The sequence below is a fragment of the Pseudomonas sp. PH1b genome, assembly GCF_000633395.1.
Lineage (GTDB): Bacteria > Pseudomonadota > Gammaproteobacteria > Pseudomonadales > Pseudomonadaceae > Aquipseudomonas.
Window position 1 is genome coordinate 1 of sequence record NZ_AYMU01000026.1, and the last position, 45937, is coordinate 45937.

Below are 45937 nucleotides of genomic sequence, written 5' to 3' on the forward strand. Positions count from 1 at the left end.
CTTCTCGTAGTTGCCACCCTCGGCCTTGGTGATGGTGGTGCTCAAGGAGCTGCCGCCAGCCAGGGCATCGTTCGGCGCGGTGAAGTTCACGGTCCCGGAGGACTCGCCCACTGGGATGGTGATGGTCTGGCCGTTGGACAGGGTCACTACGACAGGGGAGCCGGTAACAGGGGCTGTGACCGAAGCGGTGTACACCACAGTGCCGCCTTCAGCAACGCTCGGCGTGGCAGTCAGGCTGACAGTCGAAGTGTCGATGGTATCGGTAACGTCAGTTACTGCTGGAGCAGGGTTGGTTGCCAGATCTTCAAAGTTGCCACCGTCAGCCTTGCTGATGGTGACTTCGACCTTACCGGCGTCCTTGTAGACGTCGTCCGCCGGGGCCGGAACGGTCACGGTTCCAGAGGTAGCGCCGGCGGCGATAGTGATTACAGCGCCGTTGCTCAAGGTCACGGTAACTGGGGTGCCCGCGGCGTTGGTCAGGGTCGCGGTGTAAACGATCGAGCCACCCTCGGCGACCGTATCGGTTGCACTAAGACTCAGCGTTGTGGTGTCGACAGTGTCAGTAACGGTGGTCTCAGCCGGTTTGTCGCTGGTCTCAAGCTTCTCGTAGTTACCACCCTCAGCCTTGGTGATGGTGGTGCTCAGGGAGCTGCCGCCAGCCAGAGCGTCGTTCGGCGCGGTGAAGTTCACGGTCCCGGAGGACTCGCCCACTGGGATGGTGATGGTCTGGCCGTTGGACAGGGTCACTACGACAGGGGAGCCGGTAACAGGGGCTGTGACCGAAGCGGTGTACACCACAGTGCCGCCTTCAGCGACGCTAGGCGTGGCGGTCAGGGAAACGGTGCTGGTGTCGATGGTGTCGGTAACGTCAGTTACTGCTGGAGCAGGGTTGGTTGCCAGATCTTCAAAATTGCCACCGTCAGCCTTGCTGATGGTGACTTCGACTTTGCCGGCGTCCTTGTAAACGTCATCGGCTGGTGCAGGAACAGTCACCGTCCCGGACGTGGCGCCGGCGGCGATGGTGATCACCGCGCCATTGCTTAGAGTCACGGTCACCGGCGTACCGGCCGCATTGGTCAAGGTAGCGGTGTAAACGATCGAACCGCCCTCTGCCACGGTGTCGGTGGCGCTGAGGCTCAGTGTTGTGGTGTCGACGGTATCGGTCACCGTGGTTTCAGCTGGCTTGTCGCTAGTTTCCAGCTTCTCGTAGTTACCACCTTCAGCTTTGGTGATGGTGGTGCTCAGAGAGCTGCCGCCAGCCAGGGCATCGTTCGGCGCGGTGAAATTCACGCTGCCGGAGGACTCGCCCACTGGGATGGTAATGGTCTGGCCATTGGACAGGGTCACTACGACAGGGGAGCCTGTGACAGGAGCGGTAACCGAAGCGGTGTACACCACGATCCCGCCTTCAGCGACGCTTGGTGTAGCAGTGAGGCTGACGGTCGACGTATCGATAGTATCGGTGACGTCGGTAACGGCAGGCGCTGGATTAGTGACCAGGTCTTCGAAGTTGCCGCCATCAGTTTTAGTGACGGTGACTTCGACCTTACCGGCGTCCTTGTAGACGTCGTCCGCCGGGGCCGGAACGGTCACGGTGCCCGATGTCGCGCCGGCGGCGATAGTGATTACAGCGCCGTTGCTCAGGGTCACGGTGACTGGGGTGCCCGCGGCGTTGGTCAGGGTCGCGGTGTAAACGATCGAACCGCCCTCGGCCACGGTGTCGGTAGCACTGAGGCTCAGTGTTGTGGTGTCGACGGTATCGGTCACCGTGGTTTCAGCTGGCTTGTCGCTGGTCTCCAGCTTCTCGTAGTTGCCACCTTCAGCTTTGGTGATGGTGGTGCTCAGGGAGCTGCCGCCAGCCAGGGCATCGTTCGGCGCGGTGAAGTTCACGCTACCGGAAGACTCACCGACAGGAATGGTGATGGTCTGGCCATTGGACAGGGTCACTACCACTGGCGAGCCGGTCACCGGAGCAGTAACCGAAGCGGTGTACACCACAATGCCACCTTCAGCGACGCTCGGTGTAGCAGTCAGGCTGACGGTCGACGTATCGATGGTGTCGGTGACATCGGTGACGGCGGGTGCTGGATTAGTGACCAGGTCTTCGAAGTTGCCGCCATCAGTTTTAGTGACGGTGACTTCGACTTTACCGGCGTCCTTGTAAACGTCATCGGCCGGGGCTGGAACGGTTACGGTGCCCGAGGTAGCGCCGGCAGCGATGGTAATGACTGCGCCGTTGGACAGAGTGACGGTCACCGGCGTGCCAGCGGCGTTAGTCAGAGTTGCGGTGTAAACAATCGAACCGCCTTCAGCCACGGTGTCGGTTGCCGACAGCGTCAGGGTCGTGGTGTCGACAGTGTCAGTAACGGTGGTCTCAGCCGGCTTGTCGCTGGTCTCCAGCTTCTCGTAGTTGCCACCCTCGGCCTTGGTGATGGTGGTGCTCAAGGAGCTGCCGCCAGCCAGGGCATCGTTCGGCGCGGTGAAGTTCACGGTCCCGGAGGACTCACCTACCGGGATGGTGATGGTCTGGCCGTTGGACAGGGTCACTACGACAGGGGAGCCGGTAACAGGGGCTGTGACCGAAGCGGTGTACACCACAGTGCCGCCTTCAGCGACGCTAGGCGTGGCGGTCAGCGAAACGGTGCTGGTGTCGATGGTGTCGGTAACGTCGGTCACGGCAGGCGCTGGATTGGTGACCAGGTCTTCGAAGTTGCCGCCATCAGTTTTAGTGACGGTGACTTCAACCTTGCCGGCATCTTTATAAACATCATCAGCGGGAGCAGGAACGGTCACGGTGCCCGAGGTAGCGCCGGCGGCGATGGTGATCACCGCGCCATTGCTTAGAGTGACGGTCACCGGCGTACCGGCCGCATTGGTCAAAGTAGCGGTGTAAACGATCGAGCCACCCTCGGCGACCGTATCGGTTGCCGACAGAGTCAGGGTTGTGGTGTCGACAGTATCGGTCACCGTGGTTTCAGCCGGCTTGTCGCTGGTTTCCAGCTTCTCGTAGTTGCCACCCTCAGCCTTGGTGATGGTGGTGCTCAAGGAGCTGCCGCCAGCCAGGGCATCGTTCGGCGCGGTGAAGTTCACGGTCCCGGAAGACTCACCTACCGGAATGGTGATGGTCTGCCCGTTGGACAGAGTTACTACGACAGGGGAGCCGGTAACAGGGGCTGTGACCGAAGCGGTGTACACCACAATGCCACCTTCAGCGACGCTCGGTGTAGCAGTCAGGCTGACGGTCGACGTATCGATGGTGTCGGTGACATCGGTGACGGCGGGTGCTGGATTAGTGACCAGGTCTTCGAAGTTTCCGCCGTCGGTTTTGGTAACAGTGACTTCAACCTTGCCGGCATCTTTATAAACATCATCAGCCGGAGCAGGAACAGTGACAGTGCCCGAAGTCGCGCCGGCAGCGATGGTGATCACTGCGCCGTTGGACAGAGTGACGGTCACAGGCGTGCCTGCGGCGTTAGTCAGGGTTGCGGTGTAAACAATCGAACCGCCTTCAGCCACGGTGTCGGTTGCCGACAGCGTCAGGGTCGTGGTGTCGACAGTGTCGGTAACGGTAGTTTCAGCCGGCTTGTCGCTGGCCTCCAGCTTCTCGTAATTGCCACCCTCAGCCTTGGTGATGGTGGTGCTCAGGGAGCTACCGCCAGCCAGGGCATCGTTCGGCGCGGTGAAGTTCACGGTCCCGGAGGACTCGCCCACTGGGATGGTGATGGTCTGGCCATTAGACAGAGTCACTACGACTGGCGAACCGGTGACAGGAGCGGTAACCGAAGCGGTGTACACCACGGTGCCGCCCTCCGCCACGCTCGGTGTGGCGGTCAGGCTGACGGTCGAAGTATCGATGGTGTCAGTAACATCGGTCACTGCCGGGGCCGGATCGGTGACCAGGTTTTCGAAGTTGCCGCCTTCTGTCTTGCTGACGGTGACTTCGACCTTGCCAGCGTCCTTGTAGACGTCGTCGGCCGGTGCAGGAACGCTGATGCTGCCGCTGCTGGCACCGGCGGCGATGCTGATCACCGCGCCGTTGGACAGGGTCACGGTGAGCGCGGTGCCCGCCGGGTTGGTCAGGGTGGCGGTGTAGACAATGGTGCCGCCCTCGGCCACTTCAGCGGTGGCCGTGAGGCTCAGGCCGGTGTCGTCGATCGAGTCGGTGATGGTGGTCACCGCCTTGTCGGTGCTGGGCTCCAGATTCTCGAAGTTGCCGCCTTCGGCCTTGGTGATGCCGACTTCAACCGTGCCGCCGTTCTTGTAGACGTCGTTGGGCGGGGTCGCCACGCTGATCGAGCCCGTGGACTTGCCGGCTTCGATGGTGATCACCGAGCCGTTGGACAAGGTGATGCTCACCGGGGTCTGCGCCGGGTTGGTCAAGGTGGCGGTGTAGGTGATCTGCCCACCTTCGGTGACGCTGCTGTCGGCTGTCAGGGTCACGGTGGTGGTGTCGATGGTATCGGTGACCTGGGTGACCGCTGGGCTCGGGTCGACGGTGACCACCAGGCCGGCGCCGCCCGTGGTGCCGGTCACGTTCACGCTGATCTGGCTCGGATCGATGTAGACGCTGTCCTGGGGGGCCAGCGGGACTTGCACGCTACCGGTGGTTTGCCCGGCGGTGATCACGATCACGGCGCCATTGGACAGGGTGATCGTCAGGTCGCTCAGCGGCGCCTGGGTGAGGGTCGCGGTGTACACCAGGGTGCCACCGGCCTCGGTGATGGTCGGGGTGGCGCCCAGGGTCAGGGTCGCGGGACGCAGGGTATCGCTGCCGCTGCCATTGCCACCGGCCAAGCCGTTATTGGTGTTCAGGCCGCCGACGGTGTTGTCCTGGGCCGACGTCGCCAGGCCCAGTCCGGCCGTGGGGAAGCCAATGGTCGGATCGACCCGGCCGGCGGTTTCCTGCAATTGCACAAAACTGTGCCCGCCGCCCGCGGCGCCCCCGGTTCCGGCGGCGGTCGGGCCGGCGGCAGTGGCTTCCAGGTCGGTGGTCGGGTCGGCACCGGCGGCAATGGCTTGCTGCAGTTCAGCCACCGAAGGAGCCGCCTGGGCGCTGGCCTGGGCGCTGGCCTGGGCCAAGTCGGTGCTGGAGTCCGGTGCGGCGCTGCTCCATTGAGTGTCACGGCCAAGGTCGAGGGTGCGCCCGTCGGTCAGTTCCAGGCTGACGGCTCCGGCCGGACCGGTGTCGACCTGGTCCCCCACGAACAGACGATCACCTTCGATAAGGACACGCCGGATTCCTTCCGGAGATACCACAAAAACTTGACCGACAATGCTTTTGACGATGGCAACAACACTGCTCATTGGGGACTCTCCGGTGTACCGCTCAGTCGACTTCCATGTACCGGCTTGGGCGCTGGCCGCAACTCCGTCTGGACGTACATTGCTGTGTAATTAGGAACGGGTATTTGACAGATTGGCTGTCAATAAATTGGCTATAATTTTTCAGTATTAACTTTGTGCCAAACTATTGACCTTATGGGTGCCATCCTAAACAATCGCCTGATTAATGTCACATTGATATTTATGCCGTAGCCTGACTTGAAGTATGTGAACCAGTTCTTAGTTTGAACTTTCCGACGGACGGTGGTTACAAGTGTAATTTTTCAGTGTGGTGCCACGTTCTGACGTGATTGTGGACATGCTGTCCGAGGGAAATTCCTACCATGCGTTTTCATCTGTTCAAGGCCTTGCCGTTTGCCTTAGCCGCCAGCTTCGTGCAGGCACAGACCCTTCCTGAAGCCATGCAGAAAGCACTGGATGTGCACCCGGAGATTCAAGCTGGGGTGAACAGCCGTCTGGCCGCCGACTACCAACTTAAAGCGGCGCGAGGTGGCTATTTGCCGCGAGTCGATATGCTGGCCGGCTATGGTCGCGAGGGCACCGACAACCCTACTACCCGTGCGGGTACAGGGAGCAATCACTGGGAAACCTTGAACCGCGGTGAGTCAAGTTTGCGTCTCCAGCAAATGGTGTTTGACGGCTTTGCCACCTCCAGTGAAGTAGGGCGTCAACAAGCCACCGTCAATTCTCGGGCTTATTCCTTGCTGGGCACCTCCGAGCGCACGGCTCTGACCGTGGCCCAGGTGTACCTGGACGTGCTGACCCGTCGCCAGTTCGTCCAACTGGCGGAAGACAACCTGCGCAATCACGAACGCATCTACGACCAGATCAGGCTGCGCACCCAGCGTGGCGTGGGCAGCGGCGCGGACCTGGACCAGGCCGAAGCGCGGATGGCCCAGGCCCGCAACAACCTGATCACCGAACAGACCAACCTGGCTGATGCCCAGACCAACTTCCTGAGCGCGGTCGGGCAAGTGCCCGATCAACTGGAGCGTCCGGCCAGTTTTATGGCGTTGCTGCCGGCCACCCTCGATGAGGCCCAGCGCCAGATGCTGGAGAACAGTCCGATCCTGCGCTCCGCCGAGTCCGATATTGTTGCTGCCGAGAAGCAGTACGACGCCGCCAAGTCGGCCTTCTATCCACGCTTCGACGCTGAGCTGGGCCGTACCGCAGATAACGACCTGGACGGTCAGAACGGCCACAACAACGAATGGCAGGCCATGCTGCGCATGCGCTTCAACCTGTTTGCCGGTGGCAGCAACAAGGCGGACCTGGAGTCCAAGGCGTACCAGTCGAACCAGGCCCTGGACATTCGCAACAACGCCCTGCGGGTGTTGAACGAGGAGCTGGGCCTGGCCTGGAACGCCTTGAACAACGCCAACGCCCAGGTGCCGATCGCCCAGCAATATGTCGATCACAGCACCAGTGTGCGCACCGCCTACCAGAAGCAGTTCAGCCTGGGCGAGCGTACGCTGCTGGACTTGCTCGACAGTGAAAACGAGTTGTTCACCGCTTCCCGGCGTTTGGCCGAGATCCAGAACATTCAGTTATTTACTCAGTATCGAATCAAGGCGACCATGGGCGAGTTGCTCAAGAGCCAAGGAGTGGTCGCACCTATGGCTGCCGTCGTGCAAAACGACGTGAAGCCCAAGGTCCAACTGCCTGGGATGAATTGAGCTAACGTTCATCCAACAGCCAGTCAAGAGTGTCGAGTGTGGAATCAGAAGTCAGTCGAGTACAACTCAGTCATGATCCGCGCGGCATGCATGACGATCCCTTGCTGGATGGATTGCTGACCCTCTGCTTCCTGCACCAGAAGCCTGCCAGCGCGGCAATGCTGACCACCGGTCTGCCCTTGCCGTCGCAGCGCCTGAGCCCTGAACTGCTGCCCCGTGCAGCTGCCCGGGCCGGCTTGCAGGGCCGCGTGCTGCGGCGCAAGCTCGAGCAGATCCCGATCATCGCCATGCCCGCCCTGCTGTTGCTCAAGGACGGTCGCAGTGCCGTGCTGCTGGGGTGGCAGGGTGAGGATCAGGCGCGCCTGTTGCTCAGCGAGAGCGACGGCGGTGAAGTCTGCGTCAACCGTCAGTTGCTGGCCGACGACTACAGTGGGCAGGTGTTCTTCGCCCAGCCCCAGCACAAGTTCGACGTCAATCACGGCTCGCTGATTCCCCGCGCCCGCTCCTGGTTCCGCGACACCCTCAAGCGTTCGCGCTGGCTATATGCCGATGCCATCGCCGCAAGCCTGTTGATCAACATCATCGCCATGGCTGCGCCGCTGTTCGTGATGAACGTCTACGACCGTGTCGTGCCCAACCAGGCGACCTCGACCCTGTGGGTGCTGTCCATCGGCATCATGGGCGCCTATGTCTTCGACCTGATCCTCAAGGGCCTGCGCAGCCTGTGCCTGGACCTGGCCGGGAAAAAGACCGACCTGATCATTTCCGCCACGCTGTTCGAACGCATCGTCGGCATGGCCATGAAGTACCGCCCGGCCCGGGTCGGCAGCTTTGCCCAGAACATCCATGAGTTCCAGAGTCTGCGGGACTTCCTCGCCTCCCTGACCCTGACCAGCCTGATCGACCTGCCGTTCACCCTGCTGATCTTCCTGGTGATCGCCATCCTCGGCGGCCACCTGGTGTGGATTCCGGTGCTGGCCTTTCCGATTGCCCTGGGCATCGGCTATGCCCTGCAGAAACCGCTGATCGCCACCATGGAAAAAACCATGGCCCTGGGGGCCGAGCGCCAGTCGAGCCTGATCGAAACCCTGGCCGGGCTGGATGCGGTCAAGGTCAACAACGCCGAAAGCGAACGCCAGTACCAGTGGGAGCAGACCATCGGCACCCTCAGCCGCCTTGAACTGCGGGTGAAGATGCTGTCCAGCCTGGCGATGAACATCACCTTGCTGATCCAGCAACTGGCCGGGGTGATCATGATCATCTTCGGCGTGTACCAGATCATCGACGGCAACCTCAGCATGGGCGGGCTGATCGCCTGCTACATGCTCAGCGGTCGGGCGCTGAGCCCGCTGGCGTCGCTGTCCGGATTGCTGACCCGCTACCAGCAGGCCCGCGTCACCATGACCTCGGTGGATCAGATGATGGAGCTGCCCCAGGAGCGCAATTTCGACGAGCGCCCCCTGAGCCGCAGCGTGCTGCAGGGCGCCATCGAGTGCCGGCAACTGAGCTTCACCTATCCGGGCCAGCAGAACCCGGCGCTGAAAAACATCAACCTGGTGATCAAGCCGGGGGAGAAGGTCGGCATCATCGGTCGCAGCGGTTCAGGCAAGAGCTCCCTGGCCAAGTTGCTGGTGGGCCTCTACCAGCCGGACTCCGGGGCCTTGCTGGTGGACGGCGTGGATATTCGCCAGATCGACGTCAGCGAGCTGCGCCACAACATCGGTTATGTGCCCCAGGACATCCAGCTGCTGGCCGGCACCCTGCGGGACAACCTGACCTCCGGTGCCCGTTACGTCGAAGACGAACTGGTGCTGCAAGCCGCCGAATTGGCGGGGGTTCACGAATTCGCCCGGCTGCACCCGCAAGGCTATGAACTGCAAGTGGGCGAGCGCGGGCAGAACCTGTCCGGCGGCCAGCGGCAGAACGTGGCCCTGGCTCGCGCATTGCTGCTCAACCCACCGATCCTGTTGCTCGACGAGCCCACCAGTGCCATGGACAACACCGGTGAAGAGCGCCTGAAGCAACGGCTGGAGGCCGTGGTGCAGAGCAAGACCGTGGTGCTGGTGACTCACCGGGCCTCGTTGTTGTCCCTGGTGGACCGGTTGCTGGTGGTGGATCGAGGGCAGATCCTGGCCGATGGCCCGAAAGCCGTGGTGATGGAAGCGTTGAAGAAGGGGCAGATCAGTGTTGCTTAAGTCGTTCAAGGACTCGATCCGCCGCTATTTCAAAGGCACCGACTCGCTCCAGGGGCAGCCATTGCCCGAGGTCAACAAGGCCCTGATCGAAGATGCACCGCGGGTCATTCGCCTGACCATCTGGGGCATCATCGGGTTCTTCCTGTTCCTTTTGCTGTGGGCCAACTTCGCGGTGATCGACGAAGTGACCAAGGGCGAGGGCAAGGCGATTCCTTCCTCCAAGGTGCAGAAGATCCAGAACCTGGAAGGCGGTATCGTCTCCGAGCTGTACGTCAAGGAGGGCCAGGTGGTGGAGGCCGGTGCGCCGCTGATCCGCCTGGACGACACGCGCTTCCAGTCCAACGTCGGCGAAACCGAAACCGTGCGCCTGTCCATGCTGCTGCGGGTCGAGCGCCTGAGCGCCGAAGTCGATGATCGCGCGCTGGCCTTCCCCGAGGACGCGCTCAAGGATGCGCCAGGCCAGGCGGCCAGCGAAAAATCCTTGTACGAGAGCCGTCGCCAGCAATTGCACGACGAGATCGGCGGGCTGCAGGAGCAACTGATCCAGAAACAACAGGAACTGCGCGAGTTCACCTCCAAGCAGGCCCAGTACCGCCAGCAACTGGGCTTGCAGCGCCAGGAAATCAACATGTCCGAGCCCCTGGTGGCCCAGGGCGCGGTGTCGCCGGTGGAAGTGCTGCGGCTCAAGCGTGCCGAGGTGGAAACCCGCGGCCAGCTGGATGCCACCACCCTGGCGATTCCCCGTGCCGAATCGGCGATCAAGGAAGTACAGCGCAAGATCGACGAAACTCGCGGCAAGTTCCGCAGTGAGGCCCTGACCCAGCTCAACGAGGCCCGCACCGAACTGAACAAGGCCAGCGCCACCGGCAAGGCCCTGGAAGACCGGGTCAGCCGGACCCTGGTGACCTCGCCGGTGCGCGGCATCGTCAAGCAGCTGATGGTCAACACCATCGGCGGGGTGATCCAGCCCGGCAGCGACATGGTGGAAATCGTGCCTCTGGACGACACCCTGCTGGTGGAGGCCAAGATCCGGCCCCAGGACATTGCCTTCCTGCACCCCGGGCAGGAAGCGATCGTCAAGTTCAGTGCCTACGACTACACCATCTATGGCGGACTCAAGGCCCGCCTGGAGCAGATCGGCGCCGACACCATCACCGACGAAGACAAGAAGACCACCTACTACATGATCAAGCTGCGCACCGACCGCAGCCACCTGGGCACTGATGACAAGCCGCTGCTGATCATCCCCGGGATGGTCGCCTCGGTGGACATCATCACCGGCAAGAAGAGCATCCTCAGCTACCTGCTCAAGCCGATCATCCGCGCCCGCGCCGAAGCCCTGCACGAACGCTGATCCGTGTAAAAAACCACCGTGCCAGCCCCGTAGGAGCTGGCTTGCCAGCGAAGGGGCCCCTGAGAGCGCCTTCACCGGCAAGCCGGCTCCTCCAGGCCGCGCCACATTGCGCCGCCTGCAAAGGCCATGGAATCCATCGGTGGCGTACCGTGCATGACCAGCGCATCGCCTGAATCAACATATCGTTATTCTCTAACGGTATTTAAATTCGCTTTCTTATATCTATAAAGTCAACTCCCTGCGTACCTGCCGACCAATCGGCGCGCCGCACGAAATGAACCCACACGGGATCTCCGTGAGTTTCTGATCGACGCGCGCGCCCTGGGCGCGCCTGCGCGGGAGTTTCAGTCATGTCTGCATCAGCCAGTGCCGCCTCCATTGCCGCACAAGCTTTCGAAATCCGCCCCTTGAATGGGGCTGTAGGTGCCGAGATCGTCGGCCTCGACCTGTCCCGGCCAGTCAACGACCAGGACTTCGCCCGCATCCACCGCGCCCACCTGGATCATCACGTAGTGGTGTTCCGCGACCAGCGCATCAGCCCCGAACAGCAGATTGCCTTCAGCCGTCGCTTCGGTGTGTTGCAGATTCATGTGCTCAAGCAGTTCCTGCTGGCCGGGCACCCGGAAATCCTCATCGTTTCCAACATCATCGAGAACGACCAGTCCATCGGCCTGGGGGACGCCGGCAAGTTCTGGCACTCGGACCTCTCCTACAAGGAGCTGCCGAGCCTGGGCTCGATGCTGCACGCCCAGGAACTGCCAGCCGAAGGGGGCGACACCCTGTTCGCCAACATGCACCAGGCCTGGGACAACTTGCCCGAGGCGCTGCGCAAGGCGGTCGAGGGGCGCAGCGCCGCCCACTCCTACACCGCGCGCTACAGCGAGACCAAGTTCGAAGGCAACTGGCGCCCGACCCTGACCCCGGAGCAACTGGCCCAGGTTGCCGAGGTGGTGCACCCGGTGGTGCGCACTCACCCGGAAAACGGCCGCAAGGCGTTGTTCGTCAGCGAAGGCTTCACCACCCGCATCGTTGGCCTGCTGGAAGACGAAAGCGCCCAGTTGCTGGCCGAGCTGTATGCCCACAGCGTGCTGCCGGACAACATCTACCGCCATCAATGGCAGCCCCACGACCTGGTGTTCTGGGACAACCGCTCGCTGATCCACCTGGCCGCCGGTTGCCCGAGCCATCTGCGCCGCAAGCTGTATCGCACCACCATCCAGGGCGACGCCCCTTACTGATCAGCCAGGCACGGCAGGAGAGTCACCATGTCCTTATCCATTCCCTTCATTCCCCGCCTCGGCAAACTGGCCACGGCCATCGGCCTGGGTTTCAGCCTGCTGGCCGGCAGCCTGGTCGCGCCTGCGCCAGCCCAGGCCGAAGGCGAGATCCGCATCGCTGAACAGTTCGGTATCGTCTACCTGCTGCTCAATGTGGTGCGCGACCAGAACCTGATCGAAAAGCACGGCAAGGAGCAGGGCATCGACATCAAGGTCGACTGGACCCAGCTGTCCGGCGGCGCAGCGGTCAACGACGCCTTGCTGTCGGGCTCGATCGACATTGCCGGGGCCGGCGTCGGGCCGCTGCTGACCATCTGGGATCGCACCCACGGCCGACAGAACGTCAAGGCCGTAGCCTCTCTCGGTAACTTTCCCTACTACCTGGTGAGCAACAATCCCAAGGTCAAGACCATCGCCGACTTCACCGACAAGGACCGCATTGCGGTACCGGCGGTGGGGGTTTCGGTGCAGTCGCGCTTTCTTCAATACGCCGCCGCCAAGCAATGGGGCGACAAGGAATTCAATCGCCTGGACAAGTACACCATCGCCGTTCCCCACCCGGATGCCACCGCCGCGCTGATTGCCGGCGGCACCGAGCTGACCGGGCACTTCTCCAACCCGCCATTCCAGGACCAGGCCCTGGAGAACCCCAATGTGCACGTGGTGCTCAATACCTACGACCTGCTGGGGCCCAACTCGCCGACGGTGCTGTTCGCCACCGAGAAATTCCGCAACGACAACCCCAAGACCTACAAGGCCTTCGTCGAAGCCCTGGCTGAAGCGGCTGAGTTCGCCCAGCACGACAAGGGCGCAGCCGCCGATACCTACATCCGCGTGACCAAGGCCAAGATCGACCGCAGCGCCTTGCTGAAGATCATCGACAACCCGCAGTTCGAGTTCAGCGTGACACCGAAAAACACCTACCCGCTGGCGGAATTCCTCTACCGGGTCGGTGCGATCAAGAACAAGCCCGAGTCGTGGAAGGACTACTTCTTCCAGGACGCCAAACCGTTGCAGGGGAGCTGATTGCCATGAACGCCGCCTTGCCAGGCCACACGGCCAGCAACTCCACGGCCATCGCCCAAGCACTGTTGGCGGTGGAACACGTCAGCCTGGAATACCGCACCCCGCAGCGGGTGGTGCGGGCCACCCACCAGGTGAGTTTCGAGGTGGATCCGGCCGACCGCTTTGTCCTGCTGGGGCCTTCAGGCTGCGGCAAGTCGACCCTGCTCAAGGCCGTGGCCGGGTTCATCCAGCCCTGCGAGGGCGAGATTCGCCTGCAAGGCCAGCGCGTCAGCCAGCCCGGGCCGGATCGTATCGTGGTGTTCCAGGAGTTCGACCAGTTGCCCCCCTGGAAAACCGTGAAACAGAACGTGATGTTTCCCCTGCTGGCGTCGAAGACCCTCGGCCGCCGCGCGGCCGAAGAGCGTGCCCTGGAATACCTGGAAAAAGTCGGCCTGGCGGCTTTCGCCGATGCCTATCCGCATACCCTGTCCGGTGGCATGAAAGCCCGGGTGGCGATCGCTCGCGCCCTGGCCATGCAGCCGAAGATCCTGCTGATGGACGAGCCTTTCGCCGCCCTCGACGCCTTGACCCGACGCAAGATGCAGGAGGAGTTGCTGCGGCTCTGGGAGGAGGTGCGCTTCACCTTGCTGTTCGTCACTCACTCCATCGAGGAAGCGCTGGTGGTGGGCAATCGCATCCTCCTGCTGTCGCCTCATCCGGGGCGCGTGCGGGCGGAAGTCCACAGCCATCAGTACGACCTGCAGAGCCTCGGTGGCGTGGCCTTTCAGCAGACCGCGCGGCGTATCCACCGCTTGCTGTTCGATGAAGGCCAATCGCCGGAAACTGAAACCGAGCTGGATTTCGCCGATATCCGTATCGCTTATTGAGCCGTCAGGCCACCGTTGAACGAGGAATGCCCGATGAGCCACTCATCCCCTGCGCGCGAGGAATACGAAGTTGTCCTGCAGCCCTTGCTGCAAGTGCCCCTGGAGCGCGAGCTGCCCCTGGGTCAGCGCCTCTGGCAACAAGGCTGGTTGCGCAAGAGCCTGATCCTGGTCCTGCTGGCGCTGCTCTGGGAAGCCGTGGCCCGTTACCAGAACAACGACCTGCTGCTACCGAGTTTTCTGCAAACCGCCAGCGCGCTTTACCAGGGCCTGCTCAGCGGCGAATTGCTGGGCAAGGTGGGCATTTCCCTGGTGGTGCTGCTCAAGGGCTACCTGATCGGCATCGTCCTGGCGTTTGCCTTGACCACCCTGGCGGTCTCGACCCGGCTTGGGCGTGACCTGCTGAGCACCCTGACCTCGATGTTCAATCCGCTGCCGGCGATTGCCCTGCTGCCCCTGGCGCTGCTGTGGTTCGGCCTGGGGCAGAACAGCCTGATCTTCGTGCTGGTGCATTCGGTGCTCTGGGCTTTGGCCTTGAACACCTACGCCGGGTTTCTCGGGGTTTCCGAAACCCTGCGCATGGCCGGGCGCAACTACGGCCTCAAGGGCCTGCGCCTGGTGCTGTTCATCCTGATCCCGGCGGCGCTGCCGTCGATTCTCGCCGGGCTGAAGATCGGCTGGGCCTTCGCCTGGCGCACCCTGATCGCTGCCGAGCTGGTGTTCGGCGCCACCAGCGGCAAGGGTGGCCTGGGCTGGTACATCTTCCAGAACCGCAATGAGCTGTACACCGACAAGGTGTTTGCCGGGCTGGCCGTGGTGATCCTCATCGGCCTGCTGGTGGAAAACCTGATCTTCGACACCCTGGAGCGGATCACGGTAAAACGCTGGGGCATGCAGCGCTGAGCTACCTCGTCCGCCAGCCCCCCCGACCGTAGGAGCTGGCTTGCCAGCGAAGGCGTCCTCAAGGGCTATGCAAGGTTCGAGGGCCCATTCGCCGGCAAGCCGGCTCCTACGGGTAGTGCCGGGTTTGCGGGCAAGGATTGATCTCCCTCACTTTCCTTGGTGGCAAGCCTGCTAGCATTGCGCCTGGATCATCCCTGACCAGTCACGAGTGCTCAGCATGCAACTTCCGGACATGAACCTGCTGGTGGCCCTCGACGCCCTGCTCGACGAGGGCAGCGTAGTCGGCGCCGCGCGGCGCATGAACCTCAGCCCGGCGGCCATGAGCCGGACCCTGACGCGGATCCGCGACGCCCTCGGCGACCCGGTGCTGGTACGTGCCGGACGCGGCCTGGTGCCCACCCCCAAGGCCCTGGAACTGCGCAGCCAGGTGCGTGATGTGGTGGAGCAGGCGGCGCTGGTGTTTCGCTCGGCGGACAAGGTCGACCTGGGTTCCCTGCAACGGCGCTTCAACGTGCGCGCCAACGATTTTTTCGTCGGCGTGTATGGCGGTCGCCTCATCGATACCCTGGAGCGTCAGGCGCCCTTGTGCGAACTGCGCTTCGTGCCCGAAGGCGATGGCGATGACGAGGCCCTGCGGGAGGGAAGGATCGACCTGCGGATCAGCAACACCCGGCCCCTGACCCCGGAAGTCAAGGTGCAGAACCTGTTCACCACCGCCTTTGTCGGCCTGGTGCGCGAAGGCCACCCGCTGTTGGACGAAGACATCACCGCCGAGCGTTTTGCCGCGTTTCCCCATATCAGCATGTCTCGCCGGGGCATAGCCCGTGGCCCGATCGATGCGGCCCTGGCCGAGCAGGGCCTGGAGCGCCGAGTGCCGCTGATTGCCCCGAGCTTCCACGCCGCCATGTTCATGCTGCCGGATTCGGACCTGATCCTGCCGGTGCCCCAGGAAACCCTGCTCAGCGTCTCGCGCCTGGGGCTGCGTTTAAGTTCGTTCGTGCTGCCGATCTCCCTGCCGACCCTGGTCCTGACCCAGGCCTGGCACCCGCGCTACGACAAGGACCCGGCGCACAAGTGGTTCCGCGAAACCCTGCGCACCTCCTGCCAGGCCACCTGGCAGGAAGCCCAGCCCAGCGCTTTGTAGGGGCCGGCTTGAGGGCCTCTTCGCTGGCGAGCCAGCTCCTACGGTCCATCTGCAGCCTGCGCCACTCCTGTAGGAGCCGGCTTGCCGGCGAATGCGGTCTTGAGGGCCTCTTCGCTGGCGAGCCAGCTCCTACGGTCCATCTGCCGCCTGCGCCACTCCTGTAGGAGCCGGCTTGCCGGCGAATGCGGGCTTGAGGGCCTCTTCGCTGGCGAGCCAGCTCCTACGGTTCATCTGCCGCCTGCGCCACTCCTGTAGGAGCCGGCTTGCCGGCGAATGCGGTCTTGAGGGCCCCTTCGCTGGCAAGCCAGCTCCTACGGTCAATAGGCTGAATCGTTGCGTTTGGTGCACTTATAAGCTGTCGATAAGTCAGTTTTCGTCAGCATCGGCTGTTCATAAACTGCTCTGGTTTTCTTGTCTGGAGCAGTATTTCCATGAGTTCCCTCGCTGTCGCTGCGCCTGCTTCGGTTGAAGCCGCCAGCAAGCCGGCAGCCATTGCACCGCCGGTGTTCGGGCCGCGGATCATCATCGGCCTGGTGGGCGTGCTGCTGGCGGTGCTGGTCTCGGGTCTCAACGAGATGGTGACCAAGATCGCCCTGGCGGACATTCGTGGTGCGCTGTTCATCGGCTACGACGAAGGTACCTGGCTGGTGGCCTGCTACACCGCCACCTCGGTGGCGGCCATGGCCTTCGCCCCCTGGTGTTCGGTGACCTTTTCCCTGCGGCGCTTCACCCTGTGTGCGATTGCCCTCTTCACCCTGCTGGGGGTGCTGTGCCCCTTTGCCCCGAACTACCAGAGCCTGTTGCTGCTGCGCACCCTGCAAGGCCTGGCCGGCGGTGCCCTGCCGCCGATGCTGATGACCGTGGCCCTGCGTTTCCTGCCGGCCAACGTCAAGCTCTACGGCTTGGCGGGTTATGCCTTGACGGCCACCTTCGGCCCGAGCCTGGGCACGCCCCTGGCGGCGCTCTGGACCGAGTACGTGGGCTGGCGCTGGGCCTTCTGGCAGGTGGTAGCCCCTTGCCTGCTGGCCATGGCGGCGGTGGCCTACGGCTTGCCCCAGGACCCGCTGCGCCTGGAGCGCTTCAAGCAGTTCAACTGGCGTGGCCTGCTGCTGGGTTTCCCGGCGATCTGCATGCTGGTGATTGGCATCCTGCAGGGCAACCGCCTGGACTGGTTCGAATCGCCGCTGATCAGTGTGCTGCTGGTGGGCGGGCTGTTGTTGCTGGTGCTGTTCATGATCAACGAATGGTCGCAGCCGATCCCCTTCTTCAAGTTGCAGATGCTCGGCATCCGCAACCTGTCCTTTGCCCTGCTGACCCTGGCCGGGGTGCTGGTGGTGCTGACGGCGGTGATCATCATTCCTTCGGCCTACCTGGCTCAGGTCCAGGGTTACCGGCCGCTGCAAACCGCGCCGGTGATGCTGGTGATGGCCTTGCCGCAGTTGCTTGCCCTGCCGCTGGTGGCGGCCCTGTGCAACCTGCGCTGGGTCGACTGCCGCTGGGTGCTGGGCATTGGCCTGGGGATGCTGGTGCTGTCCTGCCTGGGGGGCACGCACCTGACCTCGGCCTGGATCCGCGACGATTTCTACGTGCTGCAACTGCTGCAGATCTTCGGCCAGCCGATGGCGGTGCTGCCGCTGCTGATGCTTTCCACCGGCAGCATCGTGCCGGTTGAAGGGCCCTTCGCTTCGGCCTGGTTCAACACCGTGAAAGGCCTGGCGGCAGTGATCGCCACCGGCGTGCTGGATGTGCTGACCACCCACCGCCTGCACTTTCACTCGACGATGCTGGTGGACAGCCTGGGCAACTCGCCGCTGGTGGAAGGCTCCGTGGCGGGCCTCGCCCAGCGCCTGCACCAGCAGGCCGTGGTGCTGACATCCGCCGACCTCTACTACTGCATGGCGGGGGTAGCCGCGGTGCTGATCCTGCTGATTTTCTGGCTGCCGACGCGGATCTATCCACCGCGGGCGCCAACTTGAGTGATACGGAAGGTTTTATGACGACCCATAGCAAGCAGAAAATTGCCGTCGCCGTGGCGACGGTGGCGGCCCTCGGCGTGCTGGCCTACCTGGTAGCCCCGGGCCTGTTCGGCCGCGCCAGCGAGCAGAGCACCAACGATGCCTTTATCGCTGCCGACTACACCCTGGTGGCGCCGCGGGTAGCGGGCTTCATCAAGGAGGTGCTGGTGGAGGACAACCAGCAGGTCAAGGCCGGGCAGTTGCTGGCGTTGATCGATGACCGCGACCTGCGGGCCGCGGCCCAGGCGGCGGACGCCGAAACCCTGGTGGCCCAGGCCCAGTTGCAGAACGCCCGGGCGACCCTGGACCGGCAGAGCTCGGTGATCGCCCAGGCCCAGGCGGCGTTGGTGGCGGCCCGGGCCGAGATGGCCTTCGCCGAGCATGAGCTGAACCGCTACAACCACCTGGCCGGTGTCGGCGCCGGCACGGTGCAGAATGCCCAGCAGGCCCGGACCCGTATCGACCAGGCCAGCGCCCAGGTGGCCACCGCCACGGCGGCCCTGGCGGCGGAGCGCAAGCAGGTGGAGATCCTCACTGCCCAGCGCGATGCGGCGCAAGGTGGTTTGAAGCGGGCCCAGGCGGCCCTGGAAATGGCCAGCTACGAGCTGTCCTACACCCGTATCGTCGCACCGGTCGATGGCATGGTCGGCGAGCGCGCCGTGCGAGTCGGTGCCTACGTCACCCCGGGCAGCAAGATCCTCGCCGTGGTGCCCTTGCAGCAGGCGTATGTCGTGGCCAATTTCCAGGAAACCCAGCTCACCGCCATGCATGCCGGACAAGCCGTTGAAGTGCGGGTCGACAGCCTGGGCGGCGAGACCCTGCATGGCCGGGTGGAAAGCCTGGCCCCGGCCACCGGAGTGACCTTCGCCGCGGTGAAGCCGGACAACGCCACGGGCAACTTCACCAAGGTGGTGCAGCGCATCCCGGTGAAGATCCTCCTGGATCCGCATCAGCCCATGGCCGAGCGGTTGCGGGTGGGCATGTCGGTGGAAGCCAGCGTGGACACCCACAGCTCCGCCACCAGCGCCCGCGAGGTGACCCAGCGATGAGCCGCGAACGAAGCCCTGCTCTACCTGGGCAAGCGCCGCGAATGCACGACCGTTTGGCGCAGGGGGGCACAGCAACCCCACAATCGCTCGGCGCGGTTGCCCAGGGCCGCCGCGAAGGCCGCCTTGCGAGTGCTACGCACTCGAACCGAAGCAAGCTCCCTCGCCACCGGTCCATCCGTCATGCGTTGCAGGTGCTGAGTCTGTTGTCCCTTGGCGCGTGCAGTGTGGGGCCGGATTTTCAGCACCCCGAGGCGACTCAGGTTGCGGCTTGGGCAACCCCGCAGCGCGCTGCCGCCAGTCAGGCGGTGGACAAGGCGATGCAGGAGCGTTGGTGGGAGGTGTTCCACGACCCGCAGCTGTCGGCCCTGAGCCAGCGTGCCTTGACCGACAACCTGGATCTGCAACTGGCCACCAGCCGGCTGCAGCAGAGCCGTGCGGCACGTCAGGTGATCACTGCCCAGCAATACCCGAGCACGTCGGCCACGGGGGGCTACGGGCGCAAGCGCAACAGTGCCGAGGGCTTGAACGACCCTTCGGGAAACAATGGCAAGTCGGCCTTCAATCTCTGGGAAGCAGGCTTTTCCGCTTCCTGGGAGCTGGATTTCTGGGGCCGTGTGCGGCGGGAAACCGAAGCCGCCGACGCTCGTCTGGAAGTGGCGGAAAACGATCGCCGCGGGGTGCTGCTGGCGGTTCTCGCAGAGACCGCCCAGGACTATATCCAACTGCGTGGCGTGCAGAGCACCCGGGCGGTCACCGAGCAGAACCTGGAGGTGGCGCGCCACAGCCTGAAACTCTCGCAACTGCGCCTGGCCGATGGCGTGGCCACCGACCTGGACGTGGCGGAAGCCGCGGCCCAGGTCGCCACCATCGAGGCCCGTCTGCCGGAGCTGCAGCAGCGTCAGGCGCAATTGATCAATGCCTTGAGCCTGCTGCTGGGGGAGCCGCCCCAGGCCCTGCACCAGGAACTGGCCAGCGACGCCCCGGTGCCGCAACCACCGACCCAGGTGGCCATCGGCCTGCCTTCGCAACTGGCGGAGCGTCGCCCGGACATTCGCCAGGCCGAAGCGCAGCTGCACATGGCGACCGCCAACATCGGCGTGGCCAAGGGCGATTTCTATCCACGCATCACCCTGTCCGGCAACTTCGGTTCCCAGGCCCTGCAACTGGCGGATTTCGGCTCCTGGAGCTCCCGCCAGTTCGGCATCGGCCCGCAGTTCAGCCTGCCGCTGTTCGACGGTGGCCGCCTGCGCGGCGTGCTGCACCTGCGCGAGGCCCAGCAGCAAGAGGCGGCGGTGGTCTATCAGCAGACCGTGCTCCGGGCCTGGCATGAGATCGACGACCAACTGACCCGCTACAACGCCAGCCAACTGCGTCGCGACAGCCTCGCCGAAGCGGTGCGGCAGAACCAGATCGCCTTGCGCACCGCCCAGCAGCAATACGTGGAAGGGGTGGTGGACTTCGTCAACGTGCTGACAGTGCAGGGCGCCTTGCTGACCACCCAGGAACAACTGGTGGACAGTTCGGCCGGCGTGTCCCTGGCCATGGTCGGTTTGTACAAGGCCCTGGGGGGCGGCTGGGAGTCGGTGTATCCGTTGCAGGCGCCAACTCCGGCGAGCTGAATCGGCCTTTTGCCTGGCGATGGAAAAAAGTGTAATGATAATTGCTCTCAATCATGTGCACGGTTCCATTCATGGAAGCAACGACTGACGGCAACGAGCAATTGCATCGCCTTTATCGCGATCATCATGGCTGGCTCCAGGGGTGGCTGCGCAAGCGCCTGGGGGATCGTGAACATGCCGCGGATGTGGCGCAGGACACCTTCCTGCGCCTGTTGCTGTCCGGACGTTTCCCCGGGCAGCAGGAAAGCCGCAGCTACCTGGCCCAGATCGCCCGCAACCTGGTGATCGACCAATGGCGCCGGGCGCGGATCGAACGCGCCTACCTGGAAAGCATCGCCCACCTGCCCGAACCCCAGACCCTTTCCCTGGAAAGCCGTGCGTTGATCATCGAAACCCTGATGCAGATCGACGCCATGCTCGACGGCATGCCGGAAAGGGTCCGCCAGGCGTTTGTCATGTCGCAGTTCGAAGGCCTGAGCTACGCGCAGATCGCCGAGCGCCTGGGCGTGACCGTCAGCTCCGTGCAGAAGTACATGATCCGCGCCATCCAGGCCTGCTACCGGGTGGTCTACGAACAATGAGCGCGCATCAGGCGCCCATCGCGCCGGCGATTGTCGAGCAAGCCAGCGAATGGCTGATGCTGCACTGGGGCGGTGCCCTGGACGATCAGCAACAAGCGGACTTTGCCCGTTGGCAGGATGCCGACCCCGAGCATCGGCGGGCCTGGCAACGCCTGCAACAACTGCAACAGACCCTGGGTGGCGTCCCGGCCCATAGCGCCCGGGCGGTCCTGGCCCAGGCCCCGGACCGGCAACGGCGTGCGGCACTCAAGCTGCTGGGCTTGCTGCTGGTGGCCGGTGGCAGCGGCTACCTGGTGCAAGGCAGCCAGCCCTGGCGCGCGGCGTTCGCCGAACAGCGCACCGCCACCGGGGAGATCCGCCACCTGACCCTGAGCGACGGCAGCCGCCTGGACCTCAACAGCGGCAGCGCCGTCGACCTGCTGTACAGCGCCAGTGAACGGCGCATTCGCCTGATCCAGGGCGAGATCCTGCTGAGCAGCGGGCATGACTCGTCGCGTCCGTTGATCGTGGAAACCGCTGCCGGCGAGATCCAGGCCCTGGGCACGCGCTTTGCGGTGCGAGACATGGACGGCGGCACCCGGGTCGACCTTTACGAAGGTGCTCTGCGCATCAGCCCGCGGCATGTACCAGCGGTGCAGATCGGTGCCGGCCAGCGCCTGTGGTTCAGTGCTGGCCAGATCGCGTCCAGCCAGCCCGCCGAAGTCAACGCCAGCAGTTGGAGCCAGGGCCGGCTGATTGCCGAGCGCCAGCCCCTGGGGCAGTTCATCGCCGAACTGGCGCGCTATCGTCCCGGCGTGCTGCGCTGTGACGAGGCCGTGGCCGGACTGTTGCTGACCGGTGTGTTTCCCCTCGATGACAGCGATGCGGTGCTCGCTGCCCTGGAGCGTTCGCTGCCGGTGCAAGCCCACGCCGTGACCCGGTATTGGGTCACCCTCAAGCCCCGCGGTTGATTTTTTTGCACCGAGCCTTGTCGGTTCTGGCGAGTTGTCCGGGATACCTCATGAAAGCCGATCAAGACGCATTCTCATGGGGAGTTCCGGAATGCCTTACCACGCGACACCATCCACTCAGACCTTGAGCGCCGCCGTGCGCCGGGGCGTATTCCTCGGCCTGCTGGCAATGGCGCCGGTGGTGCCGCAGCTGGCCCTGGCCGACAGCCGCCAGCAGGACCAGGCGCGTCAGTACGACATTGGCGCCGGTAGCCTTGACCAGGTCCTGAACCGTTTCGCCAGCGCCGCAGGCATTCTCCTGGCCGTCGACGCGCAGCTCACCGCCGGCAAACACAGCGCCGGTCTGCAGGGGCGTTACGAGGTGGACCAAGGGTTGCAGCAGGTGTTGCGTGGCACCGGCCTGCAGGCCGTGGGGTCGGGTACCCACTGGGGATTGCAGGCGGTGCCGCAGGACGGTTCGCTGCAACTGGAAACCACCCGGATCGGTGCGGCCCAGGCCGAGGAAAACGCCTGGGGGCCGGTGGATGGCATCGTCGCCAAGCGCAGTGCCACCGGCAGCAAGACCGATGCGGCGCTGGTGGAAATTCCCCAGACCATCAACGTGGTCACCGCCGCCGAAGTCAGGGCCCGTGGTGCCCAGAGCGTCACCGAGGCGCTGCGCTATACCCCGGGCATGACGGGCGGCGGCTTCGCCGATCGGGTACGGATCTTCGATGAGCCCACCTCACGCGGTTTTGCGCCGACCCCGCTGTACCTGGACGGTCTGCACCTGCCCTATGGCGGCGGCAGCACCGGTGGCGCGCTGCAGATCGAGCCCTATTCCCTGGAGCGCATCGAAGTGCTCAAGGGGCCGGCCTCGGTGCTGTACGGGCAGAACCAGCCGGGCGGCATCGTCAACATGGTCAGCAAGCGTCCCACCGCCACCCCTGTGCACCAGTTGGTGCTGGAAGCCGGCAGCTACGATCACAAGAGCGTGGCCCTGGACCTGGGCGGCCCGCTGGATGATCAGGGTGAGTTCCTCTATCGCCTGACCGGACGCGCCAGCGACAGCCAGGCCGAGATCGATTATGTGCAGGAGAAGCGCCAGTTCATCGCCCCCAGCCTCACCTGGAAGCCCAACGACGACACCAGCCTGACCCTGTTCGCTCAGTACCAGAAAGACAACGACGTGCCCGAGGCCCAGGGCCTGCCCAGCGTGGGCACGGTGTTCGCCAACCCCAACGGCAAGATCGACCGCGACCTGTTTCTCGGCGAGCCGGGAGTCAACGCCTATGACCGTGACCAGTTCGTCCTTGGCTACGAATTCTCCCACCGCCTGAACGATGTCTGGACCCTGAAGCAGAACGCCCGCTACGCCGATGTCGACGACCACTACCGGGCACCGCTGCATGGTTACGAGTTCGTCGCCAACCCTCTGACCGGGGTCAAGGACCAGCGCTACATGACCCGCTTTGGCGTGGACTGGAAACAGCACAACAAGGTCTATGGCGTGGATAACATCGCCCAGGCGCAGTTCGACACCGGCGCCCTGAGCCATACCTTGCTGATGGGCCTGGACTACTACCATTTCAATTCCAAGTTCAATGGCCAGTACGATCGCAATCCGCCGATCATCGACATGTTCACCCCGACCTATGGCCAGTCGCCGAACTTCGGCGGTCCGCACCGCTGGGACAACACCATTATCCAGACCGGCCTGTACCTGCAGGACCAGATCAAGCTCGACCAATGGGTGCTGGTGCTGGGTGGACGCTACGACTGGGCCGAGACCGACAACAAGACCCCCTTGGGAGGCACCCATACCAACAGCAAGGATGAGGCCTTCACCGGGCGGGCGGGGCTGGTGTACCTGTTCGACAATGGCTTGGCGCCCTTTGTCAGCTACTCCGAATCCTTCCTGCCGCTCAGCGGCACCAGTTACGGCGGCAGCCCGTTCGACCCTTCCACCGGCAAGCAGTACGAAGCCGGGGTGAAGTACCAGCCGCCGGGGCAGAACAGTTTTATCCAGGTATCGGCCTACCAGCTGGACCAGGAAAATATCCTCACCACCGACCTGGCCAACCCCGGGTTCAACGGCCAGAGCGGAGCGATCCGCTCCCGGGGCATCGAGGTGGAGGCCAAGGCCAGCCTCAGCGAGTCCCTGGACGTGATTGCCTCGGCGTCGCGCAACGACATCAAGTACACCAAGGACAATGATGGCCGCGAAGGCCGTCACCCGGCGGGCATGCCGCCATTGACCGCAGCGCTCTGGGCCAACTACACGATCCTCGGCGATTCGCCGCTGGCGGGCCTGGGCGCCGGCCTTGGTGCCCGTTATGTGCGCAGCAGCCTGGGCACCGACTACGACGGAGCGTTCCATATCCCGTCCTATACCGTGCTCGATGCCAGCCTGACCTACGACCTGGGCCAATCGCCGTTGCAGTTCAAGGGCGTGAAACTGGCGCTGAACGTGAAGAACCTCGAGGACAAGACCTACGTGGCCAACTGCACCAGCATCTGGGACTGCTACTACGGCGATGGGCGGACGGTGGTCTCCAGCCTGACCTACGACTGGTAGGGGGGCGGCCGCCAGTTATCGCGCCTGCTGGCCGGCTCCCTGCGGGTGGGCACGCTGTTGGGGGGTGCCTGCAGCTTCTCGGTACTGGCGGCTCCGCGCATCCAGTGGGCGAGGGTTTCCCGTGGGCTCGGGGCGTTGCTCGTTGGGGCAGTGAGAGAGAATCGCTCCATCGGCCGGCGAACCGCTTCTCTGCGCGCGGGCTTGAGTCGTGAGGCGAGCCCCTTCTCCGGCGGCACGAAGGTTGATCCTGCTCCAGGCGGTGGTACTGAACGTCAAACCGCGCAGCCTGTTCTGCCTGGCTCAGGTGAAAGGATCCACCTGCCCCGGAGCCGATACCTTGAAGGTTTACTGCAAAAGAGCTCAGGGCTTGGCCGGCGGATTCTGCAGAAACACCACATAACCCTTGAACCACGGGCTGGCGCGCAACGACTCCGGCTCCTGCCATTCGCCGCCCTGGATCAGCCCGACCTTGTAAGGCAGGCCCATGCGGTCCAGGCGTGGCAGGTAGCGGGCGTAGTCGGGAATGCTGGTACGCCCCTGATAGGTCTGCACCACCACCTCATCGACCACCCCCTTGAGCTGGCCGATGGCTTGCGGGTCGGCGTTGCTGCCCCAGTCCATCAGGCCGGTGATGCTCAGGCGGTAGTGCGCCGGCAGGCGCCGGCGCAGGTCCTGCAGAAACTCCGCGTAGGAGGCAAGGTCGCGGGTGCTGCTGTCGAAGTCGATCTGGATCCCCACCACGGGATTGCCTGCGGCCTGCCAGCGCTGTACCTGGCCCAGCAACTGGCGATAGACGGTTTCCGGCCAGGCCAGGGTGTGGGCGCGGTACACCACCCAGACCTGCTCCTGGCTCAGGCGCGACACCGGCAGGCCCTGGGCAATGAGTTCGACGCCACGCGCCGGATGGCGCCGCGAGCGGCTGACCTGGCCCTGGAGGATGTACAGGGTCCTGGCCTGGGCCAGCACCGGCTGTGGCTTGACCCCGCTCCACAGCCAGAAGGCGTCGTGCTGCGCCGCATCAACTGCGGCGCTTGCCGGGGCTGCCCAGTACAGGCACAGCGGCAGCAGGCAACAGGCCAGGCGTTTCACGCTTACCAGTAATAACGCAGCGACTGACCCCACTGGGTATCCCCCAGCTTGGTCTTCAACTGGCGAAACCAGGCCTTGCGCACGGCCGGTTCGACGCCGGCGCCACCGCAGCGGTTGATGCCGGACGAGGCGTAGCAGTTGAGCGCCCGGTACAAGGCATAGGCGCGTTCGTCACGGTTGGCCTTGGGGTTGTTGATGACCACCTGGTAGCCGTCGAGCCGCGAGAATGGCTTGCCGGGGAAGGCGTCTGGCGTGCCGCCCAGGGCCTGGGGTTCGGGCGCGGTGTCCAGGGGCATCGAGTCGAAGCTGTTCAGGCGCATGAATTCGCCCAGGCAGAGCAGCCCGGCCGGGCTTTTCGGATCCTGTTGCAGGGTCGCAGCGGTGTCCTTGATGTTCGGGCACGCGTAGTGAACTTCTTCGCTGTCCTCGGGCTGGCCATTGGATTGGAACACCGCCAGCGACGGCCCCTCGTAGAAGGTGTAGCCCAAGCTGCGACCGAGTTTTTCGGTGGGCAGGGGGCTTGGCTGCTGCTTGAAGTCCTCGCCGAAGGCGGCGTACTGGCCACGGGTCAGGTCCTTGTACAACAGGACGAACAAGGCGGTATTGCGCTCCGTCGAGGCCTCCGGCTGTTGCGCCTGCTGGCGCAGCAGCTTGGGCGAGGCCACCTGGCGCAAGAGCAGAGTGCGCACCTGGGCGCTCTGGATCGGCGAGTCGCTGGCAAACACCTTGGCCAATTGCCCGCTGCGTTCGTAGCCGTAGGCCAGCGCCAGGTCCAGCTGTTCGCGCTGCAGTGGCTGCTTGACCAGGGGCAGCAACTGCAGCCACAGCGCCTCGGCGCCTTTCCAGTCCTGTTGGGCCTGCATGGCCAGGGCGCGCAGGCTTTGCTGGCTGAAGCTCAGGTAATCCAGTTGTGCTGGAACCTGAGTGGGCAGCAGTTGCAGCGCCGCCGCCGGTTTCTGCTCCACATACAGGGCGAAGGCCGCCTGGAGGTAGTCGAACAGGGCCGGCTGGGCAGCAAACAGGGCTTTTTGCTGCTGCAGGGCCTCCCGGGTGAGGGTCGGGGTCGGCGAACTGCGCATGCCCATCAGGTCGGTGACGGTCAGCAGCAGGGGGGCCTGGATCTCTCCGGCGGTACCGGTGAGCAGTTTGTAGTCGATTTCCTGCACCAGCTCATCGGGCACGGTCTGGCGTCGGGCGTCCGGGGCGGGGGACAACTGCTGGGCATAGTCCGCGGCCAGCGCCCGGGTATCACCGGCCAGCCAGTGCACTCGCCTCATCAGTCCCGTGGCGGAGTCGGCGTACTGACCCTGTGGATAAGTCTTCAGGTACTCGCTGAAGCCAGCTCCGGCCTGTGCCAGGCTGGACTTATCCACATGCTGCAGGTTGACCGTGCCCCACTCGTCGAAGGCGTTTTCCTGGGCCTGGTTCAAGGCGTTGCGCGGGCTCATATAGGCCCCGGTCTCGACCAGCCAGGGTTGTGCGCTGGCCTTGAGCGCACTGAAACCCTGGGCGGCCGGGGCAAAGCGGCCGCTGTAGAAGTCCGCGGCGGCCCGCAGGTAAGTGGCGAAGTCCTTGGCCGCCGGGGTGTTCAGGTTGCCCGGCATCAAGCTCTCCAACGGCCCGCTGTCCCAGCTGCAGGCACTGAGCATCTGGGCCCGCGCCTGAGCCAGGCCGCGGCGCTCGTCGGCATTCAAGGGCGCGGCGTTGAGCTGCTCGACAAAGGCCAGGGCGCTGCCTTCCGAGTTGCTGCGGCAGCGGCTGCCTTCGCCAGAGAGAAAGGCGTTCCCGGCCACTTCCTGGGTGTCCCGGGTGACTCCCAGTGCTTGCAGCGCGCTATTGAGTTGCTCGCTGACGGCCGCGCGCTGGGCCTTGGCGGTGCCGGTCGCTTCGGGATTGCTGTCCGGGTCCGCCGGGCTCAGGCGGTACAGCGGGAACGGCACTTCGCCGAAACCCAGGTTCAGGTCATCGTCGGACAGCGGGCGTGGCGCCAGGGGCAGGCTGCCCTGATCGGCCAGCAACAGGCGCAGATTGACCCGGCTGTCATTGCTGGGGCTGAGAAACGGCAGGTTGCTGCAGGCGGTCAGCTGTTTGGAATAGAGGGTCCAGGTCGGGTAGCAGTAGTCGTCCGAGCTGGCGTGTGCCTGGCTGACACACAGGGTGCCGAGGGCCAGCGCGATTGACGATAGAAGGCCGTTGCGCATGCGATTGTCCTTAATCCGGAAAGCCAGGAGGGCAGGGCACCCTTGGTGCTGCAAATCATACCTAAGGTGCTGGCCGGCACCTATGCTGCCGATTTGAGATTGTGCAATTTGTGATGCGGCATGCGCATGGGTTCCCGAGCATGGCTTGGGCTTTGCGGTTTTTCAGCCAAAGGCAGATTCTGTGCAGGGCCGGATGCGGCGCGAACGGGCAAGTCACGGGGAGCAACAATGGAATTTCGTAGAACGCCGGAAATGGTCGGGCGTTTGCAAGATCAGGCACCGGCACGCCAGGACCAGGGGCTGCAGCGCATCGTTCGGCTGGCGCTGGAGTATTGGTTGCTGCCGGTGCTGCTGCTGGCTGCGCTTACCCGCTATTACGACCTCACGGCGGCGGCGATCTGGGGTGATGAGGGCTCCAGCTTGCTGCTGAGCCAGTATTCCCTGGCGCAAATCTGGTTTCACGCCGCCCATGATGTCCACCCGCCGCTGTATTTCATGCTGCTGCACGGTTGGACCGAGCTGTTTGGCGATGGCATTTTCTCGGTTCGTCATTTCAGCGCCCTGCCCGGGATGCTCAGCGTGGTGCTGGGAATGTGGCTGGTGGGGCTGATCGCCACCCGACGCGCGGCGATTCTCGCGGGGGTGCTGCTGGCCCTGCTGCCGACGGCTGTGCGCTACAGCCAGGAAGTGCGCATGTACGCCCTGCTGGGGGCGCTGCTGCTGGGCGCGACCCTGGCCCTGGTGTACTGGGTGCGTGAGCCGGGGCGTCGACGTTACTTGCTGATCTATACGCTGCTGATGAGCCTGGGGTTCTACACCCATTACTTCACCGCCTTCTGCGTGCTGGCCCACTGGTTGTACCTGGCCGGGCTGGGCAAGGATGCCAGGACCGGCAGGCGCCTGGTGGCCCGTCCGGACTGGTGGCTGGCCAATAGCGCAATCGTGCTGCTGTTCCTGCCTTGGCTGCCGGAGCTGCTGGATCTGCTGCAGCACCTCGATGAGCTCAAGGCCAATGGTGATGTGGGCTGGGAGCCGCCAGTGACCCTGGCCTCGCTGCCGGCGATGGTCTGGCAGTGGCTGATCCAGGACGAAGGTGACGCCTTGCCCTGGCCGGTGTTCATCGGCTTGCCGCTGCTGTTGCTGCTGGTCTGCACCTGGCTGGCCTGGCGGGATCACAGCCCCGGGCGCTTTGGGCGCCTGCTGGTGAGCTACACCCTGCTGCCGTTACTGCTGGTGTTTGCCGTGTCCTACGCCTCGCCGGTGTTCATCGAGCGCTACCTGACCGCCTATGCCCTGGGGCTGCCACTGATCATGGCGATCGTCATCGACCGCTGGCTCAAGCCCGCGCGCTGGGCGGCGCTGGCGCTGCTGGTGCTGTTTGTCGGGACCGAAGGCGTCGGCCTGAAGAACAACATCGATGTCGATCCCAACGACCAGATCAACGCCATGGTCGACTACGTCAACGTGCGCTATGCCGAGGGCGATCGCATCGTCATCAGCGACATGCTCTGGTACCTGAGCTACCTCTACTACAACCGTACCGATGCTGAACCGATGCTCTACACCCCGCCCCTGCCCGGTGGCGCTTCCAGCCGGCCCAACAGCTACGGCTTCGGCACCCTGGTGGAGCAGCCCGAACAGGTCTACCTGGACCAGCTCTCGGCATTGCCGGTGGGCAGCGGCCGGGTGTGGCTGGTGGGCAGTGACGACCAGACCGAGGAGTTCGCCCCGGTGCCGGCGAACTGGCACAAGGTCAGCGAGTTTGCAGCAGGCAGTACCCGGGCGCGTCTGTTTGTGCTCTGCGGCTCTCCCAGCGCCGGCCAGCTCAGCGGGGTGCACTGTCCTTGAGGAGGGACTGGCCGCTCAGGCCATTTCCACTCGGGGGGGTGGCAGCAACAAGCGCTTCAGCCTCAGTTGCGGGCCGTTGGCCGAGCGGTGGCGCAGGGTTGCATGCCGTTGGGAACTTTGTCCGGCAGCGGTCGGCATGCGACCTAGACTTGCACCAGGGAGTCACAGTCCTGTCCCTCTCTGTGGGACTTTGAGGTGCATCATGCGTATGGCAAGAACCGTGCAACGCAGCCTGGAACTGGCGCATTGCCAATTTGACCTGGTCACCCACCCCCATTCGGCCAGCAGCCTGGAGACGGCACGCGTCGCGGGGGTGCCGGCGGAGCGGGTGGCCAAGTCGGTGATCCTCGACGATCACCACGGTCACTACCTGATGGCGGTATTGCCGGCCAGCCGCCACCTGGACCTGAGCAAGGTGCGCGGCAGTGGTGAATGGCAGATTACCCGGGAGAGCACCCTGGCCCACCTGTTCAACGACTGCGAACGCGGCGCGGTGCCGGCCCTGGGTGAGTCCTACGGGCTGGATGTGGTGATCGATCCCTTGCTGACCCGGCAGAAGGACATCTACCTGGAAGCCGGCAATCACCACAACCTGGTGCACATGAGCATGACCGAGTACCTGAAGATGGTGCCCCATGCCCAGGTCTGCGAAGTCTCTCACTGATCAGGAGTTCGACCATGGAAGCCCCGATCCACACGCTGCCGGCGCTGTTCAAACAGTTGGGGCTGGCCGACGACCCGGTGAGCATCGAGCGCTTCATCGCCACCCACTCGCCCCTGAAGCCGGACCTGCACTTGGCGGATGCGTTTTTCTGGAGCAAGAGCCAGGCCGACTTTCTGCGCACGGAAGTGCTGGACGATGCCGACTGGGCGGAGGTGGTGGATCAACTGGATGTGCTGTTGCGCAGAGGGCGCGGGGGCTGATGCGCTGTAGTTGTTGGGGCAGGTTATCTAGACCAGATTCATGACCTGAATTGAGCTCATGCTTCTGCAAAGCATTCTGGCTGGCAAAGCCGTCAGCCTATCCGAGTTGAAGAAAAACCCGTCTGCCGGCTTGAAGGCTTCGGGCTATCGGTTGGTTTATCAACTGATCGAGGAGCCTGTGGTGGCCTGCGTGGTGGCGGTGGGCAAGCGCCAGCGCACAGCTGTGTAGGCAGGCCAGGAAACGCTGAGATTGCGGAGCGTCTTTGTTTCTCCCTCATCAAGCAATTGTTACAAAACTTGACTGGATTTATCCTGCAATGACATATTGATAGTTAGCAAGCTAACAGTGTGCAAACAGTCCTGTGCCCAACTCCCTTGAATCACTCCACATGAACATCAGCAGTGGCATGGTGGTCGCGTCCCGGCATTGGCGGCGGATCTGCCAGACCACGCTGGTCAATTTCGGCATTTCCGAAGCCTGTGCGGTGCCCCTGCTGATGATCGGGCGCCTGGGCGAGGGCGTGCGCCAGGTCACGGTGGCCCAGGCCGCCGGCATGGAGAGCCCATCCCTGGTGCGCCTGCTGGACCAGCTGTGCAGCGCCGGTTATGTGTGCCGCAGCGAAGACCCCCATGATCGCCGGGCCAAGTGCCTGAGCCTGACCGACACCGGCCGCGAGCTGGTGCAGGCCGTGGAAATTGAGCTGGTACGCCTGCGCCAGGAGGTGCTGGAAGGCATCGGCAGCGCCGACCTGGAAGCGGCGCTGCGGGTGATCCGCGCCTTCGAGGCTGCCACTCATCTGCCGGTGCAGCCATCTTGAAAGGTTTTTTCACCGGCATGCCCCCCGCGCGCGATTGGTTCTACGGCGTACGTACCTTCGCCGCCTCGATGATCGCGCTGTACATCGCCATGCTGATGCAGATGCCCCGCCCCTATTGGGCGATGGCCACGGTGTACATCGTCTCCAGTCCGTTTGTCGGCCCCACCAGCTCCAAGGCCCTGTACCGCGCGGTCGGGACCCTTCTCGGTGCCGCTGCGGCAGTGTTGTTCGTGCCGATGTTCGTGCAGAGCCCCTATCTGCTGGTGGTGATCATTGCCCTGTGGACCGGGATCCTGCTGTTCCTGTCCATGCACCTGCGCACTGCCAACAACTACGCGTTGATGCTGGCCGGCTACACCCTGCCGCTGATCGCCCTGCCGGTGGTGGACAACCCCCTGGCGGTGTGGGACGTGGCCGAGGCGCGGACCGAGGAAATCTTCCTCGGGATCATTTGTGCGGCGGTGATCGGCAGCATGTTCTGGCCCCGGCGACTGGCCCCGGTGTTCGTCGATTCGGCGGGCAAGTGGTTCGACGATGCTGCCACCTATAGCCGGCGTTTTCTGCGCCGCGAGGTGCAGCCCGAAGAGATCAGCGCCCTGCGCGGTTCCATGGTCGCCACGTTCAATACCCTGGAATTGATGATCGGCCAGTTGCCTCACGAAGGCGCCCGCCCGCAGACGGTGCGCAACACCAAGGAGCTGCGCGGGCGGATGATCCACCTGCTGCCGGTGGTGGACGCCCTGGACGATGCGCTGTACGCCCTGGAGCGGCGCACCCCGGAACTGGTGGAGCGCTTTGCGCCTCTTTTGGCCAAGGCCGACGAGTGGTTGCAAGGCACCGCCCAGGACGCGTCGGTACAACGCTGGCAGGCCCTGCGCAGTGAACTCGATGCCCTGCAGCCGAGCCCCGAGGCCCTGGATGACCGGCACCAGCTGCTGCTTTCCAATGCCCTGTATCGCCTCGGTGAGTGGATCGACCTGTGGCAGGATTGCCGCAGCCTGCAGCAGGCCATCCAGTGCGAAAGCCAGGCTCCCTGGCGCGCCGTCTATCGCCACTGGCGCCTGGGCCGGCTGACGCCGTTTCTCGACCGCGGGCTGATGCTGTACTCGGCGGGTTCGACGGTCCTCGCCATCATCGTCGCTTCGGTGCTGTGGATTCTCCTGGGCTGGACCGATGGCGGCAGCGCGGTGATTCTGGCAGCAGTGGCCTGCAGCTTCTTCGCCGCGATGGACGATCCGGCGCCGCAGATCTACCGGTTCTTTTTCTGGACCGCGATGTCGGTCCTGTTCGCCAGCCTCTACCTGTTCCTGATCCTGCCCAACCTGCACGATTTCCCGATGCTGGTGCTGGCCTTCGCGGTGCCGTTCATCTGCGTCGGTACCCTGACGGTGCAGCCGCGCTTCTACCTGGGCATGCTCCTGACCATCGTCAACACCTCATCCTTCATCAGTATCCAGGGCGCCTACGATGCGGACTTCCTGAGCTTCGCCAACTCCAACCTGGCGGGGCCCGTGGGTTTGCTGTTCGCGTTCGTCTGGACCCTGGTGGCGCGGCCGTTCGGCTCGGAGCTGGCGGCCAAGCGCCTGACCCATTTCAGCTGGCGCGACATCGTCGGCCTGAGTGAACCTGCGACCCTCGCCGAGCACCGGCACATGGGCGCGCAGATGCTCGACCGCCTGATGCAGCACCTGCCGCGCCTGGCCATGACCGGCCAGGACACCGGCGTCGCCCTGCGCGAACTGCGGGTGGCGCTCAACGTCCTTGATCTGCTGGCCTACGCGCCGAGGGTCTTGGGGGGCGCGCAGACGCTGCTGCGCCAAGTGGTGGCCGAGGTCGGCGAGTACTTCAAGGCCTGCCTCAAGGCCGGTGAACGCCTGCCGGCCCCCAGCGGCCTGCTGATGACCCTGGACCGGACCCGCCGGGCCCTGAGCAGCCAGGGCCTGCAAGGCGACGACGAAACCCGCCTGCACCTGCTGCACGCCCTCAGCGGCCTGCGCCTGGCCCTGTTGCCGGGGGTGGAGTTCGTCGGCGCCGGCGAGCTTGAACAACCCCTTCCCCATGGCATCGATGGAGCGCCTTTATGATCGGTGATCTGGATATCAGCGGGGTGTTCCTGCCCACGCTGCTGGTGCTGATGGGCATCACTTATGGCGTGTACCTGCTGGTGCACGGGGTGCTCACGCGCCTGCACTTTTATCGCCTGGTCTGGCACCGGGCGTTGTTCAACGTGGGTCTCTACGCTCTGCTGCTGGGCGCCGTGGACTCTCTCAGTCGATACCTGATGACATGAAAAAACCTTTATTGACCATCGGCCGTGTGGTCCTGACGTTGCTGGTGGTGACCTTCGCGGTCGTCGTGGTCTGGCGCATGGTGATGTACTACATGTTTGCGCCCTGGACCCGGGACGGGCATATCCGTGCCGATATCGTGCAGATCGCTCCGGACGTGTCCGGGCTGATCCAGCAGGTGCAAGTGCGCGACAACCAACTGGTGAAGCGCGGCCAAGTGCTGTTCAGCATCGACCAGGACCGCTTCAGCCTGGCCCTGCGCCAGGCCAAGGCGTCCCAGGCCGACCGCCAGGAAACCCTGGCCCAGGCCCAGCGCGAGGCCAAGCGCAACCTCGGCCTGGGCAATCTGGTGCCGCGCGAGCAGTTGGAAGAAAGCCAGTCCCGCGTGGCCCGTGCCCAGTCGGCCCTGGCCGAGGCCCAGGTGGCGGTGGACAGCGCCCAGCTCAACCTCGATCGCTCGGTGATTCGCAGCCCGGTGGACGGCTACGTCAACGACCGCGCGCCCCGCACCCAGGAGTTCGTCACCGCCGGGCGCCCGGTGCTGTCGGTGGTGGACAGCAACTCCTTCCATATCGATGGCTATTTCGAAGAAACCAAGCTCGACGGCATCCATGTCGGCCAGGCCGTGGACATCCGCGTGATCGGCGACCGTGCGCGCTTGCGCGGGCATGTGGAAAGCATCGTCGCCGGGATCGAGGACCGTGACCGCAGCAGCGGCTCCAACCTGCTGCCCAACGTCAACCCGGCCTTCAGCTGGGTGCGCCTGGCCCAGCGGATTCCGGTGCGCATCGCCTTCGATGACGTGCCGGCGGATTTCCGCATGATCGCCGGGCGAACCGCCACGGTGTCGATCATCGATGACCAGGCCAAGCAGGAGCCCGGGCGATGAGCACCGCAGCACGTTTGGCCGTGGCCGGCCTCGGCCTGCTGCTCTCGGCTTGCCAGATGGTCGGGCCGTACTACCAGGTGCCCAAGGACGCTGCACTGCAACGCCCGGACCTGCAGGGCGAGTTGACGGCCAAGGGCGCGCCTGTGGTCTCGGCGCCGGTGCCCGCCGACTGGTGGCGCCTGTACCGGGACCCGCGCCTGGACCAGTTGGTGCAACAGGCCCTGGCCTCCAACACCGATCTGCGAGTCGCAGCCGCCAACCTGTCCCGGGCCCGCGCCCAGGTGGATGAAGCCCAGGCGGCCGGCGGCTGGAGCGGCGGGGTCAAGGCCGGCGTCGAACGCTTGCAGGAGTCGGGTGAAGCCTTCCTGCTGCCGGAGAAAGTACCGGTGGCCAACGTTGGCAACCTGTCCATCAGCACCTCCTATCAGTTCGACCTGTTCGGCACCCTGGCGCGGGGCATCGAGGCGGCCCAGGCCAATGCCGACGCCACCCAGGCCGCGGCGGATATCGCACGCATCACCCTGGTGGCGGATGTGGTCCGGGCCTACACCCAGGTTTGTGCGGCCAACGAAGAGCGCGAAATCGCCGAACACTCCCTGAGCCTGCAAGCCCAGAGCACCGAACTGACCCAGCGCCTGCGCGATGCCGGGCGTGGCGACGAAACCCAGGTCACCCGCTCACAGACCCAGTTCAAGTCCCTGCGTGCCGACCTGCCGCGCTACGAGGCGGCGCGCCAATCGGCGTTGTTCCGCCTGTCGATGCTGTTGGCCAGGCCGGTTGAGCAACTGCCCGCGGGCACTGCCGGTTGCGCCGAACTGCCGCACATCACCCAGTTGCTGCCGGTGGGCGACGGCGCGGCGCTGCTCAAGCGCCGGCCGGATGTACGCCAGGCCGAGCGCCGCCTGGCGGCCGCCACGGCCGAGATTGGTGTTGCCACCGGAGCCCTGTATCCCGACATCAGCATCGGCGCGACCGTCGGTACCGTGGGCATCCTCGACAACCTCGGCAAGGCCTCCACCAACCGGTGGGGCTTCGGCCCGCTGATCAGCTGGACGGTACCGGCCAATGGGGCCCGCGAGCGGATCCACGAAGCCGAGGCCACGAGCCAGGGCGCTCTGGCACATTTCGACGGGGTGGTGCTCAACGCCATTCGGGAAACCCAGACCGGCCTGGCCCAGTACAGTGCCCAACTGCAGCGCCGCGATGCCCTGGCGGACGCCGAGCAGTCGGCGCAGCAGGCGGCGGATCAGACCCACCGCTTCTATCAGGCCGGGCGCGCATCATTTCTCGCGGACCTGCAAGCCACCCGTACCTACACCGATATGCGCGCGCAGCTAGCGTCGGCCAATACCCAGGTGGCGATGAGCCAGATCGATCTGTTCCTGGCCCTGGGCGGTGGTTGGGAAAGCGGACGAACGCAAGGGGCGCAACACGCGAAACCCTGAGGCCGTTGCTATGCTTTGATCAGTTGGCAAGGCGCCGCGTGCAACGCGCCTTCCAGCGCTCAAAGCATGCGATGGTCATGGGGATTCCAATAATGAAAAACCCTTATGCTCCGGGCTTCTGGTGCGCGCTCTGCGCCCTGGTGCTGCTGTCTGCCACTTACTTCTACGGCATCATGCTGGCCCACCAGATCGACAAGGCCCTGGTGTTCCTCGACAGCGCCAGTGCGCTGATTGCAGTGATGGCCATCGGCGTGGTGGCCTGGGCCTCGTTTCAGGGCCAGAAAATCAAGAAAAGACAACTCGAGCAAAGCAAGACCCTGGTGGTCATCTGGGACACCAAGGTGGCCCTGCGCCGGGTCGAGACCGTATTCGACCGTTACTTCTGGGGCAGCTACTGGCAACCGGGGCGAACCTTCGCCGAAGTCATGGGCGAACTCACCGGCACCCCGCTGGAGAAGAGCCTGGAAGCCCTGAAGAAGCAGTGCATGCTGCTCGATAAACAGGCCGATGACGGGCGTCACTGGTTGAACAATGCCCGTGAGCTGTCGGATGTGGCCACCGCCATGGCCCGGGAGCGCTATCAGCTGGACTTTTGCGATCCCCGTGGCGAGTCCCGTGGCAACAGCACGGTGATCGACCGGGATTTCGAAGTGCTGGTGTACACCTGGAGCGCCCGGCTCAAGAGCTTCGACCACCAGCTCGACGCCCTGGAGCTCGAATACGCCTAAGCTCCAAGCCGCAAGCCGCAAGCCGCAAGCCGCAAGCCGCAAGCTAGATGCTTGATGCTTGCGGCGGCTTGTTTTTTTACATTCAAACATTGGGCCCGATCCGGTTGCCGGTGGTAATCTTCGCCCGTTTTACGCGGAGTCGAGCCGCGACCCGTCATGGGTTCAGGGAAGACGACCACACCTTCAAACAACGGATATTGATCGGGTCATACATGAATAAGTCAGCAGGCGTACTGTTAGGAATCGTCGTCGCGGTAGGTGCCATCAGTGTCGGCGGCGCCTGGTACACCGGCTCCAAGCTGGAAGGGGTTCTGCAGCAGCAGATCGTCGAGAGCAACAAGGAACTGCAGGCAGCGCTGCTCGGCTACGACGCCACGGCCACGCTGGAGCTGGTGTCCCTGGATCGCGGCCTGCTGAGCAGCAATGCCCGCTATCGCTTCACGGGCCACGGTGATGTGTTCCGCGGTGACCTGGAGTTGATGATCGCCGACCACATCGAGCACGGTCCGCTGCCCTTCTCGCGGTTGATCCGCTTCAAGTGGCTGCCAGTCATGGCTTCCAGCCATTACGAGCTGGAGAATAATTCGCAGACCGACAAATGGTTTGCTGCCACCAAGGGCGTTGCCCCGTTCAAGGGCGTGGTCAATGTCGGCTACGACCTGTCCGCCGAGGGCACCCTGGATTTCACGCCGATGGAACTGGCCCTGGATGAGCAGAACAACCTCAAGTTCTCCGGCCTGAACGCCACTTTCAGCGTTAGCGAAAACCGCCGCAAGGCCAAGGTCGACGGCTACATGGACAGCCTGAGCCTGTTCCTCAGCTCGCCGGACAAGGCCCCGCTCAAGTTGGAGATCAACGGCCTGACCCTGGCCAGCAATCTGCAGAAGAGCAGCTTCGACTACTACCTGGGCCAGAACACCCTGGAACTCAGCGGCCTCAAGGCCACCTTCGGCGACAAGCAGTCGGTGCTGACCCTGAAGAACTTCGAACAGAAGACCAGCAGTGAAGAAACCGGCAGTACCGTGGCCGGTCGCGCGGACTACCGGGTGGGCGAGATTGCCTTCGACGACAAGAAGGTTGGCTCGGCCGAAATGCTCTGGAGCATGAAGAACCTCGACAGCCAGGGCATGCTCGACCTGATGCAGGTCTACCAGACTGTGTTGCAGCCGTATCAGAAGGCGGCCACCGAGGCCAATGCCGAGGGCGAGCCCGCGCCGGAACTGCAAATGACCGACGCCGAGCAGGTCAAGGTACGTGCCGCGGTGAACAAGGTCCTGGAAGCCAAGCCGCAGATCGCCCTGGAAAGCCTGGCGCTCAAGACCGGTAGCGGTGAAAGCCGCTTCAGCCTGAGCCTGGACCTGACCAAGCCGCAGAACCTGGAACTGCCACCGGCCGAGCTGGGCAAGCAACTGATCAGCCAGCTGGATGCCAAGCTGTCGCTGTCCAAGCCGATGGTGGCGGACATCGCAGCGATGCAGGCCCAGGCCGAAGGCCAGACCGATGCCAAGCTGATCGCCGAGCAAAGTGCCGCTACCGCAGAAATGCTCAGCGCCATGGCCCTGGCCACCCAGTTGGCGAAGCTGGAAGGCAGTGACGTGGTGTCGTCCCTGCACTACGCCAACAATGAAGTGAATTTCAACGGCCAGAAAATGACCGTTGAACAGTTCGTTGGTTTTGTCATGAGCAAACTGGGGGGCGCTGGCGCCCTGCAGTAAGCCTGCGCGGGTCGCCCTGGGCGACCTTCGACGTTGCCTCCCGACGCCCGGCGCTGTGCATTGGCACAGGCCGGGCGTCGTGCTGTCTGGTGTTTATGGTCTGATTTTGGCGCCATTGGCGAGCCCTGAAGGGCCGCCGCGTGGCTTGAAGCGCTGATTCTGAATAATTATGGCGTTTGCAATTCTCGACTAACCTTCGTGGAAGAATTCTCCGGGAAAGCTTTGCCGGATTGTTTGTTCCCGCTTCCCGACGCCTTGCAGGGCAGGGGAGTGCGCAGAGCTCCGGCTTGCTACGTAAGGATGCTGAAGAAATGCCACGCACTGCTCATCCCGCTCGCCGTTGTGGTCTACGTCCGCTGTTTCGCCTGGCGCTGTGCAGCCAACTGCTCTGGCCTGGGCTCGCCTGCGCCGATGCGGCCTATGACCAACTGATCATCCAGGCCCGGGCCGGCAGCTATGCCCCGGCGCTGACACATCTGCGCCAGGTCCCGACCAGTGCTCTGAACAACGGGTTGGTCAGTGATCACTTGCAGATCGCCAGTTGGGCCGGACTCGACGCCGAAGTGGTCAAGGTCTATGAAACCCAGGGGCGTAACCGTGTGCTGCCGGTGCAGGCACTGACGGCCACGGCCCGGGCCTATCGCAACCTCAAGCAGTGGGACAACGCCACCCGGCTCTATCGCCAGGCGCTGGAGCGCGATCCGCAGAACCCCGACCTGCAACTGGGCCTGGCCCTGACCCAGGCCGATGCCGGCCAGCCAGCAGAAGCGGTGGCCCGAGCCCGGGCCCTGGTGGCGGCCAAGCCTGACGACCCGTCGCGGCGCCTGGCCCTGGGCTACGCGCTGACCCGCGCCAACCTGCCTTACGACGCCCTGGCCGAGTACGACCAGGCCTTGCTCCGCGCCGGCGACAAGCCCGAGGTGATCCGTGAATACATCTATGCCCTGCAGCGGGCCCGTTTACCGGAGCCGGCCCTGCGCCTGGCCCTCAAGCATCCGGGGCTGATCGACCCGGTCATCCAGCGGCGGATTCAGGCTGACCTGGCGGCCGAACGGGTGCGCTTGTCGGAGCTGGCCAGCCGCAGTGAAAAGGAACGCTTTGTGGTGGCCGATCGTGCCCTGGCCGACTACGACGCGCTGTTTGCCGCCTGGAGCAAGGATCCCCAGGCCCAGGAAGACCTGACCCGCTGGCGCATCGACCGCATGGGCGCCCTCAAGTCCCGGGCGCGCACCGCAGAAGTGCTCAGCGAGTACGAGCAATTGACTGCCGCCGGCGTGGCCATCCCCACCTATGCCCTGCGCTGGGTGGCTTCGGCCTACCTGGATCAGCGTCAGCCGGAAGCCGCTGCCGACCTCTATCGCCGGGTGCTCAGCGCGCCGGACGCCGACCGTGGCAACCGGGTCGAAGACACCACGGCGCTGTACTACGCGCTGCTGGAAAGCGAGCAGCCCGAAGCGGCCCAGAAAGTCGCCAATGACCTGGCCAACAGCGAACCCCAGCGCATTCAGCTCACCGGCCAGACGGTTGGCGATCCCAACGACGACTGGCTGGATGCACAACTGTTGGCGGCCCAGGCCGGCACCTACGGCAATAATCTGCCCGACAGCGAGCAGCGCCTGGAGGACCTGGTGAGCAAGGCCCCGGGCGACGTCAGCGTGCGCCTGGCCCAGGCCAACCTGTACCTGGCCCGGGACTGGCCGCGTCGTGCGGAAAACCTGCTCAAGGAAACCGAAAGCGTGGCGCCGCGGGATATCGGCCTGGAAGTGGCCCAGGGGCATACCGCCCAGGACCTGCAGGAATGGCGGCAACTGGACGCCTTGACCGACGACGTGGTCGCGCGTTTTCCGGAGAACCGCTCGGTGCAGCGCCTGGCCCGCGAGCGTGAAGTGCACGACATGGCCGAGCTGCGCGTTTCGACCTATGGCGGCAAGAGTTACGGCGGTGGCAGCAATGGCGCCGGGGCCGTGGCCGGGAGCCGCGACTTTGGCATTGAGACCCGGCTCTACAGCCCGCCCATCGACGAAGACTGGCGGGTGTTTGGCGGTGCCGGCTACGCCACCGGCGATTTCCAGGAAGGTACCGGTCATCACCGTTGGCAGGTGCTGGGGGTGGAGCGGCGCACCCGTGACATGACCCTGGAAGCGGAAGTCTCCAACCATTCCTACGGTTTCGGCGACAAGATGGGCGCCCGGGTGTCCCTGGCCCGGGACATCGACGACCACTGGCAATACGGCGGCAGCCTCGACTACCTCTCTGCCACTACTCCGCTGCGGGCCCTCAACAGCGACATCAGCGCCAACGGCGGCAGCGCCTTCCTGCGCTGGCGCGCCAATGAAAGCCGGGAATGGAAGCTGTCCATGAGCCCTTCGCATTTCAGCGATGGCAACAACCGCTTCGAAGCGCTGCTCACGGGGCGTGAAGGGGTTTACCGCTCGCCCGAGGTCCAGGTCGATCTGGGCCTGGAAGTGGGCGCCAGTCACAACACCCTGGATGACACGCCCTACTTCAACCCCAAGGCGGACTTCAGCGTCCTGCCGACGGTCAGCGTCAACCACGTGCTCTATCACCGCTACGAAACCTCCTGGAGCCAGCAATTCCAGGTCGGCGCCGGTACCTACACCCAGCGCGACTACTCCACCGGCGGCATCGGCCTGCTCAGCTACGGCCAGCGCTACAGCTGGAATGACGTGTTCGATATCGGAGCCGTGCTGAGCGTGATCAACCGACCTTACGACGGCGATCGGGAAACCGATCTGCGCCTGGCCGTCGACCTTACCTACCGCTTCTAGAGAAGAGTGTGACGATGCGCCTGATCAACCGTTGCATCCTCCTGCTGGGCGTGCTGCTGCTCAGCGCCTGTTCCCAGCCCGCGGCGGACTTCGTCACGCCGGCGCAGCGGCCGCTGCCGAACCCTGAAGCGCCGTGGCCGAAGAACCATGTACTGGGCATCGCCTACCACGACATCGAGGACCGCGACCCGGATCAGCGGGTGGTGGCGGTGCGTACCGAGCGGATGATCCAGCAATTGGCCTGGCTGCGAGAGAACGGTTACCAGCCGGTGACGGTGGACCAGATCCTGGCGGCCCGCAACGGCGGCCCGGAGCTGCCGGCCAAGGCCATCCTGCTGAGTTTCGACGACGGCTATTCAAGCTTCTACACCCGGGTGATGCCGGTGCTGCGCAGCTATCGTTGGCATGCGCTGCTGGCGCCAGTGGGCACCTGGATCGATACCCCGGCCGACCAGCCGGTGAACTTTGCCGGTGAACTGCGGCCCCGCTCCCAGTTCCTGACCTGGGCACAGGTGCGTGAAGTGGCGCATTCCGGGCTGGTGGAAATTGCCGCCCACACTGATCGCAGCCACCTGGGCATCCTCGCCAACCCCCAAGGCAACCTGCAGCCGGCGGCGGCGACTCGGCGCTATGACGCCGCCACCGGCCGCTATGAAAGCGAGGCGGACTTCCAGGCGCGGATGCGCCAGGACGTGAGTACCATCTCGGACAAGATCCTGGCGGTGGCCGGCTATCGCCCGCGAGTCTGGGTCTGGCCCTATGGCACCGCCGATGGTTCGACCCTGCAAGTGGTCGACAGCCAGGGTTACAAGATGGCCCTGACCCTCGATGACGGCCTCGACAGCCTCGACAACCTGATGAGCAGCCCGCGCTTCCTGGTGGTCTCCGATCCGGACGGCATGCACTTCTCCAACAGCATCGTCGGGGCCGAGACCGCGGCCCCCATGCGTGTGGTGCATGTGGACCTGGACAACGTCTACGACCCGGATCCCAAGCAGCAGGAGATCAACCTCGGCAAGCTGGTGCAGCGCATGGCCGATCTGGGGGCCAATACCGTGTTCCTTCAGGCCTTTGCCGATCCGAAGGGCGATGGCCTGGTGCAGTCGCTGTACTTCCCCAACCGCCACCTGCCGGTGCGTGCCGACCTGTTCGACCGGGTCGCCTGGCAATTGCGCACTCGGGCCCACGTCAAGGTCTACGCCTGGATGCCGGTGCTCAGCTTCGCCCTGGATCCGCGACTGCCACGGGTCACCCGTTGGGACCCGGCCACCGGCCAGACCGCCATCGACCCGAAACAGTATCAGCGGCTATCGCCCTTCGACCCGCAGGTACGGCGCCTGATTGGCGACCTGTACGAAGACCTGGCCCGCCTGACCTCGGTGGACGGCATCCTGTTCCACGACGACGCCGTGCTTTCGGATTTCGAAGACGCCAGCCCTGAAGCACTGCGCGCCTACGCTGCCCAGGGCCTGCCGGCGAACATCGCCGGCCTGCGCGATGATCCGGCCACCCTGCAGCGCTGGACCCGTTTCAAGAGCCGCTACCTGATCGACTTCACCCACGAACTGACCGCCAAGGTCCGGGCGATTCGCGGGCCTCAGGTGCAGACCGCACGCAACCTGTTCGCCGAGCCGATCATCAATCCCCAGAGTGAGGCCTGGTTCGCCCAGAACCTCGACGACTTCCTGGTCAGCTACGACTGGACCGCTCCCATGGCCATGCCGCTGATGGAAGGGCAGAGCCCGCGGGCCTCCGGGCCCTGGCTGGAGGCGCTGGTGGACCAGGTACGGAGCCGGCCCGGTGCCTTGCAGCGCACGGTGTTCGAGCTTCAGGCCCGGGATTGGACGCAGCAACCGGCCAGTGACCTGTCCGCCGAACAGATGGCCGACTGGATGGGCCGGCTCAAGCGTCAGGGCGCGACCAACTTTGGCTACTACCCGGACAACTTCCTCGACAACCTTCCGGACCTGAAAACCCTGCGGCCCGCACTCTCCAACAAATGGAGCCCTTGAATCATGATGGACCGTATCTTTGCCCTGGTGGTGCTGGCCCTGGTTCTTGGCGTGCCCCTGGGCCTGATCTTTGTGCTGACCGGCGAATTCCTCATGGACTTCGTCTTCTATTACCCGTTGTTCATGTCGGCGCTGTGGATCGCCGGCGGCCTGTATTACTGGCTGCACTGGGAGCGGCACTGGCCCTGGAACGACGACACCCTGCCGCCACCACTGGCCGGTGAACCGCTGATCAGCATTCTCATCCCTTGCTACAACGAAGGGGACAACGTCGCCGACACCATTCACGCGGCCCTGGCCCAGCACTACCCGAACATCGAAGTGATCGCCATCAACGATGGCTCCAAGGACAACACCGCCCAGGTCCTCGACCTGCTGGCCGCCCAGGACCCGCGCCTGCGGGTGCTGCACCTGGCGCAGAACCAGGGCAAGGCCGTGGCCCTGCGCATGGGCGCAGTGGCGGCGCGCAGTGAATACCTGGTGTGCATCGACGGTGATGCGCTGCTGGCGCCCCACACCGCGGCCTACCTGGTGGCGCCGATGCTGGACAATCCGCGCCTCGGTGCGGTGACCGGCAACCCGCGGATCCGTACCCGCTCGACCCTGGTGGGCCGGGTCCAGGTGGGCGAGTTCTCGTCGATCATCGGTCTGATCAAGCGTACCCAGCGGGTGTTCGGCAAGGTCTTCACCGTCTCCGGGGTGATCGTCGCCTTTCGCCGCACAGCCTTGCACCGGGTGGGCTACTGGAGCCCGGACATGATCACCGAGGACATCGACATCAGCTGGAAACTGCAGCTGGATCACTGGTACGTGTTCTTCGAACCCCGGGCCCTGTGCTGGATCCTCATGCCCGAAACCCTGCGCGGCCTGTGGAAGCAGCGCTTGCGCTGGGCCCAGGGCGGTGCCGAGGTGCTGTTCAAGAACATCCGCGGGATCTGGGAATGGCGGCACCGTTACCTGTGGACCCTGCTGTTCGACTACTGCCTGTCCACTGGCTGGGCCTTCACCTTTCTGCTGTCGGTGATTTTCTGGGCCCTGGGCAAATTCATCGTCATGCCCGAGGCCATCGCGGTGCACACCATCGTCCCGCCGGCCTTCACCGGGCTGGTGCTGGCCATGGTCTGCCTGACGCAGTTCGCGGTGAGCATCATGATCGATCGCCGTTATGAAAAGGACCTGTGGAAAACCATGTTCTGGGTGGTCTGGTACCCCCTGGTGTTCTGGTTCATCAGCCTGTTCACCACCCTGGTGAGTTTCCCCAGGGTGTTGTTTGGCGAGCATCAGAAGCGCGCGCGCTGGGTCAGCCCGGACCGTGGCATCAAGCCCATCGATGACGAAGAGGAGGTGCGCTGATGAAAATCATCCGAACCCGCCAGCGTCCGTTCATGGTAGTGGTCGACGTTGTTCTCACGGTGCTGGCCTGGGTGGGGTTGTTGTACCTGCTCATTCGCGGGCTGATCCCCTTGCTGGACAGTCATCAGGGGCCGCGCATCGAAGCCGGCATGCTCGACGCCCTGACCACCTTGCAGTTCTATGCCTGGGTCGCGTTGCTCAACGCGGTGCTGTTGATTTCCTGGGCCCGCTATCGTCAGCGGCGCAACAAGAAGTACCCACCGCGCCTGCCGGCACCGGTGGTGGATGACCAGCGCCTGACTGAAACCTTCAAGCTCAACGACGCGACCTTCGCTCAGATGCGCCAGCCGGGGACCATGATCGTGCACAACGATGAAGAGGGTGGGATCAGTCATGTCACCACACAGTTCTACCGCATCCTTCCCGAAGACCAGCAGCATCCGCCATTGGTGGTGGAGCCACCTGCCCGGGTGATTCACCTGCGTGAAGAAGGCGCAGGGGACGGGGATAAACCATGAGCTAAGGAAGTGGCAAGGTTCAGCAGGATCTTGCCTGACAAGGACGTGCTGAAAGTTTGCACAGAGGCCTGGACCTGACGTCCAGGCCTTTTTGTTATATGCCGTTCGTCTGTTTTATCTGAGAGAAAAGTTTCGAGGTTTTTATTGTTTTTAAAACTATATATTTATCAATAAGTTAACTTTATCTTTCGACTTTTTATAAGAAATCATGCCTTTTGCTTCATGGTGATATTCCATGGCTGTCTGCAATTAATAATTAATTGCTATATGCCTTATAACCTACTGTTTTGGTTTGGTTTAATTGTCTGGGTCAAGCCTGAATTTGAACGTCCTGCCTCGATATGCCCCTGGTTTCCCTGCCATCGCTGGGCCTGGAAGGCGCAGCAAGGGCACGTTGAGTGGTCTTTTTGATTCAAGAGATTGATTTACAAGATTTTATTGGCGTGGCCCAGATTTACTTTCGAATGAATATTCAAATTCATTCTTTCTTTCGATGTTTTTACGAAGGCTTTCTTGTTGGTCACCCGTTTGACGCCAGGATAGTGGCTAATTAGCATCGCGACTCGAATTTGATGTTGTAGCTGTATTTCGAAGGACCGAATTATGTCTCTCTCCAACCTCGGGACGAGGTCGTATGGCGTGCTGTCTTGCCTCCTGTGGTTGGCCAGCTCACTGCTCCCTGCCTCTGCCGCCCCACTGCCCGGCCCGGCCTTCAACCCCGGTGACCAGGACCTGATCCGCGACCGGCAGAACCGCCTGCTGCAAGAG

At 64.0% G+C, this 45937-nt stretch carries 31 protein-coding genes and 1 pseudogene; 29 read left to right on the forward strand and 3 right to left on the reverse strand.

All coding sequences use genetic code 11. The annotated features are described in order from the left end of the window. Positions 1-5304: retention module-containing protein (locus U873_RS0129595; protein ID WP_025131689.1), on the reverse strand; the 5304-nt coding region annotated here is incomplete at its 3' end. Positions 5305-5666: 362 nt separating this feature from the next. Here U873_RS0129595 and U873_RS0129600 point away from each other — a divergent pair. The 14 genes from U873_RS0129600 (at position 5667) to U873_RS0129665 (ending at position 24552) form a co-directional block, all read left to right on the forward strand. Further along, positions 5667-7019 carry a TolC family outer membrane protein gene (locus U873_RS0129600; protein ID WP_025131690.1) on the forward strand — a complete coding sequence of 451 codons (1353 nt, stop codon included), beginning with the start codon at positions 5667-5669 and terminating at the stop codon, positions 7017-7019. A gap of 38 nt (positions 7020-7057) precedes the next feature. Further along, positions 7058-9214, forward strand: a complete 2157-nt coding sequence (locus tag U873_RS0129605) for a type I secretion system permease/ATPase (RefSeq protein WP_025131691.1) — start codon at positions 7058-7060, stop codon at positions 9212-9214. After that, positions 9204-10568, forward strand: a complete 1365-nt coding sequence (locus U873_RS0129610) for an HlyD family type I secretion periplasmic adaptor subunit (protein ID WP_025131692.1) — start codon at positions 9204-9206, stop codon at positions 10566-10568. The genes U873_RS0129605 and U873_RS0129610 overlap by 11 nt, the downstream gene beginning before the upstream one ends. Before the next feature lie 350 nt (positions 10569-10918). Further along, positions 10919-11806 (forward strand): TauD/TfdA family dioxygenase, encoded by an 888-nt coding sequence (locus U873_RS0129615; protein WP_025131693.1) that lies wholly within the window; start codon positions 10919-10921, stop codon positions 11804-11806. A gap of 27 nt (positions 11807-11833) precedes the next feature. Continuing rightward, on the forward strand, positions 11834-12871 hold the full coding sequence (locus tag U873_RS0129620; RefSeq protein WP_025131694.1) for an ABC transporter substrate-binding protein: 1038 nt from the start codon (positions 11834-11836) through the stop codon (positions 12869-12871). 5 nt (positions 12872-12876) lie between these two features. Next, entirely contained in the window at positions 12877-13737 is an 861-nt protein-coding gene (locus tag U873_RS0129625) for an ABC transporter ATP-binding protein (protein ID WP_025131695.1), read from the forward strand. Positions 13738-13770: 33 nt separating this feature from the next. After that, positions 13771-14637 (forward strand): ABC transporter permease, encoded by an 867-nt coding sequence (locus tag U873_RS0129630; RefSeq protein WP_011058521.1) that lies wholly within the window; start codon positions 13771-13773, stop codon positions 14635-14637. A gap of 217 nt (positions 14638-14854) precedes the next feature. After that, a complete protein-coding gene (locus U873_RS0129635) occupies positions 14855-15781 on the forward strand; it encodes a LysR family transcriptional regulator (protein ID WP_025131696.1) in 927 nt (308 codons plus the stop codon). A gap of 431 nt (positions 15782-16212) precedes the next feature. Then, positions 16213-17757 carry an MFS transporter gene (locus U873_RS0129640; RefSeq protein ID WP_025131697.1) on the forward strand — a complete coding sequence of 515 codons (1545 nt, stop codon included), beginning with the start codon at positions 16213-16215 and terminating at the stop codon, positions 17755-17757. A gap of 17 nt (positions 17758-17774) precedes the next feature. Continuing rightward, a complete protein-coding gene (locus U873_RS0129645; RefSeq protein WP_025131698.1) occupies positions 17775-18845 on the forward strand; it encodes an HlyD family secretion protein in 1071 nt (356 codons plus the stop codon). Positions 18846-19018: 173 nt separating this feature from the next. Continuing rightward, on the forward strand, positions 19019-20464 hold the full coding sequence (locus U873_RS0129650) for an efflux transporter outer membrane subunit (protein ID WP_043274715.1): 1446 nt from the start codon (positions 19019-19021) through the stop codon (positions 20462-20464). 71 nt (positions 20465-20535) lie between these two features. Then, positions 20536-21045, forward strand: coding sequence for a sigma-70 family RNA polymerase sigma factor (locus tag U873_RS0129655; RefSeq protein WP_025131700.1), 510 nt, complete (start codon positions 20536-20538; stop codon positions 21043-21045). Then, positions 21042-21995, forward strand: coding sequence for a FecR domain-containing protein (locus U873_RS0129660; protein ID WP_025131701.1), 954 nt, complete (start codon positions 21042-21044; stop codon positions 21993-21995). The genes U873_RS0129655 and U873_RS0129660 overlap by 4 nt, the downstream gene beginning before the upstream one ends. Before the next feature lie 91 nt (positions 21996-22086). Beyond that, positions 22087-24552 (forward strand): TonB-dependent siderophore receptor, encoded by a 2466-nt coding sequence (locus U873_RS0129665; protein ID WP_025131702.1) that lies wholly within the window; start codon positions 22087-22089, stop codon positions 24550-24552. A 360-nt stretch (positions 24553-24912) separates the two neighbouring features. Here U873_RS0129665 and U873_RS0129670 read toward each other — a convergent pair whose 3' ends face one another. Both U873_RS0129670 and U873_RS0129675 read right to left on the reverse strand, forming a co-directional pair. Continuing rightward, positions 24913-25674 (reverse strand): DUF3142 domain-containing protein, encoded by a 762-nt coding sequence (locus tag U873_RS0129670; RefSeq protein WP_051586121.1) that lies wholly within the window; start codon positions 25672-25674, stop codon positions 24913-24915. Next, on the reverse strand, positions 25644-27842 hold the full coding sequence (locus U873_RS0129675; protein ID WP_025131704.1) for a hypothetical protein: 2199 nt from the start codon (positions 27840-27842) through the stop codon (positions 25644-25646). Before U873_RS0129675 ends, U873_RS0129670 begins: the two co-directional genes overlap by 31 nt. Before the next feature lie 228 nt (positions 27843-28070). Between U873_RS0129675 and U873_RS0129680 the strand changes: the two genes are divergently transcribed. From U873_RS0129680 to pgaD, 15 genes and pseudogenes are all read left to right on the forward strand, one after another. Further along, positions 28071-29690 (forward strand): glycosyltransferase family 39 protein, encoded by a 1620-nt coding sequence (locus U873_RS0129680; RefSeq protein WP_025131705.1) that lies wholly within the window; start codon positions 28071-28073, stop codon positions 29688-29690. A 202-nt stretch (positions 29691-29892) separates the two neighbouring features. After that, complete coding sequence (locus U873_RS0129685; RefSeq protein WP_025131706.1) at positions 29893-30354, forward strand: aminoacyl-tRNA deacylase; 462 nt, start codon at positions 29893-29895, stop codon at positions 30352-30354. Between the two features lie 14 nt (positions 30355-30368). Continuing rightward, entirely contained in the window at positions 30369-30614 is a 246-nt protein-coding gene (locus U873_RS0129690; protein ID WP_025131707.1) for a DUF2789 domain-containing protein, read from the forward strand. 130 nt (positions 30615-30744) lie between these two features. Then, positions 30745-30862 (forward strand): annotated as a pseudogene (locus U873_RS35550) (type II toxin-antitoxin system mRNA interferase toxin, RelE/StbE family); the annotation flags it as partial. A gap of 141 nt (positions 30863-31003) precedes the next feature. After that, positions 31004-31432: a MarR family winged helix-turn-helix transcriptional regulator gene (locus U873_RS0129700; protein WP_025131708.1), complete on the forward strand. Its 429-nt coding sequence runs from the start codon at positions 31004-31006 to the stop codon at positions 31430-31432. Beyond that, positions 31429-33516, forward strand: a complete 2088-nt coding sequence (locus U873_RS0129705; protein WP_025131709.1) for an FUSC family protein — start codon at positions 31429-31431, stop codon at positions 33514-33516. Before U873_RS0129700 ends, U873_RS0129705 begins: the two co-directional genes overlap by 4 nt. Next, the gene (locus tag U873_RS0129710) at positions 33513-33722 is read left to right on the forward strand and encodes a DUF1656 domain-containing protein (protein ID WP_025131710.1); all 210 of its coding nucleotides are present in this window, start codon (positions 33513-33515) and stop codon (positions 33720-33722) included. The genes U873_RS0129705 and U873_RS0129710 overlap by 4 nt, the downstream gene beginning before the upstream one ends. Next, the gene (locus tag U873_RS0129715; RefSeq protein ID WP_025131711.1) at positions 33719-34609 is read left to right on the forward strand and encodes an HlyD family secretion protein; all 891 of its coding nucleotides are present in this window, start codon (positions 33719-33721) and stop codon (positions 34607-34609) included. Before U873_RS0129710 ends, U873_RS0129715 begins: the two co-directional genes overlap by 4 nt. Further along, positions 34606-36054 carry an efflux transporter outer membrane subunit gene (locus tag U873_RS0129720; RefSeq protein ID WP_025131712.1) on the forward strand — a complete coding sequence of 483 codons (1449 nt, stop codon included), beginning with the start codon at positions 34606-34608 and terminating at the stop codon, positions 36052-36054. The genes U873_RS0129715 and U873_RS0129720 overlap by 4 nt, the downstream gene beginning before the upstream one ends. A gap of 92 nt (positions 36055-36146) precedes the next feature. Continuing rightward, positions 36147-36782, forward strand: a complete 636-nt coding sequence (locus U873_RS0129725; protein ID WP_025131713.1) for a hypothetical protein — start codon at positions 36147-36149, stop codon at positions 36780-36782. Between the two features lie 212 nt (positions 36783-36994). Continuing rightward, complete coding sequence (locus tag U873_RS0129730; RefSeq protein WP_025131714.1) at positions 36995-38497, forward strand: YdgA family protein; 1503 nt, start codon at positions 36995-36997, stop codon at positions 38495-38497. Between the two features lie 311 nt (positions 38498-38808). After that, positions 38809-41286, forward strand: a complete 2478-nt coding sequence (pgaA, locus tag U873_RS0129735; protein WP_025131715.1) for a poly-beta-1,6 N-acetyl-D-glucosamine export porin PgaA — start codon at positions 38809-38811, stop codon at positions 41284-41286. Between the two features lie 14 nt (positions 41287-41300). Then, positions 41301-43298 (forward strand): poly-beta-1,6-N-acetyl-D-glucosamine N-deacetylase PgaB, encoded by a 1998-nt coding sequence (pgaB, locus tag U873_RS0129740; protein ID WP_025131716.1) that lies wholly within the window; start codon positions 41301-41303, stop codon positions 43296-43298. Between the two features lie 3 nt (positions 43299-43301). Next, positions 43302-44651 carry a poly-beta-1,6-N-acetyl-D-glucosamine synthase gene (gene pgaC / locus U873_RS0129745; RefSeq protein ID WP_025131717.1) on the forward strand — a complete coding sequence of 450 codons (1350 nt, stop codon included), beginning with the start codon at positions 43302-43304 and terminating at the stop codon, positions 44649-44651. After that, complete coding sequence (gene pgaD / locus U873_RS0129750; protein WP_025131718.1) at positions 44651-45169, forward strand: poly-beta-1,6-N-acetyl-D-glucosamine biosynthesis protein PgaD; 519 nt, start codon at positions 44651-44653, stop codon at positions 45167-45169. Before pgaC ends, pgaD begins: the two co-directional genes overlap by 1 nt. Positions 45170-45937 lie beyond the last annotated feature (768 nt).

What these genes read in the sequence shown, in the direction of transcription:
- U873_RS0129600 (WP_025131690.1), top strand. Translation starts at nt 5,667, where the DNA reads ATGCGTTTTCATCTGTTCAAGGCCTTGCCGTTTGCCTTAGCCGCCAGC.
- U873_RS0129615 (WP_025131693.1), top strand. Translation starts at nt 10,919, where the DNA reads ATGTCTGCATCAGCCAGTGCCGCCTCCATTGCCGCACAAGCTTTCGAA.
- U873_RS0129620 (WP_025131694.1), top strand. Translation starts at nt 11,834, where the DNA reads ATGTCCTTATCCATTCCCTTCATTCCCCGCCTCGGCAAACTGGCCACG.
- U873_RS0129625 (WP_025131695.1), top strand. Translation starts at nt 12,877, where the DNA reads ATGAACGCCGCCTTGCCAGGCCACACGGCCAGCAACTCCACGGCCATC.
- U873_RS0129630 (WP_011058521.1), top strand. Translation starts at nt 13,771, where the DNA reads ATGAGCCACTCATCCCCTGCGCGCGAGGAATACGAAGTTGTCCTGCAG.
- U873_RS0129635 (WP_025131696.1), top strand. Translation starts at nt 14,855, where the DNA reads ATGCAACTTCCGGACATGAACCTGCTGGTGGCCCTCGACGCCCTGCTC.
- U873_RS0129640 (WP_025131697.1), top strand. Translation starts at nt 16,213, where the DNA reads ATGAGTTCCCTCGCTGTCGCTGCGCCTGCTTCGGTTGAAGCCGCCAGC.
- U873_RS0129645 (WP_025131698.1), top strand. Translation starts at nt 17,775, where the DNA reads ATGACGACCCATAGCAAGCAGAAAATTGCCGTCGCCGTGGCGACGGTG.
- U873_RS0129655 (WP_025131700.1), top strand. Translation starts at nt 20,536, where the DNA reads ATGGAAGCAACGACTGACGGCAACGAGCAATTGCATCGCCTTTATCGC.
- U873_RS0129660 (WP_025131701.1), top strand. Translation starts at nt 21,042, where the DNA reads ATGAGCGCGCATCAGGCGCCCATCGCGCCGGCGATTGTCGAGCAAGCC.
- U873_RS0129665 (WP_025131702.1), top strand. Translation starts at nt 22,087, where the DNA reads ATGCCTTACCACGCGACACCATCCACTCAGACCTTGAGCGCCGCCGTG.
- U873_RS0129675 (WP_025131704.1), bottom strand. Translation starts at nt 27,842, where the DNA reads ATGCGCAACGGCCTTCTATCGTCAATCGCGCTGGCCCTCGGCACCCTG.
- U873_RS0129680 (WP_025131705.1), top strand. Translation starts at nt 28,071, where the DNA reads ATGGAATTTCGTAGAACGCCGGAAATGGTCGGGCGTTTGCAAGATCAG.
- U873_RS0129685 (WP_025131706.1), top strand. Translation starts at nt 29,893, where the DNA reads ATGCGTATGGCAAGAACCGTGCAACGCAGCCTGGAACTGGCGCATTGC.
- U873_RS0129690 (WP_025131707.1), top strand. Translation starts at nt 30,369, where the DNA reads ATGGAAGCCCCGATCCACACGCTGCCGGCGCTGTTCAAACAGTTGGGG.
- U873_RS0129700 (WP_025131708.1), top strand. Translation starts at nt 31,004, where the DNA reads ATGAACATCAGCAGTGGCATGGTGGTCGCGTCCCGGCATTGGCGGCGG.
- U873_RS0129710 (WP_025131710.1), top strand. Translation starts at nt 33,513, where the DNA reads ATGATCGGTGATCTGGATATCAGCGGGGTGTTCCTGCCCACGCTGCTG.
- U873_RS0129715 (WP_025131711.1), top strand. Translation starts at nt 33,719, where the DNA reads ATGAAAAAACCTTTATTGACCATCGGCCGTGTGGTCCTGACGTTGCTG.
- U873_RS0129720 (WP_025131712.1), top strand. Translation starts at nt 34,606, where the DNA reads ATGAGCACCGCAGCACGTTTGGCCGTGGCCGGCCTCGGCCTGCTGCTC.
- U873_RS0129725 (WP_025131713.1), top strand. Translation starts at nt 36,147, where the DNA reads ATGAAAAACCCTTATGCTCCGGGCTTCTGGTGCGCGCTCTGCGCCCTG.
- U873_RS0129730 (WP_025131714.1), top strand. Translation starts at nt 36,995, where the DNA reads ATGAATAAGTCAGCAGGCGTACTGTTAGGAATCGTCGTCGCGGTAGGT.
- pgaA (WP_025131715.1), top strand. Translation starts at nt 38,809, where the DNA reads ATGCCACGCACTGCTCATCCCGCTCGCCGTTGTGGTCTACGTCCGCTG.
- pgaB (WP_025131716.1), top strand. Translation starts at nt 41,301, where the DNA reads ATGCGCCTGATCAACCGTTGCATCCTCCTGCTGGGCGTGCTGCTGCTC.
- pgaC (WP_025131717.1), top strand. Translation starts at nt 43,302, where the DNA reads ATGATGGACCGTATCTTTGCCCTGGTGGTGCTGGCCCTGGTTCTTGGC.
- pgaD (WP_025131718.1), top strand. Translation starts at nt 44,651, where the DNA reads ATGAAAATCATCCGAACCCGCCAGCGTCCGTTCATGGTAGTGGTCGAC.